The organism is Pseudomonas sp. H11T01, assembly GCF_048515765.1.
Classification (GTDB): Bacteria; Pseudomonadota; Gammaproteobacteria; order Pseudomonadales; family Pseudomonadaceae; genus Aquipseudomonas.
Genome location: NZ_JBLYED010000002.1, coordinates 288358 through 343314 on the forward strand (window position 1 = coordinate 288358; position 54957 = coordinate 343314).

General features: G+C 58.1%; 56 protein-coding genes and 3 pseudogenes (1 of these 59 only partly in view). 20 read left to right on the forward strand and 39 right to left on the reverse strand.

The features are described 5' to 3' along the window. The 10 genes from ACN1C3_RS03855 to ACN1C3_RS03900 form a co-directional block, all read right to left on the reverse strand. On the reverse strand, window positions 1-64 hold the beginning of the coding sequence (locus ACN1C3_RS03855; RefSeq protein WP_419114457.1) for a hypothetical protein. Its footprint begins 125 nt before the window's first position; only the first 64 of its 189 coding nucleotides appear in the window; its start codon is at window positions 62-64; its stop codon lies off the left edge, out of view. Window positions 65-199: 135 nt separating this feature from the next. Beyond that, window positions 200-1252 (reverse strand): Gfo/Idh/MocA family oxidoreductase, encoded by a 1053-nt coding sequence (locus ACN1C3_RS03860; RefSeq protein ID WP_419114458.1) that lies wholly within the window; start codon window positions 1250-1252, stop codon window positions 200-202. A 161-nt stretch (window positions 1253-1413) separates the two neighbouring features. After that, a complete protein-coding gene (locus ACN1C3_RS03865; protein ID WP_419114459.1) occupies window positions 1414-2274 on the reverse strand; it encodes a sugar phosphate isomerase/epimerase family protein in 861 nt (286 codons plus the stop codon). 142 nt (window positions 2275-2416) lie between these two features. Further along, a complete protein-coding gene (locus tag ACN1C3_RS03870; protein WP_419114460.1) occupies window positions 2417-3442 on the reverse strand; it encodes a Gfo/Idh/MocA family protein in 1026 nt (341 codons plus the stop codon). A 37-nt stretch (window positions 3443-3479) separates the two neighbouring features. Continuing rightward, window positions 3480-5417 carry a 3D-(3,5/4)-trihydroxycyclohexane-1,2-dione acylhydrolase (decyclizing) gene (gene iolD, locus ACN1C3_RS03875; protein WP_419114461.1) on the reverse strand — a complete coding sequence of 646 codons (1938 nt, stop codon included), beginning with the start codon at window positions 5415-5417 and terminating at the stop codon, window positions 3480-3482. A 155-nt stretch (window positions 5418-5572) separates the two neighbouring features. Continuing rightward, window positions 5573-6394: a TIM barrel protein gene (locus ACN1C3_RS03880; RefSeq protein WP_419114462.1), complete on the reverse strand. Its 822-nt coding sequence runs from the start codon at window positions 6392-6394 to the stop codon at window positions 5573-5575. Between the two features lie 36 nt (window positions 6395-6430). Further along, window positions 6431-7933, reverse strand: a complete 1503-nt coding sequence (locus tag ACN1C3_RS03885) for a CoA-acylating methylmalonate-semialdehyde dehydrogenase (RefSeq protein WP_419114463.1) — start codon at window positions 7931-7933, stop codon at window positions 6431-6433. Between the two features lie 41 nt (window positions 7934-7974). Further along, window positions 7975-8784 carry a 5-deoxy-glucuronate isomerase gene (gene iolB, locus ACN1C3_RS03890; protein ID WP_419114464.1) on the reverse strand — a complete coding sequence of 270 codons (810 nt, stop codon included), beginning with the start codon at window positions 8782-8784 and terminating at the stop codon, window positions 7975-7977. After that, window positions 8781-9674 (reverse strand): myo-inosose-2 dehydratase, encoded by an 894-nt coding sequence (iolE, locus tag ACN1C3_RS03895; protein WP_419114465.1) that lies wholly within the window; start codon window positions 9672-9674, stop codon window positions 8781-8783. The genes iolB and iolE overlap by 4 nt, the downstream gene beginning before the upstream one ends. Before the next feature lie 177 nt (window positions 9675-9851). Further along, window positions 9852-11789 carry a bifunctional 5-dehydro-2-deoxygluconokinase/5-dehydro-2-deoxyphosphogluconate aldolase gene (locus tag ACN1C3_RS03900; RefSeq protein WP_419114466.1) on the reverse strand — a complete coding sequence of 646 codons (1938 nt, stop codon included), beginning with the start codon at window positions 11787-11789 and terminating at the stop codon, window positions 9852-9854. Window positions 11790-12101: 312 nt separating this feature from the next. Here ACN1C3_RS03900 and ACN1C3_RS03905 point away from each other — a divergent pair, with 312 nt between their 5' ends. After that, on the forward strand, window positions 12102-13022 hold the full coding sequence (locus ACN1C3_RS03905) for a MurR/RpiR family transcriptional regulator (protein WP_419114467.1): 921 nt from the start codon (window positions 12102-12104) through the stop codon (window positions 13020-13022). Window positions 13023-13032: 10 nt separating this feature from the next. Here ACN1C3_RS03905 and ACN1C3_RS03910 read toward each other — a convergent pair whose 3' ends face one another. Beyond that, a complete protein-coding gene (locus ACN1C3_RS03910; protein ID WP_419114468.1) occupies window positions 13033-13899 on the reverse strand; it encodes a patatin-like phospholipase family protein in 867 nt (288 codons plus the stop codon). Window positions 13900-14064: 165 nt separating this feature from the next. On the opposite strand from ACN1C3_RS03910, the gene ACN1C3_RS03915 reads away from it, so the two are divergent. Continuing rightward, window positions 14065-14676, forward strand: coding sequence for a glutathione S-transferase family protein (locus ACN1C3_RS03915; protein WP_419114469.1), 612 nt, complete (start codon window positions 14065-14067; stop codon window positions 14674-14676). A gap of 272 nt (window positions 14677-14948) precedes the next feature. Here the strand turns inward: ACN1C3_RS03915 and ACN1C3_RS03920 are convergent, their stop codons facing one another. Next, window positions 14949-15890 (reverse strand): hypothetical protein, encoded by a 942-nt coding sequence (locus ACN1C3_RS03920; protein ID WP_419114470.1) that lies wholly within the window; start codon window positions 15888-15890, stop codon window positions 14949-14951. 312 nt (window positions 15891-16202) lie between these two features. Between ACN1C3_RS03920 and ACN1C3_RS03925 the strand changes: the two genes are divergently transcribed. Beyond that, complete coding sequence (locus ACN1C3_RS03925) at window positions 16203-16886, forward strand: response regulator transcription factor (RefSeq protein WP_419114471.1); 684 nt, start codon at window positions 16203-16205, stop codon at window positions 16884-16886. Beyond that, window positions 16864-18252, forward strand: coding sequence for a sensor histidine kinase (locus tag ACN1C3_RS03930; protein ID WP_419114472.1), 1389 nt, complete (start codon window positions 16864-16866; stop codon window positions 18250-18252). Before ACN1C3_RS03925 ends, ACN1C3_RS03930 begins: the two co-directional genes overlap by 23 nt. A gap of 145 nt (window positions 18253-18397) precedes the next feature. On the opposite strand, the gene ACN1C3_RS03935 is transcribed toward ACN1C3_RS03930, so the two are convergent. The 3 genes and pseudogenes from ACN1C3_RS03935 to ACN1C3_RS03945 all read right to left on the reverse strand — a co-directional run. Then, window positions 18398-18814, reverse strand: coding sequence for an SRPBCC family protein (locus ACN1C3_RS03935; protein ID WP_419114473.1), 417 nt, complete (start codon window positions 18812-18814; stop codon window positions 18398-18400). A gap of 37 nt (window positions 18815-18851) precedes the next feature. Continuing rightward, a complete protein-coding gene (locus tag ACN1C3_RS03940) occupies window positions 18852-19649 on the reverse strand; it encodes an SDR family NAD(P)-dependent oxidoreductase (RefSeq protein WP_419114474.1) in 798 nt (265 codons plus the stop codon). A 15-nt stretch (window positions 19650-19664) separates the two neighbouring features. Continuing rightward, window positions 19665-19924 (reverse strand): annotated as a pseudogene (locus ACN1C3_RS03945) (hypothetical protein); the annotation flags it as partial. Between ACN1C3_RS03945 and ACN1C3_RS03950 the strand changes: the two are divergent. Continuing rightward, window positions 19904-20089 (forward strand): annotated as a pseudogene (locus ACN1C3_RS03950) (LysR family transcriptional regulator); the annotation flags it as partial. The pseudogenes ACN1C3_RS03945 and ACN1C3_RS03950 overlap by 21 nt on opposite strands. 9 nt (window positions 20090-20098) lie before the next feature. On the opposite strand, the gene ACN1C3_RS03955 reads toward ACN1C3_RS03950, so the two are convergent. From ACN1C3_RS03955 to ACN1C3_RS03965, 3 genes are all read right to left on the reverse strand, one after another. Further along, window positions 20099-20377 carry a hypothetical protein gene (locus tag ACN1C3_RS03955; RefSeq protein WP_419114475.1) on the reverse strand — a complete coding sequence of 93 codons (279 nt, stop codon included), beginning with the start codon at window positions 20375-20377 and terminating at the stop codon, window positions 20099-20101. Window positions 20378-20536: 159 nt separating this feature from the next. Then, window positions 20537-20788: a DUF1652 domain-containing protein gene (locus tag ACN1C3_RS03960; RefSeq protein WP_419114476.1), complete on the reverse strand. Its 252-nt coding sequence runs from the start codon at window positions 20786-20788 to the stop codon at window positions 20537-20539. 199 nt (window positions 20789-20987) lie between these two features. Continuing rightward, complete coding sequence (locus ACN1C3_RS03965) at window positions 20988-22484, reverse strand: helix-turn-helix transcriptional regulator (RefSeq protein WP_419114477.1); 1497 nt, start codon at window positions 22482-22484, stop codon at window positions 20988-20990. Between the two features lie 179 nt (window positions 22485-22663). Here ACN1C3_RS03965 and ACN1C3_RS03970 point away from each other — a divergent pair, with 179 nt between their 5' ends. Both ACN1C3_RS03970 and osmE read left to right on the forward strand, forming a co-directional pair. Beyond that, the gene (locus ACN1C3_RS03970) at window positions 22664-23176 is read left to right on the forward strand and encodes a DUF3016 domain-containing protein (RefSeq protein ID WP_419114478.1); all 513 of its coding nucleotides are present in this window, start codon (window positions 22664-22666) and stop codon (window positions 23174-23176) included. A gap of 46 nt (window positions 23177-23222) precedes the next feature. Then, window positions 23223-23573 (forward strand): osmotically-inducible lipoprotein OsmE, encoded by a 351-nt coding sequence (gene osmE / locus ACN1C3_RS03975; protein WP_419114479.1) that lies wholly within the window; start codon window positions 23223-23225, stop codon window positions 23571-23573. 148 nt (window positions 23574-23721) lie between these two features. Here osmE and yiaY read toward each other — a convergent pair whose 3' ends face one another. Next, window positions 23722-24870 (reverse strand): L-threonine dehydrogenase, encoded by a 1149-nt coding sequence (gene yiaY, locus ACN1C3_RS03980; RefSeq protein WP_419114480.1) that lies wholly within the window; start codon window positions 24868-24870, stop codon window positions 23722-23724. A gap of 769 nt (window positions 24871-25639) precedes the next feature. On the opposite strand from yiaY, the gene ACN1C3_RS03985 reads away from it, so the two are divergent. Both ACN1C3_RS03985 and ACN1C3_RS03990 read left to right on the forward strand, forming a co-directional pair. Further along, on the forward strand, window positions 25640-26332 hold the full coding sequence (locus ACN1C3_RS03985; protein ID WP_419114481.1) for a hypothetical protein: 693 nt from the start codon (window positions 25640-25642) through the stop codon (window positions 26330-26332). A 289-nt stretch (window positions 26333-26621) separates the two neighbouring features. After that, window positions 26622-27317, forward strand: coding sequence for a hypothetical protein (locus ACN1C3_RS03990; RefSeq protein WP_419114482.1), 696 nt, complete (start codon window positions 26622-26624; stop codon window positions 27315-27317). Between the two features lie 78 nt (window positions 27318-27395). Here ACN1C3_RS03990 and ACN1C3_RS03995 read toward each other — a convergent pair whose 3' ends face one another. Both ACN1C3_RS03995 and ACN1C3_RS04000 read right to left on the reverse strand, forming a co-directional pair. Continuing rightward, window positions 27396-28061 (reverse strand): ribonuclease T2 family protein, encoded by a 666-nt coding sequence (locus ACN1C3_RS03995; RefSeq protein ID WP_419114483.1) that lies wholly within the window; start codon window positions 28059-28061, stop codon window positions 27396-27398. A 77-nt stretch (window positions 28062-28138) separates the two neighbouring features. Beyond that, window positions 28139-29014, reverse strand: coding sequence for a LysR family transcriptional regulator (locus ACN1C3_RS04000; RefSeq protein ID WP_419114583.1), 876 nt, complete (start codon window positions 29012-29014; stop codon window positions 28139-28141). Window positions 29015-29130: 116 nt separating this feature from the next. Between ACN1C3_RS04000 and ACN1C3_RS04005 the strand changes: the two genes are divergently transcribed. Beyond that, complete coding sequence (locus ACN1C3_RS04005; protein ID WP_419114484.1) at window positions 29131-29550, forward strand: ester cyclase; 420 nt, start codon at window positions 29131-29133, stop codon at window positions 29548-29550. A 2-nt stretch (window positions 29551-29552) separates the two neighbouring features. Continuing rightward, a complete protein-coding gene (locus tag ACN1C3_RS04010) occupies window positions 29553-30602 on the forward strand; it encodes an SDR family oxidoreductase (RefSeq protein ID WP_419114485.1) in 1050 nt (349 codons plus the stop codon). Between the two features lie 38 nt (window positions 30603-30640). Here the strand turns inward: ACN1C3_RS04010 and ACN1C3_RS04015 are convergent, their stop codons facing one another. Then, window positions 30641-30763 carry a hypothetical protein gene (locus tag ACN1C3_RS04015; protein ID WP_419114486.1) on the reverse strand — a complete coding sequence of 41 codons (123 nt, stop codon included), beginning with the start codon at window positions 30761-30763 and terminating at the stop codon, window positions 30641-30643. A gap of 243 nt (window positions 30764-31006) precedes the next feature. Here ACN1C3_RS04015 and ACN1C3_RS04020 point away from each other — a divergent pair, with 243 nt between their 5' ends. The 4 genes from ACN1C3_RS04020 (at window position 31007) to ACN1C3_RS04035 (ending at window position 32908) form a co-directional block, all read left to right on the forward strand. Further along, a complete protein-coding gene (locus tag ACN1C3_RS04020) occupies window positions 31007-31327 on the forward strand; it encodes a YXWGXW repeat-containing protein (protein WP_419114487.1) in 321 nt (106 codons plus the stop codon). A gap of 98 nt (window positions 31328-31425) precedes the next feature. Beyond that, complete coding sequence (locus tag ACN1C3_RS04025; protein WP_419114488.1) at window positions 31426-32007, forward strand: RNA polymerase sigma factor; 582 nt, start codon at window positions 31426-31428, stop codon at window positions 32005-32007. Next, window positions 32004-32438 carry a hypothetical protein gene (locus ACN1C3_RS04030; RefSeq protein WP_419114489.1) on the forward strand — a complete coding sequence of 145 codons (435 nt, stop codon included), beginning with the start codon at window positions 32004-32006 and terminating at the stop codon, window positions 32436-32438. The genes ACN1C3_RS04025 and ACN1C3_RS04030 overlap by 4 nt, the downstream gene beginning before the upstream one ends. Then, window positions 32435-32908, forward strand: a complete 474-nt coding sequence (locus ACN1C3_RS04035; RefSeq protein WP_419114490.1) for a periplasmic heavy metal sensor — start codon at window positions 32435-32437, stop codon at window positions 32906-32908. The genes ACN1C3_RS04030 and ACN1C3_RS04035 overlap by 4 nt, the downstream gene beginning before the upstream one ends. Before the next feature lie 68 nt (window positions 32909-32976). Here ACN1C3_RS04035 and ACN1C3_RS04040 read toward each other — a convergent pair whose 3' ends face one another. Continuing rightward, a complete protein-coding gene (locus ACN1C3_RS04040) occupies window positions 32977-33852 on the reverse strand; it encodes a DNA/RNA non-specific endonuclease (RefSeq protein ID WP_419114491.1) in 876 nt (291 codons plus the stop codon). Window positions 33853-34295: 443 nt separating this feature from the next. Here ACN1C3_RS04040 and ACN1C3_RS04045 point away from each other — a divergent pair, with 443 nt between their 5' ends. Further along, window positions 34296-34568 (forward strand): DUF2790 domain-containing protein, encoded by a 273-nt coding sequence (locus tag ACN1C3_RS04045; RefSeq protein WP_419114492.1) that lies wholly within the window; start codon window positions 34296-34298, stop codon window positions 34566-34568. Between the two features lie 63 nt (window positions 34569-34631). Here ACN1C3_RS04045 and ACN1C3_RS04050 read toward each other — a convergent pair whose 3' ends face one another. From ACN1C3_RS04050 to ACN1C3_RS04070, 5 genes are all read right to left on the reverse strand, one after another. Beyond that, entirely contained in the window at window positions 34632-35570 is a 939-nt protein-coding gene (locus tag ACN1C3_RS04050; RefSeq protein WP_419114493.1) for a LysR family transcriptional regulator, read from the reverse strand. Window positions 35571-35635: 65 nt separating this feature from the next. Further along, window positions 35636-36586, reverse strand: coding sequence for an aldo/keto reductase (locus ACN1C3_RS04055; protein WP_419114494.1), 951 nt, complete (start codon window positions 36584-36586; stop codon window positions 35636-35638). A 34-nt stretch (window positions 36587-36620) separates the two neighbouring features. After that, on the reverse strand, window positions 36621-38111 hold the full coding sequence (locus tag ACN1C3_RS04060; protein ID WP_419114495.1) for an efflux transporter outer membrane subunit: 1491 nt from the start codon (window positions 38109-38111) through the stop codon (window positions 36621-36623). 19 nt (window positions 38112-38130) lie between these two features. Continuing rightward, window positions 38131-39630 (reverse strand): DHA2 family efflux MFS transporter permease subunit, encoded by a 1500-nt coding sequence (locus ACN1C3_RS04065; RefSeq protein WP_419114496.1) that lies wholly within the window; start codon window positions 39628-39630, stop codon window positions 38131-38133. Next, a complete protein-coding gene (locus ACN1C3_RS04070; protein ID WP_419114497.1) occupies window positions 39627-40748 on the reverse strand; it encodes an HlyD family secretion protein in 1122 nt (373 codons plus the stop codon). Before ACN1C3_RS04070 ends, ACN1C3_RS04065 begins: the two co-directional genes overlap by 4 nt. Before the next feature lie 259 nt (window positions 40749-41007). Between ACN1C3_RS04070 and ACN1C3_RS04075 the strand changes: the two genes are divergently transcribed. After that, complete coding sequence (locus tag ACN1C3_RS04075) at window positions 41008-41631, forward strand: TetR/AcrR family transcriptional regulator (protein WP_419114498.1); 624 nt, start codon at window positions 41008-41010, stop codon at window positions 41629-41631. Window positions 41632-41642: 11 nt separating this feature from the next. After that, window positions 41643-42161 (forward strand): G/U mismatch-specific DNA glycosylase, encoded by a 519-nt coding sequence (gene mug / locus ACN1C3_RS04080; RefSeq protein ID WP_419114584.1) that lies wholly within the window; start codon window positions 41643-41645, stop codon window positions 42159-42161. 115 nt (window positions 42162-42276) lie between these two features. On the opposite strand, the gene ACN1C3_RS04085 is transcribed toward mug, so the two are convergent. The 3 genes and pseudogenes from ACN1C3_RS04085 to ACN1C3_RS04095 all read right to left on the reverse strand — a co-directional run bounded on the left by ACN1C3_RS04085 (window position 42277) and on the right by ACN1C3_RS04095 (window position 43118). Beyond that, the gene (locus ACN1C3_RS04085) at window positions 42277-42591 is read right to left on the reverse strand and encodes a DUF3303 domain-containing protein (protein WP_419114499.1); all 315 of its coding nucleotides are present in this window, start codon (window positions 42589-42591) and stop codon (window positions 42277-42279) included. A 106-nt stretch (window positions 42592-42697) separates the two neighbouring features. Next, window positions 42698-42802, reverse strand: a pseudogene (gene panB / locus ACN1C3_RS04090) (3-methyl-2-oxobutanoate hydroxymethyltransferase); the annotation flags it as partial. A gap of 85 nt (window positions 42803-42887) precedes the next feature. Further along, window positions 42888-43118, reverse strand: a complete 231-nt coding sequence (locus ACN1C3_RS04095) for a helix-turn-helix domain-containing protein (RefSeq protein WP_419114585.1) — start codon at window positions 43116-43118, stop codon at window positions 42888-42890. 631 nt (window positions 43119-43749) lie between these two features. On the opposite strand from ACN1C3_RS04095, the gene ACN1C3_RS04100 reads away from it, so the two are divergent. Beyond that, entirely contained in the window at window positions 43750-44817 is a 1068-nt protein-coding gene (locus ACN1C3_RS04100) for an alpha/beta fold hydrolase (RefSeq protein WP_419114500.1), read from the forward strand. Window positions 44818-44829: 12 nt separating this feature from the next. Here ACN1C3_RS04100 and ACN1C3_RS04105 read toward each other — a convergent pair whose 3' ends face one another. Beyond that, window positions 44830-45738: a LysR substrate-binding domain-containing protein gene (locus ACN1C3_RS04105; protein ID WP_419114501.1), complete on the reverse strand. Its 909-nt coding sequence runs from the start codon at window positions 45736-45738 to the stop codon at window positions 44830-44832. Between the two features lie 148 nt (window positions 45739-45886). On the opposite strand from ACN1C3_RS04105, the gene ACN1C3_RS04110 reads away from it, so the two are divergent. Next, complete coding sequence (locus tag ACN1C3_RS04110) at window positions 45887-46504, forward strand: isochorismatase family protein (RefSeq protein ID WP_419114502.1); 618 nt, start codon at window positions 45887-45889, stop codon at window positions 46502-46504. A gap of 122 nt (window positions 46505-46626) precedes the next feature. Here ACN1C3_RS04110 and ACN1C3_RS04115 read toward each other — a convergent pair whose 3' ends face one another. The 7 genes from ACN1C3_RS04115 to ACN1C3_RS04145 form a co-directional block, all read right to left on the reverse strand. Beyond that, window positions 46627-48039, reverse strand: a complete 1413-nt coding sequence (locus ACN1C3_RS04115; protein WP_419114503.1) for a purine-cytosine permease family protein — start codon at window positions 48037-48039, stop codon at window positions 46627-46629. A gap of 178 nt (window positions 48040-48217) precedes the next feature. Next, window positions 48218-50083 (reverse strand): amidohydrolase, encoded by a 1866-nt coding sequence (locus ACN1C3_RS04120; protein WP_419114504.1) that lies wholly within the window; start codon window positions 50081-50083, stop codon window positions 48218-48220. 132 nt (window positions 50084-50215) lie between these two features. After that, complete coding sequence (locus tag ACN1C3_RS04125) at window positions 50216-51256, reverse strand: helix-turn-helix transcriptional regulator (RefSeq protein ID WP_419114586.1); 1041 nt, start codon at window positions 51254-51256, stop codon at window positions 50216-50218. A gap of 110 nt (window positions 51257-51366) precedes the next feature. Further along, a complete protein-coding gene (locus tag ACN1C3_RS04130; protein WP_419114505.1) occupies window positions 51367-51756 on the reverse strand; it encodes a c-type cytochrome in 390 nt (129 codons plus the stop codon). A gap of 498 nt (window positions 51757-52254) precedes the next feature. Next, entirely contained in the window at window positions 52255-53343 is a 1089-nt protein-coding gene (locus tag ACN1C3_RS04135; protein WP_419114506.1) for an SDR family oxidoreductase, read from the reverse strand. 156 nt (window positions 53344-53499) lie between these two features. Beyond that, window positions 53500-53829, reverse strand: coding sequence for a YciI family protein (locus ACN1C3_RS04140; protein ID WP_419114507.1), 330 nt, complete (start codon window positions 53827-53829; stop codon window positions 53500-53502). A gap of 126 nt (window positions 53830-53955) precedes the next feature. After that, on the reverse strand, window positions 53956-54873 hold the full coding sequence (locus ACN1C3_RS04145) for an EthD domain-containing protein (protein ID WP_419114508.1): 918 nt from the start codon (window positions 54871-54873) through the stop codon (window positions 53956-53958). Between the last annotated feature and the right edge of the window lie 84 nt (window positions 54874-54957).

Below are 54957 nucleotides of genomic sequence, written 5' to 3' on the forward strand. Positions count from 1 at the left end.
GCAGCTCGCGGGGCAGGTAGAACGCAGTACGTAAAACTCGCAGAGCAGTGCTGAAGGTTTTCATCGACGGTACCTGTTTGTTTTTGTTGGTTCGTCCTCCACTGCTTCAAGTGACTAGAGGCAGATCGGGACGCTGATGTCGGCAACCTGGAAATGACTTTATTAGAAAATAATTTCTATATCAACTCATTTTAGAATTTTATTCTAAATTTATTCCATCGATGGAAACCGCATTCAATTCGACCACTTGATGCCGTTGCGAACTGAGTCGCGCCGCGTCCAGCACGCGGGTGGTCGCCAATGCATCACGGGGCTCGACCGGCAGTCGGCCACCGCTCTGCAACGCCTCTTGCAGCTGCAAATAGAACTGAATCCAACAGCCGCGCTCAGACGGAATCCGCTCACGCTCTTCGCCGTGTTCGAACCAACCCCAGCGCCGATGCTCCTCGACGCCCCAGCGTTCGCCCTCGGACCTGGGCGACAGACCGGCCAGCGCTGAAGCCTCCTGCCCGTCCAGACCCTCGACGGTGTAGCAACCGGCCGTACCATTGACCCGAAAACGCGGTGCCTGACTGTTTTGCAGGCAACTGCCGCTGAGGTGGGAGATCACGCCATTGGCATGGGTCAGCGAAACGAAGAAGCCGTCATCGAACTCTTGCCCTGAATGGGCGTAATACAGTTCGGCGTAGACCCGCGCCACCGGCCCGAACAGTTGCGTGGCCTGATCCACCAGATGGCTGCCCAAATCGCGCAGGAATCCACCGCCGCTGCCATTGCCCAACGATTGCGGCGCATAGCGCTCAACCCGTGACTCGAAGCGAGTGACCTGCCCCAGCGCACCGGCCTCCAGTAGTTTGCGTACAGTGAGAAAGTCCGAATCCCAGCGGCGGTTTTGATAGACGCTCAATGGCACTTTTTGCCGTTCGGCAGCCGCGATCAGGGCGGCCGCTTGCTGCGCGTCGGCAGCAAAGGGTTTGTCGCTGACCACCGCCACGCCGTGTTCAATGGCTTCGAGCAGCAGCGCCTGACGTCCTGGCAAAGGGGTCGAAACCACCAGCACATCGACCCCGGCTTCTACTAACTGGCCGATAGTGTCGAAGGCCGGTACGCCGGGGTAGTCCGTTGCCAGCAGTTGGCGCCGCTCGGCTGAACGTGTCACCACACCGACAAAAGTCGCGGCGGGCAAACTGCTGATCAGCGGAGCATGAAAAAAACGACCGCCATGGCCGTAACCGACAAGTCCGATACGCATAAAGAGCTTCCTTAGGTATGTCGTAATTCTGGCAGGCGGCCCCGGTTCCTGTGGGAGCGTGGCTTGCCCGCGAAGCAGGCGACGCGGTTTGTCTGAATCACCGCGTTATCGTTCTTCGCGGGCAAGCCACGCTCCCACAAGGTCCATGCAAGCCAGATAATTTATTGGCAGAGTTCGCGCGTCACCCGCTCCAGCATCATCCGGTTGGACTCATCCGGGCGGTCTTCCCAAGCGAACACCGAGACCGTGGCGATGCCGTCGAACTTGATCTCGCGCAGGGTGCTGAAAAACGCCTCCCAGTCCACTTCACCCTGACCAATGTCCAGATGCTGGTGCACGGTGGCGGTTACGCCCGGCGGATTGACGATATAGCGCAGGCCCGATGAGGCCTTGTGGTTGTAGGTGTCGGCGATGATCAGGTGGGTCAGCTTTTCTCCTGCGTACTTGAGCATCGAGGCGATGTCGCCTTTGCCGTCGTCGTAGAAGAATGTGTGGGGCGCTGCGTAGAGGTAGTTGATCCAGTCGCGATCCAGTCCGCGAATGATGTCCACCGACTCATTGTTGCGTTCACAGAAGTCGTAGGGATGCGCCTGGATATCCAGCTTGATGCCTTCACGCTCGAACACCGGCATCAGCTCGTCCATGGAACGCATGAACTGGTTCTCGCAGACCAGCGGGTTGTCCGATTGACCAGTGAACTCGGTGTTGACCAGCTCGCAGTCCATTTCCACGGCGATCTGGATCGCACGCTTCCAGTTGCGCAAGGCAGCCTGACGCAAACCTTCGTCGGCAGCGGCCCAGTGGTACATCGGCAGCAGCGACGAGAGTTTCACCCCGGTGTCGCTGAGGGCTTTGCGAAACTCCTTGATCCGCGCCTTGTCGACTCGCGGTGCTTTGTAGAACGGCAGGAAATCTTCCCGCGGAGACAGTTCGATATGTTCGTAACCGAGCTCGGCGACCTTATCGACCATCTTGCCCAGGGACAGGTTGCGGTACATGTAGGGGTCTAGTGCGATGCGCATTTTTCAGTTCTCCTGAACGAGGGACCAAGCCTTCACACAAATCCTGTGGGAGCGGGCTTGCTCGCGATGGGAGCGATGCGGTGTATCTGAAAGACCGCGCTGCCTGCATCGCGAGCAAGCCCGCTCCCACATTAGATTTCCGTCAACCGTAAAACTTCGGCCGCTCAGGCAAGCCAACCTTCACGATCGCCCCGCTCTGCTGTGCCTCAATGCACGCATCCGCCGCCACTGCCGCCGCGAAACCATCCCACGCCGATGGCCCGCCAACCTGCCCGGCCCGAACGCCATCGATAAACGCCTGCAACTCAACGTCATAGGCGGCGATAAAACGATCTTTCCAGTCCATCAGAATCGCATTGGACAGCTTGGCGCCGCTGCGCAGTTGCACCTGGGACGGTTCTGGCAGTTTGGCGATGCCGGTCTCACCGACCACTTCACACTGGATGTCGTAGCCGTACTGGCAATTGACGAAAATCTCGACGTCGATGCGGGTGCCCTTGGCGGTTTCCAGCAGGACGATCTGCGGGTCTTTCAAGTGGGCGTGGGCCTTGCTGGTCTTGCGTGGGAACACCACTTGCACCGACACATAATCATCGGCCAGCAGCCAGCGCAACACGTCCAGTTCATGGATCAGCGTGTCGGTGATAGCCATGTCGGTCTTGTAGTTCTCGCCCACGGTCGGGTTGCGGTGAGCGCAATGCAACATCAACGGCTCGCCGATCTGACCGCTGTCGATCACCGCTTTGAGTGCCTGATAACCCTGATCGTACGGGCGCATGAAACCGACCTGCACCAGACGCTTGCCATGGGCCACTTCGGCCTCGACGATTTTGCGGCAGCCTTCTGCGGTCACCGCCAGCGGCTTCTCACAGAACACCGGTTTGCCGGCGGCAATCGCCGCGAGCACGAATTCCTCATGGCTCGGGCCCCATGACGTCACCAAAATCGCCTCGACTTCGGGCGCCTTGATCAGCGCGTGGCCATCCGGGTAGACCTCAGCGGTCAGTTTCAAATCAGCGACAACCTTGGCCGCCTGCTCAAGATTGATATCGGTAACGGCCACCACCTGGCTGTTGAGCAGGGTCTGGCTGCAACGACGGATATGGTCCTGACCGATGGCACCGGTGCCAATGACGCCTACCCGCAACGAATTAGAAAGCAAAGACATGTCTGTTCTCCATTGGAATGTTTTGTTTGCAGAGCAATCAGTACTGACGGGCCTTGGCCAGTCGTTCATTCAAGGTTTTCGCCACCGCGTCGGTGCGGACGCTGGTGGAGACTTGCGCCACGCCGACCCGCCACCAGGACAGGTATTTGTGGATCATGGTTTTGGGCAGAACCTTGATATCGATCAGCGTCGAAACGGTCTGCAAACGCGCATCGGCCAGCGCCGCTTGCAGCTCTTCAATCGTGTTCACTTTGTAGGTCTTGCAGCCGTAAGCCGCCGCGCTCATGGCGAAATCCACCGGCACAAAACCGCCATCGAGCTTGCCGGTTTCCGGGTTGCGGAAACGGAACTCGGTGCCGAAGCTGTCCATGCCGTGCTCCATCTGCAAGTTGTTGATGCAGCCGAAAGTCATGTTGTCGAGCAGGACCACGTTGATCTTGCGTCGCTCCTGGATCGAGGTGACCAGCTCCGAGTGCAGCATCAGATAAGAGCCGTCGCCCACCAGCGCATAGACCTCGCGATCGGGCTCGGCAAGCTTCACGCCCAACGCGGCATTCACCTCGTAGCCCATGCAGGAATAGCCGTACTCGACGTGGTAGGTGTTCACGCCCTTGCTGCGCCAGCTGCGCTGCAAATCCCCCGGCAGACTGCCGGCAGCGGCCACGATCACCGCATCGCTCGGCAAGGATTCGTTGAGCACGCCGAGCACCCGGCTTTGGGTCAGGCAGGAGCCGGTCAGCTCGATAAATTCGCGCAGTACCGCCGGGTCCATGTGGTCGTTGATTTCCGGAACGAAATGCTCGGTCTGGTATTCGACCTGATAAACCCGGTCGACCTCAGCATCCAGTTGCGCCTTGGCCTGGCGCGGTTGATCGCCCCACGCGGAGCGATAGCCGGTGCGCGCCAATGCATCGGACAAGGCTTCCAGACCGGATTTAGCGTCCGCCAGCAGTTGCACGCCATCGAGTTTCAGCCCATCGCAGGGGCTGATGTTCAGGTTGAGGAATTCCACCTCTGGATGCTGGAACAGCGATTTCGACGAGGTGGTGAAATCGGTGTAACGGGTGCCGATGCCGATGATCAGATCGGCTTCCGGGGCCAGCAGATTCGCTGCCAGACAACCGGTTTCGCCAATGCCGCCGACGTTCAGCGGGTGAGCTGAAACCACCGCACTTTTGCCGGCCTGGGTTTCCGCGAAGGGAATATCGAAACGCTCGGAAAACGCCTGCAACGCGGCATTGGCGCCTGAGTATTTGACCCCGCCGCCGCAGATGATCAGTGGCTTGCGCTTGCCTTTGAGCAAGGCTAAAGCATCGCCGAGCATCGCTTCGGTGGCCAATCGGCGGTCGATGCGATGTACGCGCTTTTGCAGAAAGTAATCGGGGTAGTCGTAGGCTTCGCCCTGCACATCCTGGGGCAAGGCGAGGGTCACCGCGCCGGTTTCCGCCGGATCGGTGAGCACCCGCATGGCGTGGATCGCCGCACTCATTAGTTGCTCGGGGCGGTTGATTCGGTCCCAATATTTGCTCACGGCTTTGAAGGCATCGTTGGTGCTGATGCTCAGGTCGTGGAATTGTTCGATCTGTTGCAGCACCGGGTCCGGTTGGCGGCTGGCGTAGACATCGCCGGGTAACAGCAGCAACGGAATCCGGTTGGCGGTCGCAGTCGCAGCGGCAGTCAGCATATTTGCCGCGCCGGGGCCGACCGAAGAAGTACAGGCGTAAATCTTGCGCCGCAGGTGTTGCTTGGCAAAACCGATGGCCGCGTGGGCCATGCCCTGCTCGTTGCGGCCCTGATGGACCACCAAATCACCGCTGTCCTGCTCCAGTGCCTGGCCGAGGCCCAAGACGTTGCCGTGACCAAAAATGGTAAAGATCCCGGCAACGAATTTGCTCTCGACCCCATCCACTTCGACGTACTGGTTATCGAGGAATTTCACCAGGGCCTGAGCCATGGTCAGTCGTGTAGTAGTCATGCTTGCACCTTGTGTGAATGCAAATCCAGAGATCAACGCAGATCAAATGTGGGAGCTGGCTTGCCTGCGATAGCGGAGTGTCAGGCGACATGCATGTTGAATGTGCCGCCGTCATCGCGGGCAAGCCCGGCTCCCACACAAATCGGGCTCCGACATCAGGCCAATGCGTGCTTGAGATGCTCCATACTCGCGCCAATCGCCTGCTCGATATCCACCAACCCATGCACGCTTTCGGCAAACGGCTCGAACGACAGGTAGCCCGTGTAGCCGGTGCTGAGCAAGGTATCGATCTGCGCGGCATTGCCGAGAATGTCCGCCTCGCCCACCAACACCCGATGCCCGTCACGAATGGTTGCCAGCGGCGCCTCTGCGTCTTCGACACCGGAGATGTGCACCAGCCCGGTCAGCTCGGGGAAGAACTCATGTTCGCTGGCCAGGTGATGGTGGAAGGTGTCGTGCACCAGACGGAACACATCCAGCCCGCCAATCGCCTTGATCGCATCCACCGCCGTGCGTTTGCGTCGCAGTGAACACTCTTCAAAACCCAGCGGTTCGATAAATCCGAGAATCCCGTACTCCCGCAGAATTGGCGCCAGTTCGCTCAGTGCCGTGCGTAATCCGGCGTTGCGTTCTGCCTCGGTGCGCGGGTCGGCGCGATCGTTGAGCGGGCACATCACCAGCCCCTCTGCACCGCAATCGCGGGCATAGGCGGCCAGCTTCAAGGTGTGCGCCCGACGTTCGTCGTTCCACACATCGAACGGATACAACGCGTTGATCGACAACACCTTGATCCCTTTGGCCGCGCACAACTCACGGACCCGAGCCGGCGGTGTGCCGTCTTCAATCTCGATACCCTTGAGGTCGTTGCGGATCTCGATGGCATCGGCTTTCAAGGTCACCGCCAGGTCAATGAAATCCGGCAGTGACAAACGTGGGGCGACCATACGGTTCAGGGCGAAACGCAGGGGCTGGCTCATTATTCTTGTTCTCCGCATTGAAAGTTAATGGTTGAATTATTTGGCGGTCGGCATGCTGAATTCAGGGCCCTTGGCGATGCTGTCAGGCCAGCGCTGCATCACGCTTTTGTAGCGGCTATAGAAGCGAATGCCCTCTTCGCCATAAGCGTGGTGATCACCGAACAACGAACGTTTCCAGCCGCCAAAGGAATGCCAGGCCATCGGTACCGGGATCGGTACATTGATGCCGACCATGCCGACCTTGATGGTGCGGGCAAACGCCCGGGCGATGCCGCCGTCGCTGGTGAAACAGGACACGCCGTTGCCGAACTCGTGAGCGTTGATCAACGCGACGGCGCTGGCGAAATCCGCGACCCGGACGATGCCCAGCACCGGACCGAAAATTTCCTGCTGGTAGATGCTCATTTCAGTCGTGACGTTATCGAACAGCGTCGCGCCGACAAAGAAGCCGTTCTCTGCACCCGGCACCTTGAAGTTGCGACCGTCGACAATCAGCTGCGCGCCCTGGGCCACGCCTTCATCGATGAAACCTTCGACCTTGGCTTTGTGCTCGGCGGTCACCAGCGGTCCCATGTCGCTGTCGCCCTGCATGCCGTTGCCGACCTTCAGTTGATCGATGCGTGGCAGCAGTTTGGCAATCAATTGGTCGCCGACATCGCCCACCGCGACGGCAATCGAAATCGCCATGCAGCGTTCGCCAGCCGAACCGTAAGCGGCGCCGATCAACGCGTCGGCGGCTTGATCCAGATCCGCGTCGGGCATGACGATCATGTGATTCTTCGCACCGCCCAGCGCTTGCACGCGTTTGCCGCGGGCAGTCGCTTGCTGGTGGATGTACTCGGCGATCGGCGTCGACCCGACAAAGGAAATCGCCTCGATGTCCGGGTGTTGCAGCAGACCGTCCACCGCGCTCTTATCGCCTTGAACGACGTTGAACACGCCGTCCGGCAGACCGGCTTCGGTGAGCAATCGGGCCATCAACAAACTGGCGGACGGGTCGCGCTCGGAGGGTTTGAGGATGAAGCAGTTACCGGTGACCAGCGCGATCGGGATCATCCACAACGGCACCATCACCGGAAAGTTGAACGGCGTGACGCCGGCGCAGACGCCCAATGGTTGACGCAGGTTCCAGTTATCAATGCCGCCGCCGATGTTGTCGCTGAATTCGGTCTTCAGCAGGTTCGGCGCACCGCAGGCGTACTCGACGATCTCGATACCGCGGGTGACTTCGCCCTTGGCATCAGAGAGCACTTTGCCGTGTTCGCGGCTGATGATTTCCGCCAGTTCGTTGTGATGACGATCCAGCAGTTCCTTGAACTTGAACATCACCCGCGAGCGACGCAGGGACGATTGTTCGGACCAGGCCGGGAAGGCCTTCAAGGCCGATGCGACAGCTTCATCGACGGTCTTTTGGCTGGCCAGCCCGACACGCGTCTGAACGCTGCCGGTGGCCGGATTGAAGACATTGCTGAAGCGTTCGCTGCCACTGTCCTGCACCTGGCCGTTGATGTAATGGCCGATTACCTGGGCGTCACTCATTGTTTTTGTTCTCCATCTGAAAGTTGAAAGCGCGGTAAGGCCTACAGATCCAGCAGCCAGCTGTGCTGTGGGTCGTTATGGAATTGCCAGACGCGCTTGGGCCCGGCCATCACGTTCAGGTAATACGACTCGTAACCGTAGGGCACGCTCACCGGGTGATACCCCTTGGGCACCACCACCAGGTCGCTGTTTTCCACGGCCATGGCTTGATCGATGCTGCGGTCGTCGGTGTAGACCCGCTGAAAAACGAAACCCTGGGGCGGGTTGATCTGGTGGTAATAGGTCTCTTCGAGAAAGCTCTGATGCGGCAGATCATCGGTGTCGTGCTTGTGCGGCGGGTAGCTCGACGAATGCCCGGACGGCGTGCGCACTTCCACCACCAGCAGCGAATGGGCCGGCTCGGTGTCCGGCAGGATGTCGCAGACGTAACGGGTGTTGGCACCTTTGCCGCGCACGCTGCGTTTCATGGTTTCGGGTTTGATCAGCCGTGGGCCGAGGCCGTTGGTGGTCGAACCGGGCGCGGCGCACACAGCGATCTGCACGTCGCTCAAGGCAACAACCTGAGCCTGACTGCCGGGTGGCAAGTAGGCGGCGAACGGAGACTTGTCTTCGAACACCGATTGCCGATCGCCGATGTTGTCCCAGTTGAAGACGCCCTGCCCCGGGGCTTCACCCTGAATCGTGACCCGACCGCTGAGCAATACCAGGCACAGTTCCTTATCACCGGCACTGACCGGCAGCGTTTCGCCGAGACTCAGACGATAGGCGGCGAAACCGACGTACTCCAGCTCACCGGCGCCCAGCTCGACCATGGTCTGGCCGTTTGCTTTGCTTTTGACCAGCAAACTCATTGTCCTGTCCTCGTATTGAGCAGACCACGGAGCGTGTCGTACCCCTTTTTCGCGTAGACATAACTCGGTGCAACGGCAGGATCCTGCTCGGCCTCGACCACCAGCGAGCCGTGATAATCGGCAGCCAGCAACACATCCAGCAGCGCGGCAAAGTCGATATCGCCATCGCCGGGCACGGTGAAGGTGCCGTTGATGATGCAGTCCGGAAAGCTCCAGAGGTTGTTGCGCGCCAGTTGCACCACCGGTTTGCGCACGTCCTTGAAATGCACATGACACACGCGATCAATGTGTTTACTCAGCACTTCCAGCGGTTCGCCGCCACCCATGTAGCAGTGACCCGAATCGAACAGCAGACCGACTTCACTGCCGGTCAGGCTCATCAGCTTGTCGATGTCCGCCGGGGACTCGACGTAGGCGCCCATATGGTGGTGATAGGCCAGACGAACGCCTTGGGACAAGGTGAAACGCGCCAGCTCAGTGAGTTTGTCGGCGTATTCCTGCCAGGCCTGTTCGGTGTGGAAACGCGGGCGTTCCACCAATGGAATGCGCTGGCCCTGAATCGAATCGGCGACTTCGCCGTAGACCAGGACTTTGGCGCCGTTCTTGGCCAGCAACTCGACGTGGCTGCTGATGGCGTCGATTTCTTCGGCCACCGAACGCCGTGCCAGACGGCTGGAATACCAACCGGAAACCAGTGCCAGGTCGTAAGGCCGCAGCACGTCACCGACGCCTTTAGCATCCTTGGGGAATTTACCGTTGAGCTCGAAGCCCTCGTAGCCGATCTCCTTGCCCTCGCTCAATGCGGTGCTCAGCGGCGTTTCACCGCCCAGGGATGGCAGGTCGTCGTTGCTCCAGGAGATCGGGTTGATGCCAATTCGGATAGCGGGCATGGCTGCACCTTTTATTGTTTTTACATGAAACCGTAAGAGCGACACTGAACCCCTGTGGGAGCGGGCTTGCTCGCGAATGCGGTATGACATTCAGCATTAACGTTGCCTGACACTCCGCATTCGCGAGCAAGTCGGATCGCCGCACCGTCGCTCCCACATTGGAATTGTGTCAACTCATCAGGCCCGCGCTGCGCGCCAGGCATCAATCAGTTCGACAAACGTGCCTTGAACTCTCCGGATCAACGCTTCGTCATCGATTTCACCGGCCATCCAGGCCCGGCTTGGTTCCTGAAAAATCGTTCGACCTACGGCAAAGCCGCGGCAGGTCTTGCTCTGGCTGGCCTGCTGAAAACCTTCAGCAAGGCTCGCGGCTGGCGCGTTCAGGCCCAGCAGCACCACGCCCCGGCAATACGGATCGCGTTCTTGAATCAGTGCGTCGAGCTGCTCCCATTCGGCGGCGCTTTGCGCTTCGATCTTCCACCAGGCCGGGAAAATGCCGAGGTTGTACAGGCGCTTGATAGCGCGATAGAGCACGTCCGGATGGGTTGACGGATGATCCTTGGGCGGGATGATTTCCAGCAGCAATTCATGCCCGCTGACTTGCGCCGCCTGATACAGGCCCTTGATCTGCGCCTCCTGTTCCAGGCGCAGCAGTGGCTCGTCGTCCGGGTGGAATTGCACCAGGCATTTGATGATTTGTTCCTGCGGCCAGGCGATCAGGTTGCTGCCGATCGAACGACCATGTTCGAAAGCCAATGGCCGCGAACCCTGGACTTCTACCGGACGCGCCACCCACCAGCCGCGACCGGTGGCGGCGTTCAACGAGTCCTGGCCAAAGCGCTGATCGGCCAACAGACCGACATCGGCTTCGATGCCCTGCTTGCGCAGATCCGTCTCGACCCGCTCCACGGCTTTGATGAACAACTGCTTGAGTTGGCCAATGCTGTTGAGGTCACGGCCGCCCTTTTGTGCCAGTTCGACCAGTTGCCCGCGATGGTCGAAGGCAAAGATAAACAGTTGCTTCCAGGCTTTGCGCGGCACGCTGACCTGATGCAGGCGTTGCAGTACCACGTCCTGATCGGGTCGGGTGATTGGCACCGGACTGTTGAACAGGTAATCCAGTTCGGCGCGGGTCGGCATCGCCGGGGCGCAGGCGTGGCGCGACACCACCAGACCACCGCAGGCATTGGCCAACTGGCTGCAACGCTCGTCGCTCGCATCGATCAGCCAACCACTGAGGAAGCCCGACATAAAGGCATCGCCAGCGCCCAGCACGTTGAGCACTTCGACCCGCACACCGGGATAGATCGCGCCGTCTTCAAGACGCACCGGGATCACTCCATGAATCACCGTGCAACCTTGCGGGCCAAGCTTGACCACCAGGGTCGCGGCCGTCAGCGAACGCACGGTGCGCAGCGAGGTGAGCAAGTCTTCGCTGCCGCCGGCAATCAGAAATTCTTCTTCAGTGCCGACGATCAAATCAAAGCGCGGGAGGATTTTCTGCACATGCTGGCTGACGTTCTGGTCAGCGACGAAACGGGTTTCGCCGTCTGCCTTGCCGGCCAGGCCCCAGAGCACCGGGCGGTAGTCGATGTCGAGCACCCGTTTGACGTTGTGTTTTTCGGCGTAATCCAGCGCCTGGATGCTCGCCTTGTACACACCGTCAGTAGAGAAGTGCGTGCCGGTGATCAGCAAGGCTTTGCTGGAAGCGATGAAGGATTCTTTGATGTCTTCAGCGCGCAACGCCATGTCAGCGCAGTTTTCGCGGTAGAAGACCAATGGGAAAGTTTCGCGGTCCTTGAGACCGAGCAAAACCATGGCGGTCAGGCGTTCCGGATCGACTTTGATGCCGCTGATATCGCAACCTTCGCGGGCCAGGGATTCGAGCAGGAAGCGGCCCATATGGTCATCCCCCACCCGGCTCAACATCGCCGATTTGAGGCCCAGGCGTGCGGTGCCGAAAGCGATATTCGCCGATGAACCGCCCAGGTATTTAGCGAAACTGCTGACATCCTCCAGCCGCGCACCGACTTGCTGTGCGTAGAGGTCGACGCCAAGGCGTCCGAGGCAGATCAGATCCAATTGACGCCCACTGGCAAAACGAGTCTGGCCCATGCTGGCTCCTGTTATTTTTATCAGCCTGCGTTCGCCGCGGTGGAGGCGCCGAACACTTTTGGTGTGAGGCCAGACTAAAACGTCTTGCAGCGCCAATCAATATTTATTCTATAAATTTTTTACGTGGAATATTTTTTCCAATAAACTTTTCCAGGACTGATCCAGACACCGTGGATCGATTCAGTAATCAATCACCTGACTTCACGCTCAAGATTTTATTTGCGCCTACCCTGTAGACTGCGCACAGCCAACCTATTGTCGAGGGCTGCGTGTACCTGCCAGCCCTATAAGAACAAGCCAGAAGGATTTTTTATGTCCAGCACCGATCAGCCGGCTACGACCGAGAGCACGCCCGAGAGCGATCTCGTCGCCCCCCCGATCAATGCCGAGCGTCTGCTGCAGCTGATCACCGAGGAATACGAAAGCCTGCCGCGCCAGCTCAAACGCATTGCCAGCTACATGAGCCAGCAAAGCGACCGGATCATGGTCGACCGCATCAGCGACATCGCCCGTGAATGCGAAGTGCATCCGTCGGCCATCGTGCGGTTCTCCCAGCGCTTCGGCTTCAGCGGTTTCAGTGAAATGCAGGCGTTGTTCCGCGAGGCCTACACCCACAAAACCACGCCGGTGCAGAACTACCAGCAGCGCATCCGCAGCATGATCGCCAACAAATCGCAGAAGGCCAGCGGCGGCGACCTGGCACGCGAATGCATCAACGCCACGCTGTCGGGCATCGAGCGGCTGGGCCTGGAACTGGACGATCAGGCGTTCGACAAGGCCGTGGACCTGGTGGTGAACGCCGACAACATCTACGTGGTCGGCGTGCGTCGTTCATTCGCCGTAGCCGATTACCTGGTCTACAACCTGCAGCACACCAACAAGCGCATCCACCTGGTCTCCGGGCTGGGCGGCAGTTACCGCGAACAGATGCGCAGCGTGCGCGCCAACGATCTGGTGATCGCCATCAGCTTCACGCCGTACGGCAAGGAAACCCAGCACTGCCTGCGCATCGCCCAGCTGCATCAGGCGAAAACCCTGATCATCACCGACAGCAACCTCTCGCCCCTGGCCAAGCGGGCCAATACGGTGCTGCTGGTGAATGAGGGCAGCTCGTTCGCCTTCCGTTCGTTGAGTGCGACTTTGTGCCTGTGCCAGGCGCTGTTTATCGCCGTGGCATATCGACTGGAATTGAAGGTGGATGAGATTCACGAGCAGGTGGGGTTTGAGGATTAGGCAAGCAACCTTACCTCGCGGGATGAGTGTGGGCCTGTAATGAACCCGGAACCCCGGTGTGCACCAGCCCACCCTTCTCGATCCAGATCAGGGTTTGCTGATAGGCCCGTTGCAACAGCTGATCGGTCTGACTGAAGTCGAACACCGAAATCCCCAAAGGGCACAGCGGCGCGACCACATGGATGTCGGCCCGTGACGAATACAGCTCAATGTCCCGCACCAGCTGCCCCATGCTCATCAGGTTCAGGGTGTGCAGCGCCAGCGCCACCAGACCGGCCGGCGGGCATGGGCAGGCGCAACCGAACCCGGTTGGCACCACCACGACCCGGGTCGCCCCAAGAGCCACCGCACTGGCGATTGGCGTGTTGCTGGCCACGCCACCATCAACCAACCACTTGTCGCCGATCTGCACGCAAGGAAACACCAACGGGATGGCCGCGCTGGCCAGCAAGGCCTGTTCGGCACTGCCGCTCGATAACAGTTCTTCGGCGCCCGTGAGCAGGTTGGTGGTGACGATGTACAGGGGCAGTTCGGTGTCTTCGATCAACCTGACCGGCAGCGCGCGGCGCACCAAATGCTCCAGCGCCGAAGACTGCAGTAAAAAGCCTCGTCGACGCAGGATTGCGGCCACGGTGTCCATCAGCGAAAACGGGAACACATCCGCCTTGCGCAAGCCTCGCCAGAAGTCCGCCAGCTCGGCGACCCCCTGGGCATTGGGTTTGGCCGCGAAATACGCGCCATTGATGGCGCCGACCGACGCGCCAATTACCAGATCGAAAGCCACACTGGCCTCGACCAGCGCCCGCAACATACCGACCTGAACAGCCCCGAGACTGCCGCCACCGGCCAGGACCAGTGCAGTTTTAACCGCAGACATATCAGGCCTCCTGCTTCAACTCGCCCCCTGGATTAGCAAGCATAGCTGGCGGATGGGCGCCCAACCCGGGCATCAGCCTCGTGTTCAAAAGGATGGTCAAGCCCAAACCTTTGCCGCTAAATTAGCACCCGTCATCGCACCGTTGCTCATCACAAGGAGTTGTACATGAAGCTGATCGGAATGCTGGATTCACCTTACGTTCGACGCGTCGCCATTACCCTGAGATGCCTGGATATCCCGTTCGAACATGCGTCGATTTCGGTGTTCCGGGGGTTCGAAGAATTCCAGCGGATCAACCCGGTGGTGAAGGCTCCGACGTTGGTCTTGGACGACGGCGAAGTGCTGATGGACTCGAACTTGATCATCGAGTATCTGGAGGCGTTGGCCGGTCCTGGCAACAGCTTGTTGCCCGCCGACCTGAATCAGCGCCTGCGTTCATTGCGGCTGATAGGGCTGGCGATGGCGGCCAACGAAAAATCGGTTCAGATCTATTACGAGAGAAACCTGCGACCTGCCGAGAAACAACATGCGCCGTGGCTGGAGCGTGTTCGCGGGCAGTTGCTGGCGGCGTATTCGGAGCTGGAGCGAGAGCTGGTCAGACAGCCGCTGAAAATGGACGGCTCGATCGCTCAGGACGGCATCACCCTCGCCGTCGCCTGGAGTTTCACCCAACTGGTGATTGCCGATCAGGTCGACGTTGAGCAGTTTCCGCTGGTGAGTCGTTTCACCGCGTACGCCGAACAACTCGAAGCGTTCATCTCAACGCCTGCCACGTAGGAGCTGCCGCAGGCTGCGATCTTTTGATCTTCAACGCCCTTCAAAATCGCCAAAAGATCGCAGGCTGCGCCAGCTCCTACGCCGACCGTGTACATCCGAGTGTACGCAATCCCCTGTAGGAGCTGGCGCAGCCTGCGATCTTTTCCGGCCTTACAGCGGCCTCGATCAATAGCGCCACCTCATCAATGCATGAACAAGGCGATCAGAATGATGATCGGGATTGGCACACCGAGGAAAAACAGCAGTAATGAGCGCATGGTCATTCTCCTGGCTTAGCGAGTGAGTGGGAGTGATGTCGACGTGACATAGGCTTCTGTTTCGAGATACACCACGGCATCCCGACGACGACCGCCGAAGGTCGCGGCGAAACTGGCAAAAAACGCACCGCAGAGCAGCGCGACAAACATCCACAGCGAGGTCCAGGCAGCGACTTTTCTGGCGGTGTCGGCGGCCTGTTTGGCAGCGAGTTTCGCGTCATCCACAGCCTTGCGAGCCTTGGCGAACACTTCATCAACCCGGCGTTCGGCATCCGCCTGAGTCAGGTTGGTGCGTTGGGCGACCAATTGCGCCAGGTAAGTCCGATCCTCGGCAGCCAGCTGGCCGTCGTTGCTCAAGGTGCGAACGAAGATCCGCGTCACGCTGCCGCGCACAGCGTCATCGCTGACCGCCGCCGGACGATCGTCACGGAACAGACTGTCGACGAAGTAACCATACTCTTCACCGCCGCTATTGCTTGCGGCACTGCCTGCAGCCTGGGTCATCGCACTGGCAGCACCGGAGGCCACGCTGGCACCGGCCTGCGCACCGCCGCTGACAATACTGCTCACCGAGCCAACCACCAGGGTTGCAGTCACCAGGGTCGCAACGGCCCACGCGAGAAAGCCGTGGGCGGTATCGCGAAAGTACACCTCATCACCGTGCATGTTCGACCACTTCACTCGCAAGCGCCCGGCGATGTAACCGCCCATGCCGGAAGCGACGATTTGCGTGAAGGTCAGCCAGACAATTGTCGAGATGCCCAAGCCCTTGGCGCTGATGCCGCTACCGGCCCACGGCGACACCGCTGAGAATCCAAGACCGAAACCGAGCAATACCAGAATCAACGACAACGCTGCGGCACCCGCCGCCCCAGCGAATATCGCCCCCCAGGAAACGCCTGAGAGCGTGCTCGACTCGTCCACTGCTGTGAGATAAGTATCAGAGGATCTATTCATTGTTGTTGTGCTCCCGGCATGAAAGGTGGTGTTACAACTCTCGAAAGAAGAACTGCAGTCACCGTGCCAGCCGCAAACTTCTAATAAACAGTTTCACTTCAATGAGTTAGATATTTTTTCAGATAACCGGACCATGCAATTTGCAATAGCAGCGCACTATCAGCGGGTTTTCTGCATTAAGGCACAACTCAACCCGAGCCTGCTTCTCAACGTCTAACCTTTTCCCAACATGAAAGTTTTTTTAGAAAGCCCACCCGCTTTTCTGGGCAAAATGCCGCCCTGCGTCATGAATTCTTTATTCCGGTACCCCCTATGACCCGCATATTGACCATCGAAGACGACGCCATAACGGCCCGGGAGATCGTCGCCGAGCTGAGCAGCCACGGCCTGGAAGTGGACTGGGTCGACAATGGCCGCGAGGGTCTTGCGCGGGCGGTGAGTGGTGATTACAACCTGATCACTCTCGATCGCATGCTCCCCGAGCTTGACGGCCTGACCATTGTCACCACGCTGCGGACTCTTGGCGTGTCCACGCCGATTCTGATGATCAGCGCCCTTTCCGATGTCGACGAGCGAGTGCGTGGCCTGCGCGCTGGTGGTGACGACTACCTGACCAAACCCTTCGCCTCGGATGAAATGGCCGCACGAGTCGAAGTGCTGCTGCGGCGCCAGAACCCGGTCAAGGCGTTTGAAACCACGCTGCGAGTGGCCGATCTGGAGCTGAACCTGATCAGCCACGAAGCGACTCGCGCCGGGCAATTACTGAACCTGCTGCCCACCGAGTACAAGCTGCTGGAGTTTCTGATGCGCAACACCGGACAGATTCTGTCGCGGATGATGATTTTCGAGGAGGTCTGGGGGTATCACTTTGACCCGGGCACCAACCTGATCGACGTGCACATCGGCCGCTTGCGCAAGAAGGTCGACCCACCGGGCCTGACGTCACTGATTCGGACCGTGCGAGGCTCGGGTTATGTCATTGCTGAACCCCTCTAAGGGCTGGAGCTCCTCCACCAGTCGACTGCTGGCGCTGTACAGCTCGCTGTTCGTGGCCTGGAGCTGCATCCTGATGGGCGGGCTCTACTATGAGGTTTCCGGCTATCTGGACAACCTCGCCAAGCACTCGCTGATGCAGCGTCAGCACCTGTTTTCACACTTTCAAGGCGATCAACTGGTGGAAGCACTGACCACCAGCATGAACTACGACATCCGCGGCATCGACGCGTTTGGATTGTTCGATGAGCAGCGCCGACACCTCAGTGGGCCAATCATCGAGATTCCGGCGGACCTGCCGCTGGACGCCAGGATCCATGCGCTGAGCGACTGCTTCGCCTCCGACACTCCCGACTTGCCGCGCGACAGCTGCGACGCGGTGGCGACCCACACCCAGGACGGCCGCTGGCTGATTCTGGTGCGCGACAACGGCTCGTTGTTTGCCGTCACACGGATCATTCTGCATGCGCTGTTCTGGGGTGTTTCCTTAACCATCATTCCCGGTATCGCGGGTTGGTATTTGCTGCGCAGGCGCCCGCTGCGGCGAATTCGAAGTATCCAGGCCAGCGCCGAAGCCATCGTCGCCGGTGATTTGACCCACCGTTTGCCGCTGTCCAATCGTCGAGACGAGCTGGACATGCTGGCCGCCATCGTCAACGCCATGCTCGACCGCATCGAACGGCTGATGAACGAGGTCAAGGGCGTGTGCGACAACATCGCCCATGACCTGCGCACACCGTTGACCCGATTGCGAGCGCAGCTGTATCGGATTCAACAGCAGACCGCCGAGGGCTCGCCTGAAGCCTTGCAAATGGATCACGTGATTGCCGAGACCGACACCTTGATGGCGCGTTTTCGCGGGCTGTTACGGATTTCCGAACTGGAAGATCATCAGCGTCGTTCGGGGTTTGTGCTGCTCGATCCGCTGCCCTTGCTCAATGAGCTGCACGACTTCTACCTGCCGCTGGCCGAGGAAGGCCAACTGACACTGAGCCTGCAAGTACCGGACGCGCTGCCCAGCCTGACCGGCGACCGGGCGTTGTTGTTCGAGGCGCTGGCCAATCTGTTGAGTAACTCGATCAAATTCACCCCACCCGGCGGCGAAGTCATTTTGCGCGCGGTCTTTGATGCCGGCAGTACGCGCATCGAAGTGCTCGACTCCGGCCCCGGAATCCCACCGGACAAACGCGCCGCCGTGTTCCAGCGCTTTTATCGCGTGGATGACAGCGGCCAGCACGGTGGGTTTGGGTTGGGGTTATCGATCGTTGCGGCAATCGCCAATCTGCATGGGTTCAAGCTTGAAGTAGGTAGCAGCGAGCTCGGAGGCGCCCGGTTGGTGCTTGATTGCAGGCCGAGCCTCATTCCGTAGGGCTGATCGACTGATCGTTCCCACGCTCTGCGTGGGCATGCATCCCGTGACGCTCTGCGTCACAGCCGAAGGCGATTGCTGCGCGTCCATGGCGGCATTCCTTTGCTGCGCATGGGAACGATCTACGACTTCAGATTCCCTCGATTCAATCCGGGTAATTGGCCCGCAACGCCTCCAGCCCCTCGCGGTAGATGCCGGTAAACAACTCCACCGCGGCCTCGTCGCTCACGCCGACCGGTGTGAAACGGCCCGACCAGGTGACGCGCGAGGTCTGCCCGCTTTCCAGGTTTTCGACGCGCAATGTGGCCAGGTAATCGGTGACTGGAAACGGTGCCTGACTGATCGAATAGCTGTAGGAACGCGCCGCATTGTCGAAGGCCTCAAGGCGCTCGACGATCACCAGGCCGTCCACCGTTTGTAGGCTGCGCACGCGGCCGCCATCGCTGAGTTCGCTTTTCGAGATGAAGGGCAACCAGTCCGGCAACGAATTGAAGCCGCCAATCAATCGCCAGACCTGTTCGGCCGAGGCCGGGATATCAATGAATGCCGAGGCGTTAGCCATGAAACGTTCTCCAGAAAATTAACAGGTAATAAAAGCTTCAGATCGCCATGCTGTCGACCACACCACCATCGACCCGTAACGCAGCCCCCGTAGTGGCCGAGGACAATGGTGAGGCGATATAGGCCACAAGGTGGGCGACCTCCTCTACCTCAGCCGCACGCTGGATAATCGATGTCGGCCGCGCCTTGCGCACAAATTCATCGGCTTCCTCACGGGCGCTGCGCCCGGATTTCTCGGTGGCGTCCTTGAGCATGTGCTCCAGGCCATCGGTGAAAGTCGGCCCGGGCAAGACCGCATTGACCGTGACCCCGGTTCCCGCCAGACGCTTGGCCAGACCGTGGGAAACCGCCAGGTTGGCGCTCTTGGTGACGCCGTAGTTGATCATATCTCCCGGCGTGGCGATGCCCGACTCGGAGGACAGGAAGATCACCCGCCCCCAACCCTGGCCGACCATGTCCGGCACGTAATGCCGCGCCAGGCGAACCCCGGAGATCACATTGACCTCGTAGAAACGCGCCCATTCGCTGTCCGGGGCGTCGAAAAAATCGACGTCGTTGAAGATCCCCAGATTGTTGACCAGAATGTCAGCCCGCAGTTCTGCAGCGAACAGCCGCTCGGCGCCTTCGGCCGTGCCCAGATCGGCGACCAGTCCGCGCAAATTGGCGTCAGGCAGGCGCTGACGAATATCCGCCAAAGCCTGCTCGACTTTGCCTGACTCGCGACCGATCACCACCACCGTGGCACCTGATTCGGCCAACGCCTTGCTGATGCCCAGGCCAATGCCAGCGGTGCTGCCGCTGACAATAGCGAGTTTTCCAGTCAAATCGATTTTCATATTGGGTTCCTGTTCTTAAGCAATCGGCAAAGGGGCGCGAGCAGAAATCAGATTGGCCTCGCGCAGTGCTTGCCAGAAGGCAGCCGGAGTTTTCGCCGACAGCGCGGTAACGTCTTCAGCGATCCGGCCCGGACGACTCGAGCCAGGAATACGACAATCTCGACCTTGCGCGCCAATGCCGCATCCATCAAGCGTTGCAGGCCGCGATCATGGTCCAGCAGAGTGTAGCGACCCGCCAGCAAAAAACCGTCAGGTTGGGCATCGCGAGGATCCAGAAAGGTTTGAGCCGCAACGCACCACCCGGCGTGGTACTGCGGGAAGTGCCGTGGATTTCGTTTACCACGCCATTATGGGCGGCCTGGCATCGGATCAATCTGCGACCGCTGGTGGAAACCTTCAGGAAAGTGCTGACCGAACCTGGGACGGCGGTATCAGGGTAATCAGTACCGTCACTGAGTGACACACACTGTCGAGGTCCGGGTGCTGGTGGTCTGCCCCTCCTGCGTTGCAACGCCTTTGACTTCAGTGCTTTCGGTGGTCTGGCACCCTTTCGAGACCGGGGCCGGGATTGCAACCGCGGGCTCGGCGTCAGGCGGCGCCTGTTGCTCCTTTTGCTCGATGGGTTTGTTGGCGGATTGAACCGGGGGGCTGGCACAGCCTCCCAGCATGGCGGCGGCGCAAAGACCGAGCAGAAACGGCGCGAGAGCAGATCCAAGACGGGTTTGCATGGTGATACCTGCGATGGGTTTCGAGCTGGATTAAGCGGCGTCAGCAAGGCACCGCCTGCCTGCGGGTCCGTCGCATCAGAAACTATCCCTGGTACTTCTTATAGTTCAGCCATCAGGCAATGCCAGTCGGTTACATCTGTCTATCTGCAAGGTCCACGTCTATTCGCCCACCCCAGAGCGTCCCAGACTATTGCTCTGCAATTCGTAACGCAGCTCTTCGATCAGCGCCTCGACATCGTCTACCGTGGCGAGCTTTTCCAGACGCAGGCCAGTGACCACCAAATCGACCCGGCCACTGGCAGCATCGTAAAGGCGCACGGTCAACGACGGTCCGGGACACAGGCCGCAGTCGCAGCTCAGCGGCAGAAAACTCTGTTCGAGATAACCGCGCAATCGCGATGGAGAAATCACCCGGGTGTGCCCGGGGCTTTGCCGGCGGCTTTATCGACCGCACCGTTGACCTGTTCGCTGCGCATGTGGCGTTCCTTTACCGGCTTTGAAGGGATCGCGGCACGCGCCCCAAAGGTCTGTGCCGCACCCTCAAAGAGTAAAAAACGCCACTACCCGACAGAAGCTGAATTTGCACTGGTTTACCTGGTGCATTTGCACCTTATTGCTCGCCCTTTATGCGCCGCTCTCCGGCGAACAGACCGCGCTCACGGGCCCAGACGATCGCCTCGCTGCGGCTGTGCACGTCGAGCTTTGAATACACCGTCGCCACATGATTGCGCACGGTATTGGGTGCAAGCGTCAGGCGTGCGGCGATTTCCTTGTCCGCCAGGCCCTCGCAGATCAGCCTCAGCACGTCCCGTTCGCGGGTCGTCAGGTCAGCAAACGAAATGCTCGGTAGCTGCGGGGAATTGACGCTTTTCACATTGGCAAGTTTTTCGATCAGGGTCCGGCTGAACCAGGACGCGTCCTTCATCACCTCTTCAATGGCCGCGACCAGCTCCAGCTCAGTACGTTTGCGCTCGGTGATGTTCATCAGCACCAGCAAATAGCACGGCGAGTCCTGAATGCTGACCGTGTCGGCCGAGACCACGCAGTCGATCACCCCGGCGCCTTTTTTGCGTACCTTCAGGTCCACGCCATCCAGGCTTCCGGTGTTCTCCAGCGCCGCAAACAAGTGGGCACAGGCGTCCTTGCCGTCGATAAAATCAATGGCTTCGACCGACTTGCCGAGCACCTCTTCAGCCGTGTAACCGGTGGTGGTCAGGAAGGCTTCATTGACGTCGACCACGTGCTGACTCTGGGCGTTGCACACCAGGATCGGCACCGGCGTCAGGCGAAAAGACTTGGCGAAGCGCTCTTCACTCTGACGTAACGCCACCTCAGCCTTACGCCGCGGCTCCAGATCCATAAAGGAAAACAACATGCAGCCTTCCTCGTTGATATCCAGCGGCTGCCCGGCGACGATCACCAGTTTGCTGCCACCCTCCGGTAAACGCAGGTCGGCCTGCATCTGCGGAATCGTCGCGCCCTGGTTCAGACGCTCAATGGCCAGGTCCTTGCGATCCGCCTCTTCCAGCACGTCCAGCTCATACACCGAACGTCCGATGACCTGATCACGGGTATAGCCAGTCATTTCCAGAAAGCCCTGATTGACCTTGATATAGCGCAGATCGCTCAGGCGACAGATCACCGCCGGTGCCGGGTTGGCACTGAAGGCTTTTTCGAAGCGCTGCTCGGCACTGGCCCAATCGGTGGCATCGGCGAGAATCAGCACCAACGATTCCGGCTCACCGGCGCGGTCGGTGAGAATCATGCTGCGGATGCGATGGACCCAGATCCGCTCTTCGTCGGCGCGGTGAGTGACCTCGACCACCACATCGCTGAAGGTTTCGCCATTGGCGACCCGGCTGATCGGGTAACTGTCTGCAAGCACGGGATGGTTGTTGCGATAGCGCAAGGCAAAGCGTTCGGCATATTCCTGCGCATTGGCGCCTAGCCCACTGAGCTGACTGACGCCGTGCATGGCCAGCGCAGCTTCATTGGCCCAGAGAATGGTCTGGTCGACTTCGATCAGAATCACACCGTCGGACAGTCCAGAGATGATCTGTTGCAACTGACGACGATTGGTTTCGGTGGCTAGGACGTCCTGGCTCATTGGCGCTCCAGAAAAATGCCGCACGGCCCACAGACGCGAAATGCGCAATGCAGGCGGGACAACATTACGACCACAGCGGCCCGGCATAGTGCAGCTGATCGGCAGTTGCCGAAACCCTGCCGAGGCATACACTGAATAGAAGGTGGCGGCCTTGCCGGAGCCGCGCCAGGAGGTGTGTGATGCGCGCGAAAGGCGCTGGTACCGCGATCCTGTTGATAGGCATGAGCAGCTTGGCACAACCGCTCGCCGCAGCGACTTCGGTCGAGGTCAGCTTCAAGAATCCCGAATCTTTCAGTGATGCCAGCCTGGACACTTCAGGCTATGGGCGTGGTGCCGACGATTTCGTCATGAAAGCATTACGCGGTTATTTCGAACAACTTGGTCAGCGCTATCTGCCATCCGGGCAAGTGCTGCAGATCGAAGTGCGCAACATTGACCTGGCCGGTCAGTATGAGCCCTGGCACCTCAATTACAGCCATGTGCGCGTTATGCGTGACATCACCTGGCCGTCCATTGAACTGCATTACGTGCTCAAACAGAACGACCAGACAATCCGCCAGGCCGATGCCCATCTGAGCGACAAGTTCTATCTGGAGCGTCCCGGCCGGGCCACCCACAGTGACCGGCTCTACGCCGAAAAAGCCATGATCGCCGACTGGTTCCGCACCCAGTTCAAACAGCCAGCGTCTTAGCGGTCGAAACGAATAATACCTACCCTGCTCACCCTGGAGCCCTGCAATGATCAAGCCTCTGTTCGCAGTCCTTACCGTACTGGTATCGCTGGCCGGCTGTAGCTCCCCGCAAGAACAGATTTACCGAGACCAGCCACTGGTCGCCCGTGTCAGCGATGGCATGAGCAAACAGCAGGTTCTCGACATCGGCGGCCCACCGGCATCGGTGAGCAAACGCACGGAAAACCCCGGCTCCTGTCTCGATTACCAGCTCACTCATGGCGGCCAGCAACAGCCCTACCATGTCAGCCTTGATGCAGCCAATAAGGTGGACCACAAAGGCTTTATCAGCTGCGCCGGTTGGGAAGACGTGGAGCACGCGGCTAAAGAACCCCCACAGCATGGCGGGGGCTATTAGCCAAACATCGAGCCTGCGGATCTACCGTTGAAATACAAAAACGCCCGATGCGATGCATCGAGCGTTTTGAGCAGCTCATCTGGAAGTATCAGCCTGTTTCAGAACTGGACAACTAGCCGTGAGAGGGGCCGGGCCAACCTCACATCGGTTACATCGCCGTGCGAAAAATCTCCTCGATCTCATCCTGGTTGGCTGGACGCGGGTTGGTAAAGCCGCAGGCATCCTTCATGGCGTTGGCGGCCAGGATCGGGATGTCGTCAGCCTTGGCGCCCAACTCGGCCAAGCCGCCAGGAATACCAATATCCGAAGACAGTTTACGAATGGCGGCGATGGCCGCAGCGGCGCCTTTTTCCGCATCCAGACGCTGGGTATCGATGCCCATGGCGGTGGCGACGTCTTTCAGACGAGCCGGGCAAATGCTGGCGTTGAAGCTTTCGACATGGGGCAGCAGGATCGCGTTGCAGACACCGTGTGGCAGGTCGTAGAAGCCCCCGAGCTGATGCGCCATGGCGTGGACATAACCCAGCGAAGCGTTATTGAAGGCCATGCCGGCCAGAAACTGCGCGTAGGCCATATTCTCCCGGGCAGTCATGTCACCACCGTTGGCCACAGCGTTACGCAGGTTGGCCGAGATCAACTCCACAGCCTTGAGGGCACAGGCATCGGTGATCGGCGTTGCTGCAGTGGACACGTAGGCTTCGATAGCGTGGGTCAGCGCGTCCATACCGGTGGCAGCGGTCAGGCCTTTGGGCATGGCGGCCATCAGCGAAGGGTCATTGACCGACAACAACGGGGTGACGTTGCGGTCGACGATGGCCATTTTTACATGACGGGTCTCGTCGGTGATGATGCAGAAGCGGGTCATCTCACTCGCCGTACCGGCGGTGGTGTTGATGGCGATCAGGGGCATTTGTGGCTTGGCGGACTGATCCACGCCTTCGTATTCGCTGATGTGACCGCCGTTGGCGGCGCACAAGGCAATGCCCTTGGCGCAGTCATGAGGCGAACCACCGCCCAGGGAAATAATGAAATCACAGTCACTGCGATTGAGCAGCTCAAGGCCTTTCTCGACATTGCTGACCGTCGGGTTGGGCTTGGCGCCGTCGAAGAGCGTGGAGTTGATGTCCTGTTCGGCCAGAAGTTTGGCTACTTTATCGGCCACGCCGGCTTTGGCCAGGCCTGCGTCAGTGACGATCAAGGCTTTACGGAAACCATATTTGCGGATGGCGACCATGGCTTCGTCAAGACTGCCAATGCCCATCATGTTCACGGATGGAATGAAGAAAGTGCTGCTCATGACTAATCCTCTTTTATTCTGGAATAACGTAGAAGTTGGGGGAAGGCTTCTACTCATAACGCAGGCAGTGAGGCTTGTATGATTGTCATCCGTGACAACGCTCGGCGGGGTCGTGTGCTGCATCACGTGTTCAGGTGAACCGTCTTGAGATGCAGAGATTGGCAGGGCCATCGCTACCGGTATTGTTTGATCCTGGGATTGAGCCTAAAGCAACGACGCAAAACCTGAATGGTCCTTTAGGTTTCACTGGCTCCTCCTTTAGTAGTGCGTTCCCGAGCGCTACGGGGAGGTAATCGACGCTCGGGGCATCACCGGGCGGGTGGTGATGGGGGGCTGAGGACGCAAAACCAATCCTTCACCTGCCACTCAACGTCGCTTGCGCAATACCGGACTCATAATTAAAAGCAATTAACTTGATTGCCAATTGCACACGGTGGACGCGACTTCTTTACATCGCCCCTGACACACCTCTGAATTTAAAACTTGATCATTAGAAACACTATTGCCGTCAATAAACTTACGGTCCCCACACCCACATATACGGAGCACCTGCAAACACATGATAAAATGGCATTAATCAAATACACCCGCTCGCAAAAAACAAAACCCAATCGCGAAACCCATAGAAATTCAAGCATTGAATAGCCAATGATTCTATGGGCAAAATTTATTGCCTGCTATGTTGATAAGGGACTCAGCAGTGGCAACAAAAGGCCACCGCCTGGTTCGATAAACCTTCTGCTTCAACCTAACTGAAATGGAGTTCGAAATGAGCCAACAAATCGTAGTTTATATTGAAGAAGAACAACTAAAAGCACAAAAAGACAACAAGTACAGCCTCTACCTAGCGAAGAAAGTCAACAGTAATTTTACCGTGATATGGAAATCAAAAGGCCCCGTGGCCACCGTCGGCAACCCAAGTTATCAATACCGAAATACGTTTGATATTACGACGCCCTCCTTCATGGTTAACTATACAAACGACCCCGTGCAAGAAGGCGCTGTCACTTTCACCTCAGGCGGGAGAAGCCTGGCAATCAGCACGGGGCAGACTACAACCCTGGATGCAAATGGCATATTCACGCCTGCGAGAAACGGTGGGGTCTCGAGCGACGTTTTAATCAATAACCTATTACAAGCTAATCCGCATGAGATATTGCAGGATGCCTCCGGAAACAATATTTGGGTGAACCGCGAAAGCGGTATGAATATTGGGACCGCCACACTCACTCCCAAAAGTGAATACCAACTGTGGTTCGGCAATATCCAGGTGACAGGCTCATTAATTGCCAGCAACTTATCTAAACTGATAGTCGTGTCTATGCTCGATGGACAAACCAAGACCGTCACCTATGACAACAGTGGCAACTGGGTAACTGGCGCGCCCGCCAACCCTCTGTCAGAAAAAGAAGTAGCCGCGCTCCACGCCAGGGTCGCCAAAGCTTTAGGAGAGCCAGCATAAGCCCGTAAAATTCAGTCTCTGCCATCAAGGGTGAAACGGCGAAACACTGGCCAATAAAAACCCCGTAGATCATCGATCTATGGGGTTTTTATTGATGGAGGCCTCAATCCTTGCCCAACAGAACACACTAAAAAATCGCGCTCCACATAGCCAATGATTCTATATAGGCAAAAATACTCCATGCTATGTTTATACAAATTAACGCATTACAAAGTAAAATTTCATGATGTGCCACCCCCATGAGCCTGACACATCTCAAGCGTTGATTTAATTGAAAGGGAATTCAGCCATGGGCAACCAGCAAATTGTAGCTTACATTGAAGAAGATCAGCTGATCGCACAAAAAACCAACAACTACAGCCTCTATCTGGCCAAAAAAGTCAATAACGACTTCACCGTCATATGGATATCAAAAGGTCCTAAAGCCACTGCGGGCCAACCCAGTTATCAATACAAAAATACTGTTGATATTTCAACCCTCTCTTTCATGGTCAACTTTACAAACGATCCCGTGCAAGAAGGCGATATCACCTTTACCTCCGGTGGAAAAAACCTGCCCATCAACACGGGTCAAATGACGACGCTGACTGAAAATGGTGTATTCACACCGGCAAAGAATGGCGGCCAGCCGGGAGATATTTTAATTAACAATCAATTAGAAGCCCATCCTCGTGAAATAGTACTGGACTCCAAAGGATGCTGCATCTGGGTGGATTGTGCAGGCGGTATGAATATTGGCGCGTCCACCATGACGCCAAAGAACGAGTTCCAATTATGGTTCGGACCTTTTCAACTGATGGGCTCGTTAATTCCCAAGGGCGTATCCAACTCGATAATCGTGGCGGTGAACGATGGAGAAAGCAAGACCGTCACCTATAACAACAGTGGTGTTTGGGTACTGGGTGAACCGGCTAATCTCTTGACAGACATAGAAGTAGAGGCACTCCACGCCAGGGTAGCCAAAGCGGTAGCACTGTCCGTATAAATCCGTACTTTCAGTGCCCGCATTCTTCAATGAAAGATTGCTCGACACCTTCCATTATGGTGCGCTGCGTATGTTCGCCTATCGAACAGGAGGCACACGAATTTCTCCTGACCGACATTGATTTTTGACGCCCTTGCCGCAGGCCCCGAATGCCAGGTCTTTCCCCATGCAAACACGAACCTCCGACAGTTCAGGCCCATTACAGATAATCGCAATGCCATTGGCGGGTATGCCTGGATTGCTCTGCCGGAACAGTCGCGCAATCTCCTGAGCTTCGAAGTAAGACGTAGCACTGAAGGGCTGCAGTTGCTCCGGGATCCGGACAGCGCCCACGGCCTTGTCTGCTGTGTCCAGATAACCCGAGGCCCCAAGACCGCTACAGGTGCCATGCGTTGTCCATTCATGCTCAAGCAGCCTCGGCGTCACAAACAACGTCAGCCCCCTCGCCCGCTCAGCGGGTGACAAAGGAACCCGCGGAGAACAAGACTGCGGCCAGCCGCCATTGGCGTACTGAGGCCAGAGACCGTGGAGTACAAAGCCGTAGCCTTTTCCCGAGCATTGTTCATTTTCGCGATGCGTCAGGCAAAACGTGGGTGACCAGGACAACGTCAGAAGATAGTAGTCAAAGACCCCCGCAACCGAATCGCCCCGCTGCTTGTCGTTTCGTGCCTCTCGGGCATCGCTCATGCCAACGCTGAAAATCGTCAGCGCAATGAGCGCTCCCAGTACCGATAGTCTTCTCATTTACCCTCTCCTTGGGGACCGGATCATCCTGACACCCCCTTCTTGTTGCTGGACAGTCAAGACCACAAACGCCCTTGTCACACGGAGGTTTCAACAACCTGACTCAGAAGCACCTGTTCCAGGATGGCAAAGAACGATTTGATGTGGGCCTGTTTCAATGCTTGAGGCCGGGTCACCAGATAGACCTCCATATCGGGGAGTTGGAGATCCGGGAACAACGCTATCAGGTCCTTCGCCAGAATACGGGGCAGCACCGCAACGCCCATACCTCGCCTCACCGCTTCGATCTGTGCCGCGAACGAGTTCACCCTGATCTGCGCGCGCTCAAGACCCGCGGCCTTTGCCGCACGCATTTGCGGCAACATGTCCAGCGGAGGGAGCAAGGCGATATTGACCGCAGTGGCCGGCGTCACCCCTGGAAACCGCTTCAAATAGCCTGCATCGGCAAAGACACCGTAGGCGAGCTTGCCCATGGGTCGATAAACCAGCGACGGCTCACCCAGATGAGCGGTGCGGATAGCAATGTCTGCCACTCCGCGGACAATCTTGTGAAAGTCGGCGGTTACCAGCAACTCCACCGAACAACGCGGATGAAGGGAGGTAAAGCGACTCGCAGCTTCCAGCACGCAAGACGAAAACCCTTCTCCAACACTGACCAGGACACTGCCGCACAGTTCCGTTTGTAGCCCGGTCATGCCGGCAACGGTTTGACGCCTCAAGCCCTCCTCCGCAGCCAGGGCAACTTCAACGAGAGATTGACCCCGTGCGGTCAACCAGCATCCTTCAACTCCCCGCTCGACGAGTGGCTCGCCAAGCGCGCCCTCAAGTTGGGTCAACCGTCGGGACACCGTAGACGCAGCGATACCCAGCAATTGGCCGGCCTGAAGAAAGCTGCCACGCCGCGAGACTGCCAACAGCAGTCGAAGATCGTCCCAATTTGCCTGCACCGTCATGCTTCCTGTCGTCCCTGCTTTGCACATTTGCAAAACCATTATGCAGTAGTCGCTGTTTTTCGGGAGCGGCACCAACGGTATATCTACACGCCTTCGAAACGAATGGAATGGACTGTATGACTACTGGCCCCAACGATTATGCGAAACGCGCCGCCAGCGCCTTCAATCGCCGTGATCTGGAGGCGCTGCTCGCGCTGGTTTCCGAAGACTTCATCTACCTCGATGGCATGGGGATGCAAACCGGTCGCGAGGCCATGCACAAACGAGAGGCCGCATTGCTTGAAGCGCTCCCCGATGCCCAGGTGATCTTGAGCCCATTTGCGGTCTGTGACGATCGTTTGGCGCTGACCGCCTTCCTGACCGGCACCTTCACCGCACCCTTGGTGCTGTCGGACCGGGTGATTCCACCCCATGGACGCCACATCGCCGTGCACTACGCCGCCCACTTCACCTTCAGAGACGGGTTGGCTATACGTGAAGAGGCCTTCTTCGACAGTGCGGTGTTGATGCCATTAGCCGATCCGAGTGAGGGCTGAACATGCACAACGCATTCGTCACTGGCGCAACCGGCTTGTTGGGCAACAACCTGGTGCGTGAATTGGTCGCTCGTGGCTGCCAGGTCAAAGCCCTGGTCCGTTCAAGAGCCAAAGGTGAACAGCAGTTCAACAATCTGCCGGGTGTGGAACTGGTCGTTGGAGACATGGCCGATGTCGACGCATTCGCCCCGGCGCTGCAAGGCTGCGATACGGTGTTTCACACTGCGGCGTTCTTTCGCGACAACTACAAGGGCGGCAGCCACTGGAAGGAACTCGAAAAAATTAACGTGGCGGGTACGCGGCGCTTGCTTAACCAGGCCTACCGCGCCGGTATCCGACGTTTCATCCATACGTCTTCCATTGCCGTGCTCGACGGCGCACCTGGCACCTCAATCGATGAGACGTGCCTGCGGGCCGACGCCGACGCGGATGACTACTACCGCAGCAAGATCCTCGCCGACCGTGTCGTGTTGTCGTTCCTGGAAGTTCATCCCGACATGCATGCCTGCATGGTCCTGCCTGGCTGGATGTGGGGCCCTGCCGACATTGGCCCGACCTCCTCGGGACAGTTGGTTAACGATGTCGTGCACGGCAAACTGCCCGGACTGATCCCCGGTAGTTTTTCCATTGTCGATGCCCGCGATGTGGCGTTGGCACAAATTGCCGCCGTCAAACATGGGCGACGTGGCGAGCGCTATCTGGCCGCGGGCCGGCACATGACGATGCGAGAGTTGGTCCCCCTGCTCGGCCGGATAGCGGGCGTCAAGACGCCGGTACGACAACTGCCACTCCCACTGCTGTACGCCCTGGCTGCCACGCAGGAGATCTATGCGCGTCTTACCGGCAAGCCCATTCTGCTGAGCATGGCCACGGTGCGACTGATGGTGCGGGAGGCCGATCGCACCCACTTCAACCACTGCAAGAGTGAACAAGAGCTTGGCCTACGGTTCCGAAGTCTAGAGCAAACCATTGCCGATACGGTGGCTTGGTACCGCGATCACGACTGGTTTGAAAACCACCCCGCGCCACCGTCTGAGGCAAAGCAGGCATAAGTCATAGCTGGAGTCAGACCTCGACCCTGCGCAAACCGTCAACGCGCCCGATACCCATAGTCGTAACGCCAGCAGCAACGGTGCGGATGACCATAGAAAACGCAACCATTCAAGGTCAGCAACAAAGCAACGCAGGCGATCAATCTGAAGCGGCGGGACATGGTCAACTCCTCGTGAGTCAATGGCGACGGTCCGTCGGCACACACCCTCTGTGTGCTGACGGTTACTCATTGAACGTGGCACCACCGAACATCCGTCGCTGCCTGACGATATTTTCGTGAACCACAGGCGACGCGCAGCCTGCCATGAAAAAAGATTCATTTTCTCGCGACGGATTTTTTCCCCTTTCAACGTTCAACTCATTAGCTGCATTCACTTTCGGATGCAGGCCTGAAGGAGTTGTCATGAGACGTGTGCACCCCCTGGTCAAGTTACGGCATGTTCTGCTCGTTCCGTTGGCGCTGGCAGCGCTGGCGAGTACGCCCGTCTTTGCTCAGACCGAGATCATCATCCGCCAGGCACCGCCGCCCATGCGTGTGGAGATGGTGCCCGTGGCACACCCCGGTTATGCCTGGGATCGTGGCCACTGGCGCTGGGAAGGCCGTGGCTACGCCTGGGTGCCCGGTCATTGGCAGCCGGTGATGCACGGTGCACGCTGGAAGCCGGGGCACTGGCAGGCACGCGGGCCGAACTGGTACTGGATCGAAGGGCACTGGGTACGCTAAACCCATGAGTGGACCTGTATTGGGGCGTGCCTTGGCCGCCCCTTTCCGCGCCCGCCCGGACACAGCTGATACCCGTCACCGGACCGAGACTTGCCCCTTTGAACGAAACTGATCCGGACGTCGAGTTGTTGGCCCGCATCGGCAACAACGAAGCAGAGGCCGTTAACGAGATGGTGTCGCGCAAGTTGCCCCGTCTGCTGGCGCTCGCCAGTCGCTTACTCGGCGACGCCGATGAAGCCAGAGACGTGGCCCAGGAAAGCTTCCTGCGTATATGGAAACAGGCCGCGCACTGGCGCAGCGGACAGGCACGGTTTGATACCTGGTTGCATCGGGTCGCGCTGAATCTCTGCTACGACCGGCTGCGCAAGCGCAAGGAGCAGCCTTTGCCGGACAGCGATGAGCTGACCGAACCCGTGGACACCGCACCGTTACCGGAGGAGCAGCTGGAAGCGAGCTCACGGAGCGAACACATGGCCGCCGCGCTTGCCTCGCTGCCCGAACGCCAACGCGAAGCTATCGTGCTCCAGTACTACCAGGAACTGTCGAACATCGAGGCGGCGGCGCTGATGAACATTACTGTCGATGCACTGGAAAGCCTGCTTTCACGGGCACGACGCAACCTGCGCAACCACCTCGCCGAATCACACGGCGACGCTGTCCTAAGGAGGGGAAACCGATGACGCTCGAACGGTTCAGTCATTTAGCCAACGTCTACGGCGCTGACCTGCAGCGCTGGCCATCCACCGAGCGGGCCGCGGCCCAGGTCTTGCTCGCCGGCGGCGACGCCGAGGTACTCAAGGTCCTGCACCAGGCCCGCTGGCTCGACAACATACTCGACAGCCACCCGGTGGCCGCACCGACACCGGACCTTGTCCGACGCATCGTTGCGTCTGCGCCGCTTGCCGCGCCGCCATCGTTCTGGACGCGGCATGCCCGCTGGCTATCACGCGCCGGGTTCGTCGGCGCGGGACTGGCGGGCATTGCCGCGGGCATGCTGGTGGTTTCATTGGACCTGCCGCTGACGACCTCGCCCGATGCCCTACCCAGCATCTTTGAGCAGAGCGATGCCGATATCGTCCTGAGTATCAATGCCGAGGAGATTGACCAGTGACCCAGCCATCCAAGCATTTCAAGGCCCTGCTGGCGGTGTCGCTGGTGCTCAATGTGTTCCTGATAGGCGGTGTGGTCGGCGGCCTCTATCAATGGCATAGCCAGGCCAAACCCGCCTTGGCGATGCCTCAACATGGCTTGCACCAGGCAATGGCGCAGCTGCCCCCCGCCAAACGCCACCAGCTGCGCCAGTTGCTGCGCCAGACCCGCACCGAAAACCAGTCGCTGATCCTCGCCAGCCGCCAGGCCCGCCTCGACGTGATCCGCCAATTGCAGGCACCGACCCTGGATCGTACCGCTCTGGACAGCGATCTGAGTAAAGCCCGTGAGGCTGATATCACGCTGCGAGCCAAAGTCGACGCCAACCTTGCGGACTTCGCCGCCACGTTGCCGGCGGATGAGCGGCAAACCCTCGCCGATTCCCTATACGAGCGTGGTAAGGCAAAGGCCAGCGAGGCGAACAAAAACTAGCCGGCAGCGACGGATTTTTCACGCTTCTGCGCGGCGTTTAGAGGGCTAGGGAAGTGGACTCTCGAAGATCAAGAGCGGACCACTGAACCTGTGACCGGTAGATTTCCCAGCAGGTTGAGTCCCGTGGTCTTCACAAAAGTCTCATAGTCCATTGGCCTCTCAATACGGGTCTCCGCGTTGGGTAGCACATAGGCCCAGGCCCGCTTGGACGAAGCGTCGTAGACCAGTTTGAACAGGCGGGTAGGTACCCAGACCTTGTTGTCGCCAATGGTGGTATGGCCAGCGTCAAAGAGCGGGCCGGTAAAGACAAAGACATTGCCATCGGCTCGCATCGCAAACTTTCTGACATCAGACTCGACCTTGCTCCAGATCTTCCGGTTATTGGTTGGGTCTTGCGGCACCATGTTCGACAGCGCAAAGGACTGGGCCATTGCATGCGGATTCGGTGCGTCTGCTGCCGGGGACTGATGGCCACGATCCACTGCCGGATGTTGGCCACGGTAGTCGCTCAACTCTGCCCGCCCGCTCTTGGGAATGCGTGGGTCCGGATAGAACTGATTGGTTCGCTCCTCACCCTTGGCATCCTGTAGCTGGGCAGAATTAAGGCGCTCCACCACCACCAACGGAGTCTTGCTGGTTTGCGAATACAGCACCGCAAAGTCGTCGGAACACAGGGCCAAGGGCTTCATCGTTGCAGGCACAGTCGCCATGTTGATCGGCTTGGCTGCCGGGAACAGCTCTGCACACCCATCAAACGATGCCTGTTTCTGTTTGCTTGAATAGAGGTCAATCGCCGCGTTCTGGCTGACTGAGCCAGAGCGGTACCCTTGCTCCTCATGCTGGCTGGGCAGTTTGATGAAGTCCAGCAGGTTGCGAGCTTCTGCCGCACCCGTCGAGAACAAAACAAGGGCCGACAGCCCCACTGCAATGTTGCGTAGGTTCATGCTTAAAATCTTCGAATTAGAGTGAGGGGATATTTAGGGCAAAGCCAGAAGAACGATCTATCGCGGTGTCCGGCATTCATTGACCACTACAAATTGAATTAGTGCTGACCATTGCATCCGACTTGGGCAAGGCACGTCAAGGAGGCGATCGGCAGAGAACGGCCAATAGCCGTCTCGGTCACGAATGACCAGAATCGACCTGGCGGATGTCCCACGGGCTGACTCGTCAGCTTTTCCAAGCCCTCTATTCATGCGCAATTTGTCAACAGTGTTTGTCCAGTGGGCCGCTATATGGGGAAGGGATAAACACCTAGCATCGTCTCTACCCAGTGAGCAAAGAGAGTAAGTATTAACTAGCTCACGAGGGAAAAACTCGAAAATTCGATGTGAACGTTACGATCATCTCGGTCGCACAGTAACCCTTGGACGATACGGTGAATATTATGAAATTTTCAAGAATTGCGATTTTTCTTGCTCTTGGCAGTGTAGGCGCGCATGCATTTGCAGACGAGAGCCATTCAACGGTTGCGGCCAGCAAGGCGCCTATTGAAATTTACACTTACGGAACGAAACTGGACATCAACAAAGTCCTTACAATTACAGATATCCCGGACCAGTGTGGGCCGGTCCCGGTCCAAATGACGTATGAAGACTCTCACGGTCAACAGCATGTCATGCAGTATCAAGTCATGGGAACTGGCTGTTCAAACGGTTGAATACTGTGCGGACGATGGAGGGTCGACACTCCATACCTGCAGCGCTGGTAAACTCAACAGCTGCTATCGTTTTTTGGGTGGGCCGACAATTTTTTCATCGGATGCCAACACGCCTGGAATGTAATCTTTAAGAAACTCTATCCATGTCTTTATTTTTGCATCCACGAACTTTCGTGATGGGTATATTGCAAATAAATTAAACTCTTCAAAATGATACTCTGGCAGTACGCGCACTAACGTGCCGGCCCTCAGGCCGTCCACTGCAGAAGCAATAGGCTGAATACCGATACCCATCCCGTTCGTTATAGCGACGGTCATGGCATCGGCGGTGTTGACGTGAAAGGGAGACAATGGAGTGTTGACGGTCTCCACGCCTTCGGGCCCCTCAAATGCCCAGCTTTCAACCGGCATTACCGTATTAACAATTCTCAAACAATCATGTGAGCAAAGAGCACTCGGAGAATCGGGGATCCCGCGTTTCTTCAGGTACGCTGGCGAGGCGCAGAGAATACTGTAAGTAATCCCGAGCCGCTGAGCTACAAACCCTGAATCGGGTAAATCTCGCGCTAAAACAATCGACATGTCATAGCCTTCTTCCAGCAAGTCAGGTAGCCGATTGGTCAACGTCAAATCAAACAACACCGAGGGATGAGTCTCTCTGTATTTGGCAATGGCATCGATCACGTAATGATTGCCAATGGCTGACATAGCGTGAATCTTGAGCCTGCCAACGGGCATGATGTGAGCAGTGCCCGCTTCCTCATCGGCTTCACGTACCTCCTCAAGAATTTTCTCGCATCGTTGCAAATAGCGCACACCTGCTTCGGTCAACGCCAGGCGTCGGGTCGTGCGGTTAATCAGACGTGTCTGAAGCCTGGCCTCCAGACTGGAGACTGCTTTGGAAACGTTAGTTGTAGAGGTGTCCAATATCTCAGCCGCTGCCGTAAAGCTGCCGCTCTGAGCGACAGCAACGAAAAAACGCATGGTTTGGAAAACGTCCATCGTTTTCACCTCAGGGGTATGGATAAAAGGGGCGGCCCTGCAGCAGACCACGCCCTGGTTGTGTGTCACTTTTTCTGCGGAATAAATCCAGGCACACCGGTTTCCACTACCGAGTTGAATCGTACCCTCGTCGTAATATCTTCCTGAATTTCACGCATGGCCCTATGAGGCAGGGTAGAAATATCAAAGTTTTCCTTGATATGGCTCGGGTTTACAGAAGTGGTCAGGAAAGCGACTCCGCGCTGTACAGACCAGGCCAATGCAACTTGAGCCGGGGTCTTGCGCAAGCGCTGAGCGATCCCTGTAATCACGGAATCTTCCAGTACGTTCGGCTCCATGCCATGTCCGAGTGGTGCAAAGGCAAGGACGATGATTCCATGCTGCTGACAAAATTCAAGGAGTTCCCATTCAGGCAGATAAGGGTGGGATTCGACTTGCACGACTGCGGGTTTTATCCGAGCCACTGCGACAATCTCTTGTAGAGCCTCCAACGTGATATCAGACAAGCCGATGGACTTGCACCGGCCTTCGTCCACGAGGCGTTCAAGTGCTCTCCAGGTCTCTATTAACGTCACGCCTGAGTCGTAGATGACTTGACCCTGTCCGTCTCGTGGATCCTGATTGTCACCGGGTTGAAAGGCAAACGGAGTATGGATCAGATAGCAATCAATATAATCAACTTGAAGTCGTCGGCAGCTTGCCTCAAAAGCAGGTTCGACCCGCTCGGGACGATGGTTGGTGTTCCACAGTTTCGTGGTAATAAACAGGTCCTCTCGCCGGACCTTACCCGCCTCCAGAACTTCCTGTAGTGCAACGCCGACCCTCTCCTCATTTCGATAGCGTTCTGCACAATCGAAATGCCGAAATCCTGTTTCCAGCGCTTCTTTAACCGCTTGTGTTGTGACGGTGAGATCACGGAACAGTGTGCCAAATCCAACGGCCGGCATCTCACCGGATCCGTTAATAAGAGGAAATTTCGTATCGCGAAGTGCATCGTAAAATGCTTCGTAAGGCATATCTTTACTCCACTGTCTGGGGCCGCAGCCTCTATTATTGATACGAATGGTTCTGTTCTTCGCGACTGGCAACTCTTTGCTCAAAAGCACCGACGGAATTACCGCCGAGTGCCACATACAACCGCACCGTGTCGAGATACTGCGCCGTCTTCACTCTGATTCGGCCCAGTAGCGCCTGCTCATAGGCACGTTCCGCTTCCAGCACTTGGAGAATGCTGTTCTCGCCTTGTGCGTAGGCTTGTTGGTTCAACCGAAAACTTGTTTCTGCAGCTCGTAACGCGTCCTCCTGCGCCAGGTTTTCCTCTGCGTCATGGTTGATTGCCTGCAACGTGTCTGCGACCTGACCGAACGAACTAATGACGGTCTGCTGGTAGCCGGCAAGAGTTGCCTTGTAGCCGTCGACTGCAGCCTGACGTTCCGCTTTGAGCGTTCCGCCATCGAAGATTGGACCCGCCAGCCCCGCAGCGAAGCCCCAGAGTGCGGCGCCGCCATTGCCTGAAGCAGCCTGTACAAGAGACGCAGACAGCGTTACATGGGGATAAAGGTTCGCGGTCGCGACTCCGACTGCAGCGCTGGCCATGTGCAGTTCAGCCTCTGCTTGCAGTACATCCGGTCGGTCGTGGGCCATTTCAGAGGGCAAGCTGACTGGCACGTTTGACGGCAAGACAAACTCGGCAAGATTGAAGTCAGGCGCGATCCAGTCCCCAGGCCCTTTTCCCGTCAGAATCGAGAGCGCGTGTCGGGCCGAATCACGCTGCTGAGCGAGGGGCGGCAACAGTGTGCGATCTTGAGCGAGCCGCGTCTCGGCCAGCGAAACATCGATCTGCGTGGTGGTGCCATTGAGGTGCGCCATGCGCACGAGTTCGAGATTTTTTGCGTCATTGGCGAGCAGCTTCTCGACGGCTTCCATCTGCGCGTTTGCAGAGGCAACCAACAACGCCTGGCTCGCGACATCGCCCGTCAGGGTCAGGTACGCCGCTTCGTATCGATGCTTCTGAAGATCCGCAAAAGCCTCCTGCTGCTCGACCAGCCGTTTGTTACCGCCGAAAGCGTCAAGGTCGAAGCCGACCCGTGGCCCAATCGCGTAGAAATTGGAGACAGAGGGCTCTTTCGCGTTGTGTACCCGTTGGCGGCCTGCCTGAGCGCCAAAATCGACCTGCGGATAAAGTGCACCTTCCGCCGCGGAGACAGAAGAAGCCGCTTGCCGGATCGTTGCGTCTGCAACCACGAGTTCAAGATTGCCGTCAATGGCGCGACGTACAACCTTGTCGAGCTTCTGCGAATGAAAGGCAGACCACCAGTCACCGCTGACCTTTTTGCCAAGGTCAATGTGCTGTTCACCGATCGTGTTGCCGCTCTCGCCAAGACGCTGCTCGGCCTGTTGATCGTAGTGCTGCGACAGGCTCGGCGGGGGCATTTGATAGTCAGGGCCGACGGTACAGGCGGTCAGAAACACAAGAGCCGACACCGCACCGAACGTGGTTTTGAACAGATGTCTGTTGATGAAGCGCGCATTGGATTTCATTTGGCAAACTCCACGAAATCTAGTTGGTCGGAACGGGCTTGCGAAGAAACATAACCAGTGGGCTCACCACTAGCATCGCCAACATCAAAATCTTGAACTGGCCGATAACTGCGATAAAAGCCGCCTGGCCGGTGATCATTTCGTTGAGCCCCCCAAGTACTTGCAGGGACGTCGACGCCGTCACGGAATGCGCAGCGGCGCGATAGGGCGTCAGATGGCTTGCCAGCGCCATGTGCATCGCTTGCGTGTTGTTGAAGAAGCAGGTTTGCACGACCGCAACGCCGATGGTGCTTCCGTAAACACGGGCCAGATTGAAAAAACCGGTACCTTCCGGGCGAAACTTGGGGTCGAGTGTGCTGAACGCCACCTTACTGATCGCCGGCATCAAGACACCGAGGCCGATCCCCTGGAGTGCACCGGCCACCGCCACGGGCCACCAGTCCATCAACGGCGAATAACCGACCATCAGCCAGTTGGCACAAGCCACCACCGCTACGCCCGCCGCAACGAAGAGTCGCGAGTCGATACGAGCGGGAACACGGCCCATCAGGAGGAATGCGCCGACGAGTCCCACACCTCGCGGTATCGTCAGGTAGCCCGTCGTGGCAGGTGGGTATCCGAGAATCTCATCCAGCATCGGGGACGTCAGTGCCATCGTCGGCAACAGCACGAAACCGAGTGCGAAAAAGATGATCGTCGACAGCACGAAGTTGCGGTCTCTGAACAAACTTTTGTTGAGGAAATGCACCTTCGCGGTCAGCACATGGACGACGAACAGGTAGAGCCCCACTGCACCTGCCACCGCTTCCAGCCAGATCTCGGGCGAGGCAAACCAGTCCAGGCGCTGACCACGGTCGAGCAGCATTTGCAGCCCGATCATTCCGAGCGTGAAGGTGCCGACGCCGAAGAAGTCAATAGGCGGGCTTTTCTCGGCCTTTTTCTCGGCAAGCAAAAGCGTCACCACCAGGAAGATAAACGCCGATACCGGAAGGCTGATGTAGAACATCGAGCGCCATCCGTAATATTCGCTGACCCAGCCACCGATACTCGGGGCGCTGGCGATGCCCAAGAGCACAATGGCCGTGAACACCGAGCCAAACTTCGCACGCCGCGCGGGTGACAATGTCTCCATTGCAATCGCCATCGAGAGCGGCGCCAGCACGCCACTCGCTGCACCTTGAATAATCCGTGCGCCGACGAATTCCAGCGGGGTCGTGGCAACCGTAGCGAGCAGCAAGCCAAGGGCGAAGATGGCTATCGCGGCTTGATACACCGCCTTCAAGCCATAGCGTCCGGCGAGCCACTGCGCAATCGGCAGGGTAATGGCGCTCGCAGCGAGGTACGAAGTGAATACCCAGCCAGCCTCGTCGTCGGTCATCGACAAGGCGCCCTGAACAAACCTGAGTGCCGCATTCGGCAGAGGCAGGTTCACAGACTGCATATAGGTCGCCAGCAGAGCGGCGAGCCTTAGCGTGCGTGTACCCTCTCCCCCCGGGGTTCCAATAAGGTTGGCGTTCATCGGTCGGTACCTGCGGTTAACAGCCCTTTGAGCGGGTGCCACCAGGGAGTGCGATACCTGGTATCGACCTTAACCGTGGCGCTGGTGCCCGAGAAAAGCGGCAGATCAGGATTCACCTCATCGAGTTCGAGTCGGACCGGTACCCGCTGGACAACCTTGACCCAGTTGCCGGTCGCATTTTCGGGCGGCAGCAGTGCGAAGTCCGATCCAGTACCCGGGCTCATGCTGGTCACGTGGGCTTTGAATACGTGATCAGGATACGTATCGATACTGATGGTTGCTTCCTGACCTGGATGCATATGGGTCACCTCCGTTTCGCGGAAGTTGGCCTCCACCCAAATCTGGCGATTGGATAGCAGAGCAAAGGCTGGCGCACCGTTGTTGACATAGTTGCCAACCTGTAAATCGTCGACTTTGGCCACGATGCCATCGTCCGGCGCATATACCGTCGCGTACGAGAGAAAAAGCTGCGCCTCGTCCAGCTGAGCCTTGGCCTCCCGAACCGTCGGGTGGCTATCGGCTTCGATGTTTGGATTGCCGTTCAATGCCACGACGGTACTAGCGATCTGCTGTTCGATAGACGCTATTCGTTGCCGTGCAACTTTAAGGTCCGTGTCTGCGCGCTCGTAAATGGCCCGCGAGACGAACTCGGTAGCGACCAGCGCCTTCTTCCGGGCAAATTCTCTTTGGTCAAAATCGGCCGACTCTTTGGCCGATTGCAGTTCGGCCTGCTGCTGCCGGTAGCCTGCCTTGAGTCCATCGATGCGAAGCCGCGCGACGCTCAGCTGCGCTTGTGCACGGTCAACCGCGATCTGCAACGGTTTCGGGTCGATCCGGAACAGAACCTGGCCCTTGCGAACAGGCTGATTGTCCTCGACCGCGATTTCGACGACTTGTCCGGAAATACGCGCGTTGATCGATGCCTTCGCCACTCGGGCGTAGGCGTTATCGGTCGAAACATAGGGCTCGCCCGCCACATAGTGTGCGTACCCAACCGCAGCGAAGAGGACAGGGACACCGACCATCAGCAATGGCCGTAATTTCTCCTTGAACGGTTTTTTGATGGGCACTGGATGCTCGAAGGTCTGCGACGCTGGGATGTCGAACTGTTTAGTCATGATCGAATACACCTTTAACCGGGAAATCGGGCTAACAGCTGCAAGAATCCCCTGCGGCCGTGATGTCAAAAATTGCTGTGAAAAAGCAACCCTGTGCGCGGTTGGAAGGATCGCTCCGCCGCACCTGTTTCGTCGCTGCAACACCCGGTTCGAGCTCCGCTACAACAAACCTGACATTCAGGAACTTCTGGCTCCTTAATTTTGTGCGATGATGTAAGAATATCGCCTGACCCACCTTCCCTCAAGGATTTTGTACAACATGGCACAAAAAAAGATTACAGAGGGGAAAGGCCGAGGCCGCCCCCGCGCGTATGACCCGCAGACAGCGCTGCAGCAGGCACTGGGTGTGTTCTGGAGCACCGGATATTCCGGCGCTTCTCTGGATAGCATCGCCACCGCGGCCGGAATGAATCGCCCAAGCCTCTATGCGGCATTCGGTGACAAACACGCTCTCTATATCAAGGCGCTTGAGCAGTATTGGGAGTTTGCCGCTGCTGCCATGCATGAGGCGCTTACGGACAGCGATCTGACATTGCGCCAGGCGTTGATGCGTTTCTACGAGGGGCAGTTGTCGATCTACTTCTCGGGTGACGGCCAACCGCGTGGCTGCTTTGCGATCGGCACGGCGACGACCGAGGCCGTCGAGGATGCTGAAATACGAGACGTTCTTTCAGAGCGGCTCAGCAGGCTCGATGCCGATCTCGAAACGCGTATGCAAGCAGCAATCAATTGCGGCGAGTTGAAAAGCGATGTCGACCCTGCGGCCCTTGCCGTACTTGCGTCATCCCTGCTGCACAGCATTTCGATACGTGCGCGGGCGGGCAAATCCCGCGCAGAATTGACGGAGCTTGCACGCAATGCGGTCAACGTGATCTGCGGTTGAGAGGCTTTATGGTGGGTGAAAGACTTGAAGATATTCTGGCCGAGCAGCTTGCCGTGATTTTTTGCGGCATCAATCCGGGAATGACGGCTGCAGCCCTTGGGCATCATTTTGCGGGCAGAGGCAATCGCTTCTGGCGCACACTCCATCTCGCCGGCTTTACGCCGCAGGAAATACGCCCGGAAAACGATCGGACGATCTTGCAGTATCAATGTGGATTAACGGCAGTGGTCGAACGGCCTACGGCGCGAGCGGATCAGCTGTCTTTACATGAATTCATCGCTGCCTCTGCCGATTTTGAACAAAAGATCGCGCGCTATGCGCCACGCTTTGTGGCTTTTCTCGGTAAAGCTGCCTATTGCGCGTTATCCGGCCAACGAGAAGTTACGTGGGGGCTTCAGGCAAAGACCTTTGGTAATGCCTCGGTATGGGTCCTGCCCAATCCTAGTGGGCGAAATCGCGCGTTCACGCTTGATCAACTGGTTGGCGCGTATCGCCAACTCTGTTTAGCAGCAGGCGAGAGTCGGTTTTAATAGCCCAAGAAGAGCACCTGGGGGACCTGCGCATCGGTTGAGTGTATTTTCAGGCGCAGGGCAAAGGGCCTGCCCTGCGCCTGACCAAAGCTGAAGACAATTGCAATGGCAACGATCACTGGCGTTTCAGTCCATCGCGCCAGGCGATTGCTTCGAGTTCGACCCGGACCGCGTCCTCGATGGCAATCACCGGGCGCGCCTGGAACTCAAACGCAGGAAACGTCGAGCAAACCTTGTGAACCGCCGCCGGGTCGTCGCAGTCCACCAGCATGTGTCCACCCCACTCACCCACGCGCACGACAAACACCTCGATCTTGAAATTGTCGGGGGCTTTCCATTGACTGAACACTTCAAGGATCCGTTTCTGCGCATTCTCGTACTCCGCAGGCGAGCCTTGTGGTCGTTCGAACCAGCTGATCATGTACTTCATTGCCATCCTCCTCTATTGCATTGATGCCCTCGAAATAACTAGCGCCTTTGCCTGATGGTAGTCCACCGGCCAACAGTGGACCTTCGTTGAGCTCTGAATGTCAGCTTCAAGTCGAATACCCATGCTCCACAGCCGGAAAAGCCCCCCTCTTCACCGCCGCCACATAAGCCCCCAGCGCGGACTGGATGCTGTCTTGCCCGGCCAGAGTGTTTGGGGGATCGGGTTTGGCCAACGAACAGGCACGGGCCTGCGACGAAACCTGTGTGAACACAAGCGTCGGGGGCTTACCGAGTCGATCAGTGGTCGAGCGCTTTGGAGGGGTTACACCACCGCGAAGGCGAAAGGCCGAAGGCTTTCTTGAAGCGCCTGGACAGGCTCTGGTCGAAAAAACCCGCCTCGATCGCAGCATCCGACAGCGTCTGCCCCGCGTGGACAAGCTGCTTCATCCGGTCGAGGCGACGCAGGGTGAGATAACGCTTGGCTTGTACGTTTGTGGGTGCCGGATTACCGGGCTGATGCGTGGCAATAACGCACTTATTGGTTGAACACGCTCATACGGTCGTCCGTTTGATAAGTGCCCATTTGCTAACCAGGAGGGTTTCCGTCTTGCGCCTATGGATACGAAAAAGCCCGCACAGGGCGGGCTTTGAAAATCAAGTAGGTGGCCGGTGCTGGTATCCGGCTTACAAGGTTTATCAGGACTCTGACAGAACAGTTTTGAGCTGATCTGCTTCACACGGCATAAGGGCTGGATCTCAGCGCGGAGATCTTTCTAACCGTGTACCCTTCGGAACGCGCCCCACGTGTCCTTGCTATCCTCTTGCGCATCAGTCTGCGTCTTCACCTACAACTTCAGAATAGCAAAAAGTTCGAAGCGCGGGCCGGGCTTTTTAGACCGATTTTGTTCAAGAGAAAGCGTGGCAGGATGGAAAAATACTATCGCCAGCCGGACATTTCTGGTGCTGTTCGAATGTCGTCCGGGATTATCTGCTGATCCGCTGTGTATCACCGTGTGTCTGAATGACATCTCGATACATAGGCTTTCATCTTGCCTGCGATTCGACACAGGCCAGATACGTCAGCACGTTCAAATGCAAGCAAGGTTTGAAGGGGATCAGCCAGAACCCCTAGTCAACGACTTGCAACGGAGACATCACCATGAAGATGGCAGTGCAGAACCACAAAACCGGCAAAACTCGCCGCCGTCTGGTCGGCTCGTCGATCCTCGCGTTCACCCTGTTCGGCGTTCTCGGCGCGGCCCACGCGCAAACGACCGCAGCCGCACAGCCAGCCGCGATCAGTGCCGGTGCCACTCATGCGGCACCCTCTGCGCTCGGCCCACTGAAGCATGTCAACGCCGGACTACTGAACGTGGCATACGCCGAAACAGGCCCGGCCGAAGGGCCGGTGGTGATTCTTCTGCACGGCTGGCCGTACGACATTCACAGCTATGACGAGGTCGCACCATTGCTTGCAGCAAAGGGCTATCGAGTGCTGATGCCGTATGCGCGTGGCTACGGCGATACGCATTTTCTGTCCGAGAAAACCCTTCGCAATGGCCAACCGGCCGCGCTGGCAAGTGACGTCATCGACTTTATGGATGCGCTGAAGATCAAACAAGCCGTGCTCGGTGGCTATGATTGGGGCGCGCGTTCGGCCGACATCGTCTCGGCGCTGTGGCCAGAGCGGGTCAAGGCGCTGGTCTCGGTCAGCGGCTATCTGATCGGTAACCAGGCGGCCGGCAAGAACCCCCTGCCACCCAAGGCTGAATTGCAGTGGTGGTATCAGTTTTACTTCGCCACCGACCGCGGTCGCGCCGGGTACGAGAAAAACACCCACGACTTCGCCAAGTTGATATGGCAACTGGCTTCGCCGAAATGGGCGTTCGATGACGCCACCTACGACCGCAGCGCCAAGGCACTGGATAACCCCGACCATGTCGACATCACCGTGTTCAACTACCGCTGGCGCCTGGGCCTGGTTCAAGGCGAGACGCAATACGAAGCTCTAGAGCAGAAACTGGCCACGGCGCCTTCCATTAGCGTGCCGACCATCACCCTTGAAGGCGATGCCAACGGCGCGCCGCACCCTGCCCCCGAGGATTACGCCAAGCGCTTCACCGGCAAATACGAGTTCCGGCTGATCAGCGGCGGCATCGGCCACAACCTGCCGCAGGAAGATCCGCAGGCGTTCGCCAAGGCTGTGATTGATGCGGATCACCTTTGAGGACTGGACAACTCATTGAACGGCCGTCGGCACGTGCTCCGCGAGAAACTCAACGAACGCGCCCACTGATGGAAGCAGACCGCGGCGAGACGGCATCAGCACGCTCATCGTCGCCAGGCCCGCAATCCACTGAGGCAGCACACGAACCAACTGACCCTGCTCAATCTCGCGGGAGCCCACGTAACCCGGTAGCGCAACGATCCCCAACCCTGCACATGCGGCTGCTTTTAGCGTTGCCATGTCATCGCTCACAAGACTTGGAGTGAATGGAACGGCGACAGCCTGATCAGCCTGGTGTACATCGCGCAGGCGCCATGTGTAGTTCTCCTGCCCAATGCCGAGCGCTATACCATCATGCTCTGACAGTGCGTTGGGTTCGCTGGGCATGCCTTTACGAGCGACATAACATGGGCCCGCGAACAGGTACCTAGGGATCTGGGCTATGGAGCGCTGAACCAACGACGAATCGGGCAGCGGTGCGGTATGTGCCCGCAGACAGAGGTCGAAGCCTTCCTGCACGGGGTCTACATAGCGATTCGTTGCGTGCTGCACGATGCGCACACGCGGGTAAGCCGCCATGAAGCGTGGAATCAGTTCAGCCAGCGCCAACTGCGCAAACGCCACCGAACAGGTGAATCGGATGGTGCCGCTCGGCTCGGCGGTGCGACGCCGCACGACGCTTTCCGCCACCTCGGCCTCGACCAGCATGGCCAGCGCGTGGCGATGGAACTCCGCACCGATCTCCGTCACGACGAAACGCCGTGACGTGCGCTGAATCAGCCGTGCACCCAGCGACGCCTCCAGCGCGAGGATGCGCCGGCTGATGCTGGACTTTGGTACGTTGAGCGCCCGAGCCGCAGCCGTGATGCCTTGGTGTTCGACCACCTGGGCGTAGTAGTAGACGTCATTAAGATCGAGCATCGCCAGCCCTCGGTGCACAAGGCAGCCGACGTCTCGTGTCGGCTTATCGTCCCATCGTGTAGACGATGGTTCTCATTTTGCCTAATTGCTCTCAGATGGTCCCAGTTCTAATGTTAAGGCATCCCAGCTTGCACCGGAGAGCCTTGCCATGAACGCGCCCCATCTCTACGAACGCCTGACCCGCGAAAATGCCATCCTGCTACTGGTCGACCATCAGGTCGGCCTTTACAGCGGCGTGCGCGACATCGACACACTGGCGCTCACGCACAACGTCGTCGGCCTGGCCAAGGCAGCGCTGGCGCTGAAGTTGCCGATCATCGTCACCACGACAACCGAGGGGATGTGGGGGCCGCTGATCCCTGAGCTCGCCGAAGCGCTGCCGGGCGTGAAGCGCATCGAGCGCACTACCGTCAACGCCTGGGACGAGCCTCGCGTCGTCGATGCGGTCAAGGCGACTGGCCGCAAGAACCTGATCGTGACGGGTATCTCGACCGACGTTTGCCTCGCCTTCCCGGCGATCTCGGCAATTGCCGACGGCTACAACAGCTATGCAGTGATCGATGCTTCCGGCGGCTTCACCCAGACGCAAGTCGCCATGGGCGTGGTGCGCATGCAGCAGGCCGGCGTGATCCCTGTCGGTTACTCGAGCGTCGCCGTTGAGATTCTGGCCGACAACGCCGCGCCCGAAGCCGAGGCCGTCTACGCTGCGCTCGGCATGCCCTTCGCCGGCCTCGTGTATGGCTTGAAGCAGTACTTTTCGCACTGATCTGCCGCCAGGACCCGCCGCAAGGTGGTTGATTGATCGGTTCGTTCAACAAAGCTCAGCGGGTGATACGCCCACCCGCCTTTGCCTCACCTCAGTGTGAGCGTATGCAAAATGCGCTTCGTTCAGGCCCTTGAGCTCCGTTCAGGCGACACCGCGAGGGCTGATGTCCTGGCCAGCAGGTAATAGAGAATTCCCGGCACCACCAGACCAACGATCCAGGAAATATCGACACCGCCGAGCTGCGCAACCATCGGCCCGGCATAGAAGTGGGTGTCGACAAAAGGCAGCTGGATCAATACACCGGTGACATACACGCTGATCCCCAACACGTTCCAGCGGCCGTAGCGACCCGCCGGGTCGGACAACGCAGGGATGTCATAGCGCTCCTTGTTGATGAAGTAGTAATCCACCAGGTTGATCGCGCTCCAGGGCGTGAAGAAGGTCAGCAAAAACAGAATGAAATACTTGAACGTACTGAGAAACGAGTACTGGCCCAGCAGCGCGAGTGTGGTGGACGCCGCGACAATTGCCAGCACAAACAGCATGCGCTGCGCGGCGGATATCTCGAGACGATTACGAAAGCCACTGATAATGGTGGCCACGCACATAAAGCTGCCATAGGCGTTGAGGGTGGACACCGTGACCTTGCCGAACACCACGCTCAAGTACAGCAGGGAGGCCATCACACCGGTACTGCCCAACCCGACGATGGTAGCCACCTCGTGACCGCGGAAATTCACGCCCGCCAAAGCAGCGGCGAACACCCCCAGCACCATTGAAGCCTGTGCACCCAGCACCGTACCAAGACCGACGGCAGCGAAGGTCTTCCAGGACGAGGTCTTGCTCGGCAGGTAGCGTGAGTAGTCGGCCACATAAGGGCCAAAGGCGATCTGCCAGGACGCGGAGAGGGACACCGCCAACAGGAAGGTGCTCCAGCCGAAGTGACGGTTTTCCAGCAACAGGCCGATATCGTTCAGCGTCATCAGCCGGGTAAACAGATAGGCGAAGGCAATGATGCCCAGCACGCTGGCAACCCTCCCGACCAGGTGGATGACCCGATAACCGAAGAGGGTCAGAAACGCGATGCATGAGGCGAAAATCAGGATGCCGGCGCTGTCGCTGACATTGATCAACTGGGCAATGGCCTGCCCCGACAGCACCGCACCGGTGGCGCTGAAGCCGAGATACATCAGACACACCAACACAATCGGGATGGCCGCGCCATAGACGCCGAATTGCACGCGGCTGGAGATCATCTGCGGCAGCCCAAGCTTGGGCCCTTGCGCAGCGTGCAGGGCAACCACTGCACCGCCGAGCAGCTGGCCGATCAGCAAGCCAATGAGGGACCAAAACACATCGCCGCCCAGCACCACGGCCAAGGCACCGGTGACTATCGCCGTGATCTGCAGGTTGGCGCCGAGCCACAGGGTGAACTGACTGTAGAGGCTGCCATGGCGCTCGGCCTCGGGAATGTAATCGATCGAACGTGTCTCGATCAGGGGACTCCGCTGCTGACTATCGCTGACCTTGGTCATTATTGTTTTCTCTTTTTATGGGTAGACGCCAATGCCAGTTAGTGCAAAACCTGTGGGAGCGAGCCTGCTCGCGATGGCGGCTGCATATTCAACATTGATGCAGGTTGACCCACCGCTTTCGCGAGCAGGCTCGCTCCCACATGGATTGCGTTTAACTGACTGGCATTGGGGCGTGCTTTTATTTTTGTTGTTCAGTCACAGCTACTCGAGCCGGCCGCTGATCAAGACCACCGAACGGCGCCTTGGCCCACACGACCTTGCCGCCCACAACCGTCAGCAGCACGTCATTTCGAGCCAACTCATCCTCAGGAACCTGCATGAAGTTCTTGTCCAGGACGATCAAGTCGGCGAACTTGCCGACCTCGACCGAACCGACGACAGCGTCCAATTGCAGCTGCTCGGCGGCGTTCATGGTGATAGCGCGCAGCACGTCAGTACGCGACAGTGCCGGGTCGGCGTTGAGCCTTCCCGCGTTCTTGGGACCATAGCTGTGTGGGTTCAGCGGATCGCCTGAGCGGGTGACACCGATCTTCAGCGCAAGGAATTCGTCGAGCGGGTCGACGGGCCAGTCGCTGCCGAAGGCTACGCGTCCGCCGGCGTTGTGGATGCTGCCGGATGGCTCCATGCGTGCAAAACGGTCCGAACCGAGATGATCGCTGGTACCGTCGACCGTCGAAGGCGCCTGCTGGGCCCACTGGAAGGACATGGTGGCGGTCACGTCAAGCGCCTTGAAGCGCGCATAGTCGGCAGGGTCCACCGACTCGGCGTGAGCGATGGCTGGACGGAAGCGATTGCCGGGCAGTTGCTGGCGCACGTATTCGATGCTGTTCAGTGCATCACGCACCGCGCGGTCCCCGGTGGCGTGGAGGTGCGGGTCGAGGCCGGCCTGGACCGCCTGCAGCAACAGCGGATTGAGTACTTGCGGGGGGAAGTACAGCTCACCGAGGTTCTTGCCAGGCGTCCACTTGGGTGCAGTTTCGGTTCCGGCATTGCGCAAGTACGGCTTCAACATTGCACCGGTGTCAGCCGGAGCGTTGATGATGCCATCCATGAACAATTTGACGTGGCGCATGCTCACGCCCGGCGCAACTTTTGCCTCGCCCTGGTCGTAGGTGTTGGCCAAGTTCTTGGCCTCGGCGATGGTCTTGACCGGGTCTGCTGCAGCGGCGGCAGGGTCCAGCTTGATCGCCAACAAGGCCCGGGCGGTGAGCTCGCCCGACTGCTGCAGGCTGGTAAAAGCTTTGCCATTCTCAGGCCCCGACAAGGCATCGAAGAAGCTGGTGATGCCTTGCTGGCGCATGGCGTCGAGCGCCGCGCGGGTCTGGGTCAGCTTCTCTGCGTCGGTGGCTGCCGGCACCACGGCGGCCATGGTATCGGCAGCACCGTCTTCGCAGATGCCGGTCGGGTTGCCGGCGCTGTCGCGAACGTACTTGCCATCACCTGGATTGGCCGTGTGTTTGTTCACGCCTGCAACCGCCAGGCCACGAGAATTTGTCAGTACGGTATGGAAGTCGGTGGAACGGACCTGAATCGGGCGCTTGGTCTTGAGCGCGTCCAGCGTCGATTTGTCGGGGTCGCCATCGAGTCCAGTCATGCCTATGCGATCCCAGCTGCCTACCTCGAGCCAGACATCGGGGCCCTTGTCCTTGTCGGCATCCAGGCACGCCTGGATGGTCGCCTGGAAAACCTTGCGGGTCATCGTCTGGTATTTCAGGTCGCACAAGGTCATGGCGCGGCCTCCGTCCCCCGGATGCATGTGGGCATCGATGAAGCCCGGCATCAACATGCGTCCCGCCAGATCGATCAGTTGTGTCTGCGTGCCGATGTACGAGGTGACCCCTTCATCGCTGCCCACATAGACGATCTTCCCACCTGCAACGGCGATCGCCTGCTGCACGGAATTCTTGCCATCGACTGTATAGACATAGCCGTTGCGCAGGACCATGTCGGCGGGCGTCGAAACGGATGTCTGACACCCCACCAGCGCCATGCAAGAAAATGCGGTTGTCGCGGCAACGGCGATAAATAGCCTGGAAAATTTCAAATGCCTCACCTCTATTTTTATAGTTTTGGAAGTGGCCCGAACAGACTGCCGTGCAACCCCGTGATATGCAGGGCACACCCTATAGAGCGCAGCAGCTTTATGGACCTCTACAAATGAGGAGGGGTAAGGCAATTAGTTGGAAATTCCGGGGCCGCTACACTTAATCGCGACCGCAGGTGCGGTCGGCGAACGCAGGACCGAACCTAGTTCTACCTTGCTCTTGACGCCGAGCTGCACGTAGCAGTTGCGCAGATAGGTGCGCACTGTCGCAGGACTCAATGCAAGGATTTTGGCAATCTCCTTGTAGGAATGGCCGGCGGCGAACAGCATGGCTGCCGTCCGCTCGCGTGGTGCAAGCACCGCCCCGCGCGGCTGTGTCTCAAGTGACAGAATGACATGCTCTGCGTTAGGACTCAGTGTCAGTGCACAGCGGCCCAGACGCATCACGCACGGCGCCTTTGACAGCTGCGCGATCACCTCAAAGGGAAGCATTGAGCCGCTCCACCCGGGCAACTCGCGCCCAATGGCTGCGCACAGCCTTGCCCCCACGTACAGCAGACTGCCGTCCATACGGGCGACCCCGAAGTCTGTCGCCCCGTTGCCCGTGTCAAACCGGATCATGTCCTGCACCTGAAATCGCCACAGCTGCAACAGGTGGTCGCAGAAGGCCGAAAACAAACCGGCCTCGCTGTCGTTGAAAGCCGGCGCATGAATGCCACGGTAGAGACAAACGAAGAACATCAAGCCGCTTTCGGGCAACTCAAAGGTGATGCACATCAGGTGGTAGAGGTCGTGGCGCCGAGCGAACGCGTCCACTTCTTCATTGGGGTCGGTGAACCCGCTGTCGCGCACGACTTCACCGGGTTGACTCAACGTGTCATGGGAGAACCTGTCGCTGCCCGCACCCTTGCTCCATTCCGCGGCAAACGACTCCGGCAGATTGATTCGCCCGTGCATCCAGCTTTTGGGGGGAACATTGGCGTCTGACGCGGACATCTCGCCCCACCATGCCGAAGCGAAGGGCACCAGTTGGCTAAATGCCTGCAGGCCGTCTGCGATAAATTGGGATGCGCCACGCTCTCGAGCAAGACGACCGAGGTGTAACACGCAACGATTGAACGCTTCCAGCGTTGCCATCGACGTCTTGGCGCCGCACTCATCACCCTCCTCCATCGTTCCGATCCCAGCGGCTACATGACCTGTCATTTCGACCATGCCATAGGCTGAGCAATCGCGTCCAGCGCCGATAGCGGCGGTGAGCCAGCATCCCGGCGAGGCATCGATTACTGCGGTTGAAATGTCTGAAGGTAAGCCAACAGGTTTTCGATCTTTTCCGGATCGCTGATACCCCAGAAAATCATGCGGGTTCCGGATACCACTTTTTTTGGATCTTCGATGTACGCGGCCAGTGTTTCGCGGGTCCAGACGACGCCTGATGATTTCATCGCGGAAGAGTACTGATAGTCCGTCGTGCTTCCAGCAAGGCGCCCAAAAATGCCATTGAGCTGCGGACCAAAAGATCCCCGTGCTGAAATCCCTACTTGATGGCAGCCGCCACATGTTCGTTTAAACAGTTTCTCGCCCGCCTCAGCATCGCCGGCCGCTGCCGCTTGCGTGCTGAGTAGTCCTGCATTGAGCATTAAGGCGAAGGTTAGTACTGCGGTTTTCTTCATGTTGTGCTCCAAATCAGATGTTGCTTAATAGCAGCTGTTCTCACTGTTTCTAAAGGCACAGAGCTGAAATCGCAGCTCCCCGAGGACCGGTTCAGGACCGCGGCATGGGCTGCATCGACGGTTTTAGCGAGTTGCGATCCTTCAATGCACCTCGCTACGGCGATACAAGCCAAGGCCCACCGCAAGCAAAATGCGCATGTCCGCTTCAGATTTCCGGCCGGTCGTGATAGGCAGCAATCGGCCCAGAGTGTGTAAAAACGCATCCGTCATTTTGAAGTCTGTGTTGCTATGTAAAATCTGCCAGCGGCTCGCTCAGTCAACAGACCTACAATTTGCGTAGGAACACGATTTCCGGACTGTTTTCGTCCGCAGCAGCTGGTCAAAAACGTTTTTACACAGCCTCGGCCAGAAGCAGTCACTCAGTGCAATCACTTTTTAACGAGCACAGGCCTTAATGAGATAAATAGGGTTCATAACGTTTGTCGGTACAGCGAATACTCAAGGGACGATTTGCGCACCTCTCAATCTGCTGACCTGAAGCTTCAGGCTTTCATGAGAATCAACGCATTCATGAAAACCCGCCTGCCTAATCTTGATCGTGCTTTGCACCATGTCGTAACCAATGCCGAATATAGCGTCCAGAAATTGCCAGGCGACGACGTCTGCCCAAGCGGTCGGTCTGAGGTTGTATTTTTCGATGATTTTCCCCCACACAGGGGCCTTGTCTGCCATCTGTTCAGTCAGTGACATCGGTTGTGGCTCAGCCAGCGGTATGTCGTACAGCGAGCCCAGCTCTGGCCACAGCTGACGCCAGCGGAATTGATCACCGTTGATGACATTGAAGATCTGCCCCTTGGCAGTCTCCGCCGTTAGCGCCCACAACGTGGCGCGGCCAAGGATTCCGGCGTCAGTCGACTGCGTCAGCGCGTTCCACGCCTGATGCGTACCTGGGAAGCGCAGTGGTACATTCAACTCGCGACAGACGGCTGCATAGACGGTCATTCCATTGATCAAATTCATCGGTGATCCCAGGCTCGGACCAAAGATTGCGTCCGGTCGTAGCACCGTCCACGGCACGCTGTTTCTAGAACCCCAGTCCTTCAGAAAGTCTTCCTGATCGTAGTAGAACATCGGCCCCAGAATTCTCGGGTCACTCTCTTTGGCCGGAGTTTTGTACGCCCCAAGGTGCGCACCATACGCCTTGCCTCCGCCAAACAAGACAACGTGTTGAAGCTTTGCTCCTCGGGCAGTCAATGCCTCCAGCGCGTTTGCCAACATTGCCACGTTCGGTTCAATGGCGGCGGCATTGCTCCCCTTCTCGACATAGGAACAGTAAACAACATCTGTGACATCGGCCAAGCCGGCGAAAGCGTCGGAGGTGGAAGACTTGCTCAGCAGGTTGACACTCACATGCGGGGGCGCAACCCTGCCATCGATCAAACGATCTGGCGCGAGTCTGCGACTGGCAGTCACCACTGACCACAAGGTCGTCAGTGCTGCATCCACCACAGCGGAACCCGTCACGCCGTATCCGCCTAAAACGAGAATTTTTCGATTTCCAGGGTTTTTCAACTGAGAATCAGACATACACAAGCTCCAAACCGAGAAATGAATAGGTGCCTTCGGACAGTCGAAATATTTACCGGTCGAATTCACAGTCGAAAGCTGACTTTCGGCCGTGCTGCCTAGGCGGGGTCCACTCGATTGTGGCGCGCGCAGACTCCATCGGCTGCCATTGACCAATCAGGTATGGAACGGCACCCAGAACATCTTCACTTCGACATTCAGCATGCCGGACTTCACCGTCGGGTCGTCCGTGGCAATCCTGGTGGCTTCATCGAGATCAGCCGCCTTGAAGATCGTCATGCCGCCGTCTGCCAACACGCCATTGAGGCCGCCAGCCTTTTTCATGAACGGGCCGCTGAGGACGGTCAGGCCTTTCTCTTGCAATTGGATCATGTAGTTAACATGGACCATGAATTCGGGTTGTTCATTGTATTGCACGCCCTGGACCCAGTTCGGGCCCGGCGTTTGGAAGGCGACAAAATAGTGGGGGCCGTTTTCGTCAATCATGGTTTTCTACTCCAGTAGAGGTGTTTTCAAGAGAAGTCCGGGCAGAGGATGAAAGATGATTCTTTCACCGCCTGGTTTCTCGCGACGCCGCTGGTTATTGCGGCGTCTTCGGATGGTCGAAACGTCTTAAACCAATGGCTCAAGAACGTTGTCGCCAAATATCACCGACAGTAAATCCCGGGATTTCTGGTTGACGGGCTCATTCAGGGCAGCAAGGGTGCGAAAGGCCGACAAGCCTCTAAGGCCCACTTGCGTCGGCCGACCGGCGAAAACCATCGTGTAGGTTTCGAAATCGGGGTACGTCACGAGGGCCGCGATGTACCGATGAACCTGGGTGCCGAGTTCGAGCATTTCAGCTGAGCGGGAAAAGCGCACTGCGCTCTCTTCATCTGCGAATACCAACTCAAGGTAAGCATCGTATTGCTGTTCGACAGACCGGCGATGATCGACGTTGGGTGTCGGCCAGGCCTGTTCGTCAAACTGTTCGAGAAGATGCAGCCGTGTCTTGATCACGTCTGCACTTTGCGCCATGACGGCAGCCAACTCGCTGCGCAGAAAGCCGCGGAACTCATCGGCAGAGACGTCCTGCGCCTGGCGCACGAACACAATCAACCGATAGTCGCCGCTATCACCCTGAGGTGTTGGCACACCGGTGCGATCTGTCAGTGTCTGCGCATTGCCCGGTCCGGTCGAATACATGTAAGTCCCTTTCAGGACATTCTGTTCGTCGACGACCATTTGCCCGACGGCTGCGCTGCTGACCAGTTTTACGCGATCTTCAGGGGTCAGGAAGGTGATCTCGGCGAGGCCGACAATCGGATCGCCTTCGGCCGGATGCTGATCCACCCCCTTCATGCCGTGAAAGAATTCCGGGAGCGGAGTGCCCAGGCGATGTTGAAAATACTCGAAGGCACCTTCAGCCCGTGCCGCCAGAACGCCGTGGATGTCGGCCCAGTAATCGTAGAACACCTTCAGCGGGACATCGTCCTTTCGCGTGATCATGACCGAGGTCGAGAGGCTGGATACTGCTTGATGCGTTTGCATGAGTTTCTCCTGAGGCATTTTTCGAGCAGCCGGATTCTCTTCGGCCGCAGCGAGTGTGAGTAATGGATTGACCAAGCTTGAAAA

What these genes read in the sequence shown, in the direction of transcription:
- ACN1C3_RS03860 (WP_419114458.1), bottom strand. Translation starts at nt 1,252, where the DNA reads ATGCGTATCGGACTTGTCGGTTACGGCCATGGCGGTCGTTTTTTTCAT.
- ACN1C3_RS03865 (WP_419114459.1), bottom strand. Translation starts at nt 2,274, where the DNA reads ATGCGCATCGCACTAGACCCCTACATGTACCGCAACCTGTCCCTGGGC.
- ACN1C3_RS03870 (WP_419114460.1), bottom strand. Translation starts at nt 3,442, where the DNA reads ATGTCTTTGCTTTCTAATTCGTTGCGGGTAGGCGTCATTGGCACCGGT.
- iolD (WP_419114461.1), bottom strand. Translation starts at nt 5,417, where the DNA reads ATGACTACTACACGACTGACCATGGCTCAGGCCCTGGTGAAATTCCTC.
- ACN1C3_RS03880 (WP_419114462.1), bottom strand. Translation starts at nt 6,394, where the DNA reads ATGAGCCAGCCCCTGCGTTTCGCCCTGAACCGTATGGTCGCCCCACGT.
- ACN1C3_RS03885 (WP_419114463.1), bottom strand. Translation starts at nt 7,933, where the DNA reads ATGAGTGACGCCCAGGTAATCGGCCATTACATCAACGGCCAGGTGCAG.
- iolB (WP_419114464.1), bottom strand. Translation starts at nt 8,784, where the DNA reads ATGAGTTTGCTGGTCAAAAGCAAAGCAAACGGCCAGACCATGGTCGAG.
- iolE (WP_419114465.1), bottom strand. Translation starts at nt 9,674, where the DNA reads ATGCCCGCTATCCGAATTGGCATCAACCCGATCTCCTGGAGCAACGAC.
- ACN1C3_RS03900 (WP_419114466.1), bottom strand. Translation starts at nt 11,789, where the DNA reads ATGGGCCAGACTCGTTTTGCCAGTGGGCGTCAATTGGATCTGATCTGC.
- ACN1C3_RS03905 (WP_419114467.1), top strand. Translation starts at nt 12,102, where the DNA reads ATGTCCAGCACCGATCAGCCGGCTACGACCGAGAGCACGCCCGAGAGC.
- ACN1C3_RS03910 (WP_419114468.1), bottom strand. Translation starts at nt 13,899, where the DNA reads ATGTCTGCGGTTAAAACTGCACTGGTCCTGGCCGGTGGCGGCAGTCTC.
- ACN1C3_RS03915 (WP_419114469.1), top strand. Translation starts at nt 14,065, where the DNA reads ATGAAGCTGATCGGAATGCTGGATTCACCTTACGTTCGACGCGTCGCC.
- ACN1C3_RS03920 (WP_419114470.1), bottom strand. Translation starts at nt 15,890, where the DNA reads ATGAATAGATCCTCTGATACTTATCTCACAGCAGTGGACGAGTCGAGC.
- ACN1C3_RS03925 (WP_419114471.1), top strand. Translation starts at nt 16,203, where the DNA reads ATGACCCGCATATTGACCATCGAAGACGACGCCATAACGGCCCGGGAG.
- ACN1C3_RS03930 (WP_419114472.1), top strand. Translation starts at nt 16,864, where the DNA reads ATGTCATTGCTGAACCCCTCTAAGGGCTGGAGCTCCTCCACCAGTCGA.
- ACN1C3_RS03935 (WP_419114473.1), bottom strand. Translation starts at nt 18,814, where the DNA reads ATGGCTAACGCCTCGGCATTCATTGATATCCCGGCCTCGGCCGAACAG.
- ACN1C3_RS03940 (WP_419114474.1), bottom strand. Translation starts at nt 19,649, where the DNA reads ATGAAAATCGATTTGACTGGAAAACTCGCTATTGTCAGCGGCAGCACC.
- ACN1C3_RS03955 (WP_419114475.1), bottom strand. Translation starts at nt 20,377, where the DNA reads ATGCAAACCCGTCTTGGATCTGCTCTCGCGCCGTTTCTGCTCGGTCTT.
- ACN1C3_RS03965 (WP_419114477.1), bottom strand. Translation starts at nt 22,484, where the DNA reads ATGAGCCAGGACGTCCTAGCCACCGAAACCAATCGTCGTCAGTTGCAA.
- ACN1C3_RS03970 (WP_419114478.1), top strand. Translation starts at nt 22,664, where the DNA reads ATGCGCGCGAAAGGCGCTGGTACCGCGATCCTGTTGATAGGCATGAGC.
- osmE (WP_419114479.1), top strand. Translation starts at nt 23,223, where the DNA reads ATGATCAAGCCTCTGTTCGCAGTCCTTACCGTACTGGTATCGCTGGCC.
- yiaY (WP_419114480.1), bottom strand. Translation starts at nt 24,870, where the DNA reads ATGAGCAGCACTTTCTTCATTCCATCCGTGAACATGATGGGCATTGGC.
- ACN1C3_RS03985 (WP_419114481.1), top strand. Translation starts at nt 25,640, where the DNA reads ATGAGCCAACAAATCGTAGTTTATATTGAAGAAGAACAACTAAAAGCA.
- ACN1C3_RS03990 (WP_419114482.1), top strand. Translation starts at nt 26,622, where the DNA reads ATGGGCAACCAGCAAATTGTAGCTTACATTGAAGAAGATCAGCTGATC.
- ACN1C3_RS03995 (WP_419114483.1), bottom strand. Translation starts at nt 28,061, where the DNA reads ATGAGAAGACTATCGGTACTGGGAGCGCTCATTGCGCTGACGATTTTC.
- ACN1C3_RS04000 (WP_419114583.1), bottom strand. Translation starts at nt 29,014, where the DNA reads ATGACGGTGCAGGCAAATTGGGACGATCTTCGACTGCTGTTGGCAGTC.
- ACN1C3_RS04005 (WP_419114484.1), top strand. Translation starts at nt 29,131, where the DNA reads ATGACTACTGGCCCCAACGATTATGCGAAACGCGCCGCCAGCGCCTTC.
- ACN1C3_RS04010 (WP_419114485.1), top strand. Translation starts at nt 29,553, where the DNA reads ATGCACAACGCATTCGTCACTGGCGCAACCGGCTTGTTGGGCAACAAC.
- ACN1C3_RS04015 (WP_419114486.1), bottom strand. Translation starts at nt 30,763, where the DNA reads ATGTCCCGCCGCTTCAGATTGATCGCCTGCGTTGCTTTGTTGCTGACC.
- ACN1C3_RS04020 (WP_419114487.1), top strand. Translation starts at nt 31,007, where the DNA reads ATGAGACGTGTGCACCCCCTGGTCAAGTTACGGCATGTTCTGCTCGTT.
- ACN1C3_RS04030 (WP_419114489.1), top strand. Translation starts at nt 32,004, where the DNA reads ATGACGCTCGAACGGTTCAGTCATTTAGCCAACGTCTACGGCGCTGAC.
- ACN1C3_RS04040 (WP_419114491.1), bottom strand. Translation starts at nt 33,852, where the DNA reads ATGAACCTACGCAACATTGCAGTGGGGCTGTCGGCCCTTGTTTTGTTC.
- ACN1C3_RS04045 (WP_419114492.1), top strand. Translation starts at nt 34,296, where the DNA reads ATGAAATTTTCAAGAATTGCGATTTTTCTTGCTCTTGGCAGTGTAGGC.
- ACN1C3_RS04050 (WP_419114493.1), bottom strand. Translation starts at nt 35,570, where the DNA reads ATGGACGTTTTCCAAACCATGCGTTTTTTCGTTGCTGTCGCTCAGAGC.
- ACN1C3_RS04055 (WP_419114494.1), bottom strand. Translation starts at nt 36,586, where the DNA reads ATGCCTTACGAAGCATTTTACGATGCACTTCGCGATACGAAATTTCCT.
- ACN1C3_RS04060 (WP_419114495.1), bottom strand. Translation starts at nt 38,111, where the DNA reads ATGAAATCCAATGCGCGCTTCATCAACAGACATCTGTTCAAAACCACG.
- ACN1C3_RS04065 (WP_419114496.1), bottom strand. Translation starts at nt 39,630, where the DNA reads ATGAACGCCAACCTTATTGGAACCCCGGGGGGAGAGGGTACACGCACG.
- ACN1C3_RS04070 (WP_419114497.1), bottom strand. Translation starts at nt 40,748, where the DNA reads ATGACTAAACAGTTCGACATCCCAGCGTCGCAGACCTTCGAGCATCCA.
- ACN1C3_RS04075 (WP_419114498.1), top strand. Translation starts at nt 41,008, where the DNA reads ATGGCACAAAAAAAGATTACAGAGGGGAAAGGCCGAGGCCGCCCCCGC.
- ACN1C3_RS04085 (WP_419114499.1), bottom strand. Translation starts at nt 42,591, where the DNA reads ATGAAGTACATGATCAGCTGGTTCGAACGACCACAAGGCTCGCCTGCG.
- ACN1C3_RS04100 (WP_419114500.1), top strand. Translation starts at nt 43,750, where the DNA reads ATGAAGATGGCAGTGCAGAACCACAAAACCGGCAAAACTCGCCGCCGT.
- ACN1C3_RS04105 (WP_419114501.1), bottom strand. Translation starts at nt 45,738, where the DNA reads ATGCTCGATCTTAATGACGTCTACTACTACGCCCAGGTGGTCGAACAC.
- ACN1C3_RS04110 (WP_419114502.1), top strand. Translation starts at nt 45,887, where the DNA reads ATGAACGCGCCCCATCTCTACGAACGCCTGACCCGCGAAAATGCCATC.
- ACN1C3_RS04115 (WP_419114503.1), bottom strand. Translation starts at nt 48,039, where the DNA reads ATGACCAAGGTCAGCGATAGTCAGCAGCGGAGTCCCCTGATCGAGACA.
- ACN1C3_RS04125 (WP_419114586.1), bottom strand. Translation starts at nt 51,256, where the DNA reads ATGGAGGAGGGTGATGAGTGCGGCGCCAAGACGTCGATGGCAACGCTG.
- ACN1C3_RS04130 (WP_419114505.1), bottom strand. Translation starts at nt 51,756, where the DNA reads ATGAAGAAAACCGCAGTACTAACCTTCGCCTTAATGCTCAATGCAGGA.
- ACN1C3_RS04135 (WP_419114506.1), bottom strand. Translation starts at nt 53,343, where the DNA reads ATGTCTGATTCTCAGTTGAAAAACCCTGGAAATCGAAAAATTCTCGTT.
- ACN1C3_RS04140 (WP_419114507.1), bottom strand. Translation starts at nt 53,829, where the DNA reads ATGATTGACGAAAACGGCCCCCACTATTTTGTCGCCTTCCAAACGCCG.
- ACN1C3_RS04145 (WP_419114508.1), bottom strand. Translation starts at nt 54,873, where the DNA reads ATGCAAACGCATCAAGCAGTATCCAGCCTCTCGACCTCGGTCATGATC.